Source organism: Devosia sp. CN2-171 (assembly GCF_049354815.1).
GTDB lineage: Bacteria > Pseudomonadota > Alphaproteobacteria > Rhizobiales > Devosiaceae > Devosia_A.
Genome location: NZ_CP186479.1, coordinates 3,837,501 through 3,894,274, shown reverse-complemented (window position 1 = coordinate 3,894,274; position 56,774 = coordinate 3,837,501). Strand labels below are relative to the sequence as shown.

Genomic DNA, 56,774 nt, shown 5'->3' with positions numbered 1-56,774 from the left:
CCTTCGGCAACTCGCCATAGCGCCTGGTCCAGTCGATGCCGCTGCGGGTGATCAACTGCACCTTGCCGTCGATAACATGCGCGATCGTGCGGTAACCGTCGAACTTGATCTCATGCACCCAGCTCGATGCCCGCGTCTCTTCCGGCGGCTTCTGCGCCGCGGTCGCCAGCTGCGGCTCCACCTGCCCCGGCGGCGGCGCCTTCACCGCCCCATCGAGCTTTGCCGGCTTCAGCACGGCAACCCGCTTCGGCTTGCTCGCCGCGAGCAGCTCCTCCGTCGTCAGCCCCGACTTCACACTCTCCGGCCGCGCCGCGAGGATGTCCGTCTCGGTATCGACCGACGGGTCGTGCTCCTTGAACAGCAGCCAGTTGTCCTTGCCCTCGTCGCCGGGCCGCCCTTTGAGCCGGGTCAGCATCCAGCCGCCCTTCAGCTTTTCGCCCCACAGCCGGAACTTGAAGCCGCCCTTGCGCAAGCCGGTGTCGACATCCTCCATCGGCGCCCAGTCGCCCGTATCCCAGACAATCATCGGCCCGCCGCCATACTCGCCTTCGGGGATCACCCCCTCGAAGTCGATATAGTCGAGCGGATGATCCTCGGTATGCACCGCCAGCCGCTTGTCGGCCGGATTGAGCGACGGCCCTTTCGGCACCGCCCAGCTCAGCAGCACGCCATCATGCTCGAGCCTCAGGTCATAGTGATCCGCCGTCGCCGAGTGCTTGTGCACCACGAACCGCGTCCCGCCAGCAACGCTCGTCGCGCCCGCGGGCTCCGATGTCTTTGAGAAATCACGCTTACCGCGATAACTGCTGAGTTTGTCGGCCATGCGCGAACGCTAGGATGTGGCCACGGAAGCCGCAATCCCTCGTCAGTAGTCCGTCTCGTAGAACACGCCGACGCTCGAATCCCCATCCGTCCCCGTCGACACCTTCGCCTTCAGGTCCCTGGTGATATCGAGATTGACCGTCACCCGCGAATTCCCGTCCGCCCCGGCCTGCACCCCGAGATAGATGTTGTCCTGCAGGTACGCGCCCGCCTGCACGGCAAGGCTGCCGTCCTCGTTGGTGACCACATCGAGATCGTCGAGCCCCGCTCGCGCCCGCAGCGAGTCGACCAGCGAACTCCCGCCGCCCGCCAGTTCCGCCGCCGCACCGGCAAGCTTGGCCAGCTGGATCGGGGTCAACTCACCCATCGAGCGCTTGAACAGCAACCGCGCCAAGACTTCATCCTGCGGCAGCGGCGGGTTCGAGGTGAACGAGATATCGAGCTCCGACACTCGCCCTGTCACATTGACGAACACCGTGATGCCATCGCCCTCGGTCCGCGCCGTGAAATCGAGGAACGGGTCGAGATCACCCACCAGCGACACCGAACCCTCCTCGAACGTCACGCGCTGCCCGAGGATCGCCATCCGGCCGCGATTGAGCTGGAAGCCGCCCACCGGCTGGATGTCGTTGATCGACCCGGTCAGCCGAACCGACCCGCCCACTTCCGCATCGAGCCCACGCCCTCGCACGAAAATCTGGTTGGGCGCATTCACGCTCACATCGAGCTGCACCACCGAGGGCCGCCGTTGCGGCATCGGCGCGCCCGACGGCGTCACCGCCGCGCGCTTCAGCGTCGCCTTCACCGGCACCGGCGTATTGATGTTCCGCACATCGACCAGCGTCCCCGAAGCGCCGAAGCTCTCGGGAATGGAGATGTCGGCCTTCTCGATCATCACATTGCCCGACAGCAGCGGATTGCGATCGAGCCGGCCGGCAAGCGCCAGGTCGCCCGACATCGTCGCGACGAATAGCGTCCCGTCCGCATAGCGCGCCGAGTTGAGCCGCAGCGCCACGTCCACCGGATTACCCGCCCCAAGCCCGACCGTACCCGAAGCCGAAATCGACCCGCCCGTCGCGAGGTTCGCCGACAGGCTCTCGATCCGCACCGTCTCGCCGCCGAGGCTCGCCCGCCCGTTGATATCCATCAGCCGCAGGTTCAGCGCCGGATCGATATAGCCGGACCCGGCCGTCAATATCGTGCCCGAGAACTGCGGTCGCGCGAGGCTGCCGCTGAGGCTCGCATCAAGTGTCGCCGTCCCGCTGAACTGCCCGCCGCGATCGGCAACGAACTGGTTGGCAAACGCCAGCGGTGCCGAGCCCCTGACGGCAACCTGCAGCCCTGCCCCGCTCAGCGGCACACGCCCGCTCGCCGTCATACGCAAGCCGTTGCCGCCATCGGCGCTGGCGCTCTCGAGCGTCACCACCTGCCCGGCGATATTGCCCCGCGCCACGACCTGCAGCGACCTGAGGCCGAAGCCCGACGCATTGGCGCTGACGTTGAACACCGTCTGCCCACCGCGCTGCGTCGCGGTGCCGGTCAACGTCGCGATCGACAATTCGCCCGCCGTGATTGTCCGCCCATCCACCGTGCCGTTGATGGCGAGATCGCCGAACAGGTCAGTCACCACAGCCTTGATATCCGCCGAGGCCACCCGCACATCCGCCGCGCGGATATCGCGCGCCGAGCCGGTGACGTCAGCGTTCTGCTTGCCACCCACCGGCGACAGCACAATCCGCGCATCGGCGCTGCCCGAGGCATCAACCAGCAGCAGCGCCGCGGCTGTCGAAATGTCGGTCGAGGTCAGGTTGAGCGTCCCGGTCAACAGCCCCTGCGCGTCCTGCACCACATCGCCGGTGACCTCGGTCGGCCCCGCCGTGAAGCGCAGCCCGCTCAGCCGGCGCGTCTCTGCATCGGTCGCGACATCGCCTGCCAGCGTCACCCTGAACTTGTCGAGGAACGCATCGCCGCTCAGCGCACCGGTCAGCGTCCCGTCCTCGGCCAGCGTTCCGTTGAACCCGAACGCGGCATTGTTGAGCACCTTGCCCGCCAGCCGCCCGCTCGGCACCGTCGCCGCCACATCGAGCGCAATCGCGCCCTTGCCCTTCGCCGTACCGACCAGCGACAGCGCGCCTTTGGCCTGCTCGGAGACCAGCGCCAGGTCGCTCAGATCTGCCGTAAACCGGAAGTCCGCCGCCCCGGTCGCAAACGTCCCGTCCGCCGCGATCTGCACCCGGTCGTTGCCCAGCCGGAACCCCTGCGCCTCGAGCCCGGCTTCCGTCCGCGCCACGCGACCGCTCAGCTTGACCGTTCCCGCCAGCACCTCGTCCAGCGCCGGCTCCGACAGCGCCAGCCCTTCCGCCGTACCATCGAGATTGAGGTTGAACCCGCCGATCAGCGGGCTGACCGTCCCCGACGCCGCAAGCTTCAGCGCTCCATCGAGATCGCGCCCGGCAATGCCCGAGAACGGTGCGATCGAACTGGTCTCGATCCCGACATTGCCGTCGAACACGAAGTCATCGACGGTGCCGTTCAGCGCCAGCGTCAACGCCTTCCCGGCCAGCCGGAACTCGGCCAGTTGCACTGGTTGCCCGGCATTCCACAGTCCCGCGAGCCCGAGGCCCACGCTGTCGCCCAGCGCCGCCTGCACGTCGGCATCATCCGAGACGATCCCGCTCGCCGCGCCATCGGCGTTGAACGTCACCCGCCGCGTCGCCGGGTCTTCGATATTGGCCGCAACACCGCTGCCCTTGAGCGTCACTTCCGACGCCTTCAGCCCGCCATTGACGAAATCCCGCGCCACGAGATTGGCCGTCCAGCCATCGCTCGTGCCCGTGCCGTACTCCACCTTCAGCATCGCCGCGCCGATCGAGGTCGCCGCTCCCGGCACCGGCAGCAGCACTGCCTCCCCCGCCGGATCGGCAATCGCCGCCGAGAGCTGCAGCCGGCTCAGGAATCCATCCGCCGTCGTCGCCGCCGAACCCTCGAGCGACAACTGACCGCCGCTGAGCTTCAGTCCGGAAATATCCACCCCACCCGTCGACCGCACCAGCGCCGTCGCCTGCAGCGACGTCTGCGCCCCAAAGAACGGACGGTAGGTCGGCGACACTAGCGTGCCGATCGGCCCGCCGAGATCGGCCTTGACGGTCAACCCGTCCGCGGCCTGCGCCAGCGTCGCAACGCCCTCGAGCGCCCGCGTCCCGCCGGCATCGAGCGTCATCGTCGTCCGCAGGTCGTTGACCGGCCCGGTGCCCCTCACCGCCAGTGCCATCTCGGGCTTGCCCTCGATATTGAGGAGGTTGGCCAGGATGCCGTTCGGCGGCTCGGTCAGCGTCACCCCGATATCGACCGTGTTGTCGGCCTTTTTGTAGGCAACAGCGACGTCGAGCCGCCCGCCCGGCCCATCGAGCCGGACGATGTTGAGCGCGGTATCGAGCGAACCACCTTCGAGGCGGAGGTTCCCCTCGACCGAAATCTCGGATCCCAGCCCGAACACGCTCTCCCCGAACGTCACCTTCGGCACGCTCAGCTTGTCGAGCTCGATCGCCACCGGAAACTCCGGGATCGACAGCGGCGCCGCTTCCGGCGCCGGCAGGTTGGGGTCGCCGCTCGGGATGGCGTTGCGAACATACTCGATGCTCTCAGCCGTCAGCGACCGCACCAGCAGCCGCCCGGTGAACAGCGCGCCCTGATCCCAGTCGATCGCCGCATTGTTGACCCGCAGCCACACGCCCTCCTTGTCGGAGATCGTCACTTCGCGGATCGAGGCGGTCGAGGACAGCGCGCCATCGATATTGGAGATGCGGATCTGCCGCTCCGGCGTCGACAGCTGCCCTTCGACGAAGCCGACGAACCAGTCCTTCTGCTCCTCCGGCGTCATCTGCTGGACGTCCTGCGCGACGAGGGGGATCGCGACCATAAGGCCGAAACCGATCATCATCAGGATGCCGAGCAGCCGTCTCAAAATGCCTGTCCTATGCCGACGTAAATGCCGTAATCCGCGTCGCCCTTGCGCTTGTTGAGCGGGATGGCGACGTCGAGCCGCAGCGGCCCGAGCCCGGTGTAGTAGCGCACGCCCGCGCCCACCCCGAGCCGCAACTGTTCGAGCCCCGGGAACGTGTCCGCCGCGACATAGCCGCCATCGACAAAGGCGACGACGCCGATATCGTTGGTCACCCTGTAGCGCGCCTCGAGCGAGCCCTCGATCAGGTAGCGCCCACCGCTCACCGTGTCGTCCGGCTGGTCCACGCCGATGCTCTTGTAGGCGTAGCCGCGCACCGACCCGCCACCACCGGCAAAGAACAGTCGGTCCGGCGGCGTCTCGTCAATCGACGGCCCGACCAGCGCGCCGATCTTGGCGCGCCCGGCCAGCACCAGTTGATCATCGCCAAGCATGCGCAGATAGCCGCGCACCTCGGCCGTCGTTCGGAACGCTGCGTTGCCGTAGTAGAACTCGTAGAACGGCTCAGCCGTCACGTTGACGTAGAAGCCCTCGGTCGGGTCCGTCGTACTGTCCCGCGCATCCCAGATCAGCCCGCCGTTCAGCCCCGCCAGCGAGAAGTTGCGCTCGCCATAGTCATCCTCGAACAGCGACCGCTCGTAGTAGAGCGAGCCATCCAGCGTGATCTCATCGAGATACTGCGTCATCCCGACCTTGGCCGAAGCCGAAGTCTCGGTATAGGCCGGCAGCACGCTGCGCTCCGCCGCGATCGCCGCAACAAGGTCGTTGTCCGGATTGAGGAAGCCGGGCTTGGTGAACGTGCCGCCGAACGCATAGTCGAATTCGGCCGTGTTCACCGGCCAGTTGATCCCCGCCACCTTGGCGTCGAGCCGCAGCCGCTCGGCCCGCCCGAACAGGTTCCGCCACAGGTGGAAGCCTTCGAGCCCCAGCCCGTCGATGGTCGAATAGGTCGCGCCGACGCCGAACCGGCGATCCGCCTGCTCCTCGACCACCACATTGAACGGCAGCACCCCGTCACTCTCTATCGCGCCCGCCGCTTCGACCCGCATGGCCCGAAACACATCAAGCCGCGCCAGTCGCTTCTCGGCCTTCGCGATATCGTCCGGATCGTACTCGTCACCGGGCTGCAGCCCGGTCATCTCAGCCACGAACACCGGATCCATCCGCCGCGTGCCGCTGACCCCAACATCGCCAACATAGGCCCGCCCCCCCGGGGTGATGGTGATGGTCACGTCTACCGTGTCGGTCGCGTGGTCGGCGACGACGTCGCGTTTCTCCACCGCCGCTTCGGCATAGCCCTGCTGCCGCCAGGCATCGAGCGCCAGCAGTTCCGCCTTCTCGATCACCGTCGCCCTGGCGACCAGCCCAGCCCCGAACCCGACGCTCTCGGGCGGATCGACGCGATCACCCGCATCGGAAGTCGGCGGCGCCGCCGGTGCGATGCGCACGCTGCCGAACCGGAACAGCGGCCCGGCACTGACCTTCAGCACGACGGTCGCCGGATCGGGCAGAGACGTATCGGGCGGCAAGTTCGCTGCCTCGCGTCCGTCGACCAGAATACTGATCGTGCCGCCGAAATAACCCTGATTGTAGAGCGCCGCGAGAATATGCCGATAGTCGCCGCGCGCCTTGGCGATCAGCCCAGCCGCGCCGGAGGCCGGCGAACCCTGGTCCCGAAGCAGCGACGAGGCATTGCGGATCGCCGACTCGACTTCACTCGTCGCCGAGGTTTCCAGCGTTGCCGAATAGGGCTGCGGATCGCCGATCACCGCATCGGCGTCGATCTCGCTCTGGTCCTCGAACAGCTTGAAGCCGAAGATGTCGAATGCCGACGCGCCCGTGCCCGAAAGGAGCACGAGGCCAAGCATGCCCAACGCTGATCTTACCCGCCGCACTAACAGTCCCGACTACCCCTGCTCGGCTGCCGCCTGCCCATCCGCCCGTGGCCGAGCGTCTGCTTGATGGTCAGGTCGGCCGACCCGCCGCACCCAATTCGTCGTCCGCAATAACCCAACCGGCAAAGGGTGGCCACTATGCGGCGACAATAGGGCGTCCTGTTCACGAACTGGCCTAACTGGCTGTCGACGAACGCGTTATGGCCGCTTCTGCGGCATCCCACTATGGTCCGGCACCGGTTAATCTTGAGGGGACAACATGCGCATCGTCGATACGCACCTACACCTGGTCTTCATGGACCGCTTCACCTACCCTTGGCTCGCTGGCGCCGGCGCCCTCAACCGCGACTGGCATGCCGAAGCCTATTTCACCGAGGCCGAAAAGCTCGGCATCGAAGCCGCCCTCCACATGGAGGTTGATGTCGCCGAGAGCGATATGGAAGCCGAAACCCGCTTCGTCCTCGGCGCCCACCCGAAGATCGCCGGCGCCATCGCCGCCTGCCGTCCGGAGAGCCCGGATTTCCCCGCCTATCTCGACCGCCTCGCCGCCATCCCCGGCGTCAAGGCATTCCGCCGCATCCTCCACACCTCGCCCGACGAGTTGAGCCAGTCCCCGCTCTTCGCCGAAAACCTCCGCCTCCTCGGCAGCAGGAATCTCCCCTTCGACCTTTGCGTGCTGGCCCGCCAACTGCCGGTGGGTGGTGAGCTCGTTGCCAAGTGCCCGGACACCCAGTTCATCCTCGATCACTGCGGCGTGCCCGATGTCGCCGGCAACGCCATCGACCCTTGGCGCGACAATATCAAGAAGCTCGCCGAACTCCCCAACGTCGCCGCCAAGATCTCCGGCATCGTCGCCTATGCCGACCCGAACTGGACCGTCGACGACCTCCGCCCCTACGTCGAACACATCATCGACAGTTTCGGCTGGGACCGCGTCGTCTTCGGCTCGGACTATCCGGTGCTGACCCTCACCGCCGACCTCACCCGCTGGGTCACCGCACTCAAGGAAATCGTAGGCGGCGCGAGCCCCGATGAGCAAGCCAAACTCTTCCACCGCAACGCCGAGCGCCTCTACCGCCTCTGATCTATCAGCGTGACAGCCTGATCTATATGTGAAAGAACCATTCATATAAGAATGACCGCGCGAACGGTCGGGGGAGGCAACTTGAGCATCGATGTTGGAGCGCTGCGCCAGAGTTGGCCGCGACCGTCCGTGCCGAAGCCGATCGTCGTCATCGGCGCCGGCGGTATCGTCAACGATGCCCATCTGCCCGCCTACCGCCTCGCCGACTTCCCGGTCGCCGGCATCTTCGACCTCAATCCCGATCGAGCTCGGACAGTGGCGGAAAAATGGGGCATCCCCGCCTTCACCACCCTCGAAGCAGCTATCGCCACGCCCGCCGTCGTCTACGATCTGGCGCTTCCGCCCGGCGCTCATCTCGACGTGCTGCCCAAACTCCCGGAGGGCGCCGCAGTCCTGCTGCAAAAGCCGATGGGCCGCGATCTCGCCGAAGCCACCGCCATCCTGAACCTCTGCCGCGACAAGCATCTCAAAGCCGCCGTCAACTTCCAGCTCCGCTTCTCACCCATGATGCTGGCGGTCGCCGATACACTGGAACGCGGCTGGCTCGGCCGCTTGATCGATGTCGAAGTCCACCTCAACCTCGTCACCCCCTGGCACCTCTTCCCCTTCCTCAAGGGCATGCTGCGCGTCGAGATCGCCGTGCACTCGATCCACTACCTCGACACCATCCGCGCCTTCCTCGGCAACCCGACCGGCGTCCACGCCCGCACCCTCGGCCACCCCGGCACGGATCTCGCCCAGACCCGCACCTCGGCCCTGTTCGACTTCGCCCCCGACCAGCGCGTCACCTTCTCGATCAACCACAACCACGATTTCGGCCGTCGATTCCAGGACGCGAGCTTTCGGTTCGAAGGCACCGAAGGCGCCGCCCTCGTAAAACTCGGCCTGCTGCTCAACTACCCCGAAGGCGAGCCGGACGAACTCTGGATCACCCGCAAGGGCGACGACTGGACCCAGGTCCCCCTAGAGGGAAAGTGGTTCCCGCACGCCTTCATCGGCACCATGAGCAACCTCCAGCGCTACGCCGCCGGCGAGGACGCCGTGCTTGTCACTTCCGTCGAAGACGCGTGGCACACCATGGCCCTCGCCGAAGCCGCCTTCGAATCCGCCACCAAACCCGCTACCCCCGTGAGAGCCGCACCATGACCCTCCCACTCGATGGCGTTCTCGTCGTCGATCTCTGCCAGTTCCTCTCCGGCCCCTATGCCTCGCTGCGCCTGCAGGATCTCGGCGCCCGCGTCATCAAGATCGAGCGCCCCGATGGCGGCGACCTCAGCCGCCGCCTCTATCTCAGCGACACCGAAATCGGCGGCGACAGCACCATTTTCCATGCCATCAACCGCAGTAAGGAGAGCCTCGCGCTCGACCTGAAGAGCCCGGCCGATATCGCTGCGCTGCGGAAGCTTCTGGCTAAGGCCGACGTCACCCTCCAGAACTTCCGCCCCGGCGTCATCGAACGCCTCGGCCTCGACTACGATAGCGTCAAAGCCATCAATCCCGGCATCGTCTACGCCTCCATAACAGGTTATGGCGACGAAGGTCCGTGGGTGCAGCGTCCGGGCCAGGACCTGTTGGCCCAGGCCCGTTCCGGCGTCATGTGGCTCAACGGCGACCACGACCAGGGCCCGGTCCCCTTCGGCCTCGCCATTGCCGACATGCTGGCCGGCGCCGCCGTGGCGCAGGGCATCCTCGCCGCCCTCGTCCAGAAAGGGCGCACCGGCAAGGGCGCCCATGTCGAGACCAGCCTCCTCGAAGCCCTGATCGACTTCCAGTTCGAGGTGCTGACCACGCATCTCAACGACGGCCGGCGCACGCCCAAGCGCTCCGGCTTCCGCTCCGCCCACGCCTATCTCTCCGCCCCCTATGGCGTCTACCCGACCGCCGATGGTTGGCTCGCCCTCGCCATGACCCCGCTCGGCAGGATCCGCGACCTGCTCAAACTGGCGGCCCTCGACGGCTACGCCACCGATCCCAAGAGCTGGTTCAGCGCCCGCGACGAGATCAAGCGCATCATCGCCGAACGGCTCGCCACCAAGGCAACCGCGGAGTGGCTCGCGATCCTCGAGCCCGCCGACATCTGGTGCGCTAAAGTGCTCGAGTGGCCCGAGTTGATGGAGAGCGAAGGCTTCAAGGCCCTCGACATGCTGCAGACCGTCACCCGCGACGACGGCGTCTCCATCCTCACCACCCGCTCGCCGCTCCGCATCGACGGCCAGCGCACCCAGACCCACCGAGCTGCCCCCCTTATCGGCGAGCAGAGCGCCGCCATCCGCAAGGAGTTCGATCTGTGACCACCCTCAAGGGCATGACCTGGAGCCACCCGCGAGGCTATGACCCGATGGTAGCCACCGCCAACGCCTGGGCCGACAAGACCGGCGTCAGCATCGATTGGGACAAACGGAGCCTCCAGGATTTCGAGTCCTTCCCCGTCGAGGAACTGGCCCGCCAGTACGACCTGATCGTCATCGATCATCCGCATGTCGGCCAGGTCGTCTCCGAAGGCTGCCTTACTCCCCTCGACATTCCCGGCCGCGAAGCTGAGCGAGAGGCTCTGGCCGGGGGCTCAGTCGGCCGCTCCTACCCGAGCTACGAATATGCCGGCCACCAATGGGCCTTCCCCATCGATGCCGCCACGCAGGTGATGGCCTACCGCGCCGATCTCGTCGAAACCCCCAAGGACTGGGACGGCGTCGTCGCGCTGGCCAAAGACGGTCACGTCACCTTCCCGCTCCTCGCCCCGCATTCGATGATGAGCTTCTTCACCCTCACGGCGAACTTGGGCCACCCCTGCTCGGTCGAAAACGGCCCTCTGGTCGAGACCGCCACCGGCACCCGCGCCATCGAGATGATCGCCGAAGTCGCCGCCTACATCGAGCCGTCGAACTTCGCCATGGACCCCATCGCCGCCTCCGAAGCGATGGCGCGCAACGACGCCAAAGTCGCGCTCATGCCGCTCGGCTATGGCTATGTCAGCTACGCCGTCGAGGGCTTCCGGCCGCACCAGCTGACCTTCGCCGATATCCCCCTGCCCGGTGCAAAAGGCTCCGCCCTCGGGGGCACCGGCATCGCCATCTCAGCGTTCTCCAGGCACCGCGACGCGGCCATCGACTACGCCTATTGGGTCGCCTCCGCCGACGTGCAGCGCGGCCTCTATGCCACCTCCGGCGGCCAGCCCGGCCACGCTGCCGCCTGGGAAGACGATGCGGTCAACGCCGCTGCCGGCAACTTCTATCGCGATACGCGGAAAACCCTCGAAGGCGCCTATGTCCGCCCGCGCCACAACGGCTACATGGCCTTCCAGGATGCCGCCTCCAAGCGCCTCAATGCCGGCCTGATCAACCGCGAAGCTGCCGCGACCATCCTCGCCGACGTCGATCGCCTCTACCGGGAGAGCTTCTGATGGAACGCCCGCGCCACTTCGAGGACTACGTCGTCGGCGACGTGAGAAAGACCACCGGCCGCACCGTCACCGAAACCGATTTCGTCGTCCACGCCGGCCACACGGGGGATTTCTTCCCCCACCACATGGACGCCGAGTTCATGAAGGCCTCCGAGTTCGGCCAGCGCATCGCCCACGGCACCATGACTTTCGCCATCGGCATCGGCCTCACCGCCACGGAAATCAATCCGCTCGCCTTCACCTACGGCTACGAACGCCTGCGCTTCCCCAAGCCCGTCTTCATCGGCGACACCATCCACACCGAGCTGACCATCAGCGCGTTGGACGATGACCCCAAGCGCCCCCAATACGGCCGCATCACCGAGGAAGTGCGGGTGATCAACCAGCGCGGCGAAACTGTGCTGGCGTGCCAGCACATCTACCTGGCGCAGCGCCGGGGCTGAGCTAGATGCGCTCTTCCGTCACCGGGTCGTAGAGGTTGATCGAGGCGGCATCGACGCCGAGCTTCAGCGTGTCGCCAGGCTTCGGCCGGTGCTTGGGCCCGAGGCGCGCGGTCAGCAACTGCTCGCCGATCTTGACCACCACCATCGTGTCCGGCCCGGTCGGTTCCACCACATCGACGATGCCGGTCAGCGTCGCCGCGCCCTCGCCGCCATGCAGCGTTTCCGGCCGGATGCCCGCGACCACTTCCCGCCCGACATAGGCCGAAGCATCCTGCTCGATCCCCGGCAGCGCCAGCACACCATTGGCATGGCGGAGCTGCACCCCCCCTTCAGCCGCTTCCAGCGTCCCGCGCAGAAAATTCATCGTCGGCGAGCCGATGAAGCCGGCGACGAACATGTTGGCCGGTTTGGTATAGATCGTCTCGGGGTCGGCGAGCTGCTGGATCACTCCGCCCTTCATCACCGCGACTTGCGTGCCGAGCGTCAGCGCCTCGACCTGGTCGTGCGTCACGTAGACAGTGGTGGTGCCCAGCCGGTCATGCAGCCGCTTGATCTCGGTGCGCATCTCGACGCGAAGCTTCGCATCGAGGTTGGAGAGCGGTTCGTCGAACAGGAACAGCTCCGGGTTGCGCACGATGGCGCGCCCCATGGCGACGCGCTGGCGCTGGCCGCCCGATAGCTGCCCGGGCTTGCGGTCGAGCAGGTGCCTGATCTGCAAGAGGTCGGCCGCACGGTCCACCGCGGCATCGCGTTCCTTGGTGTCGACCTTTCGCATCTCGAGGCCGAAACCGATGTTCCGGCGCACCGACATGGTGGGGTAGAGCGCGTAGCTCTGGAACACCATGGCGATGTTGCGGTCCTTGGGATGCACGTCGTTGACGTTGCGTTCCCCGATCACGATGTCGCCGCCAGAACTCGTCTCAAGCCCGGCGATGATCGCGAGCAGCGTGGACTTGCCGCAGCCGGATGGTCCGAGCAGCACGAGGAAGCCGCCGTCCTCGACCTTGATGTCGATATTATTCAGCACCTCGACGGCGCCAAAGCTCTTGCGGACAGAGTTGATCGAGAGCGTTGCCATGGTCGCCTAACCTTTGACTGCACCGGCCGTTAGGCCGGCGACCATCGCGCGCTGCACGATGGCAAACAGCACGATGACGGGGAGAATGGAAATCATGCCGCCGGCCGCCAGCATGCCCCAAGGCAACTGGAATTCGCCGACCATCAGTTGCAGGCCCACCGGCCAGGTGCGGGAGCCCTGGCTCGTCGTCAGCATCAGCGCGAACAGGAACTCGTTCCATGCCGCGATGGCGACGAACACGCAGGTGGCGAGCAGCCCATTCCGCGCGATCGGGATCACCACCATGAACATGGCGCCGATGCGGGTAGTGCCGTCGATGCGCGCCGCACTCTCGAGCTCCTTGGGCGCCGCGTCGAAGAAGCCTTTCAGCATCCAGACGAACAGCGGGAGCAGGAAGCTCGTGTAGGCAATCGCGAGACCGAGGGTGGAGTCGAGCAGCCCGACCTGCCGCATGATGATGAACAGCGGAATGATCATCAGCACCGCCGGGAACATGCGGACGACGAGGTACCCGAGCATCATCTGCGTCCGGCCCTTGAACTGGAAACGGCTGAACGCGTAGGCGGCGATCGTCCCCGTCAGGAGGCACAGCATCACCGTGACCGAGGTGACGATCAGGCTGTTGATCACCAGCACCGGATAGCCCGACTGGTTCCAGAGCTTGACGTAGTTCTCGAACGTGATGCGCGGCGGGATGTAGTGCATCGTCCGCGTGACGATGTCCTCCTCGTATTTGAGCGAGGTGAGGAAGGTCCAGACGATCGGCCCAATGCAGACGATCGCGAGGCCGATCAGCACGATATAGCTGACGATGTCCCAGAGGAGTTTGCTGCCGGAGCGGGTCTGCTGTGCCATGGCGTCAGTCCTCGTTCACTTTGGAGAGCTTCACATAGGCCCAAGCAAAGCCCATCAGAAGGACGAACATCACCACCGAGAGCGCGCCCGCATAGCCGAAGTTGAAGTCCTTGTAGGCGGTCTGGAACGCATAGAGGCTGAGCACCTGCGTCGAGCGCCCGGGTCCGCCGCTGGTGAGGATCAGCAGCAGGTCCGGCGAGTTGACGAGGCCGATGACACGCAGGATCACCGCCGCCGCGACCACCGTGCGCAGCATCGGCAGCGTGATCAGCCGCAACTGGGCGAACGGCCCGGCGCCGTCGATATCGGCCGCCTTGTAGAGGTCGGTCGGAATGCCCTTGAGCCCGGCCAGCAGCAGCAGCGTGAAGAAGGGGAAACTGTGCCAGGCCTCGACCACGATCGCCGCCGCCATGGCGGTCGAGGGGTCGGCGAACCAGGCCTTGTAGCCGTCGAGCAGCCCAACCTTCATCAAGAGGTCGTTGATCACCCCGAGCCGCGGATCGAGCATCAGCGCCCATATATGGCCGGCGACCACGTTGGGCAGGAAATACGGGAGCAGGATCAGCACCGCCAGCACCTTCGATCCCGGCAGGTTCCGGTTCAGCGCCAGCGCGGCAATGAGGCCGATCAGGAATTCGAGCGCAATTGCCGAGGTCACCCAGACCGCCGTATTGCGCAGCGATACCCAGAAGATCGGGTCCCTGAGCATGCGCTGATAGTGCTTGAACCCGACCCAGTCGGTACCGAGGTCCGGCCGGTTGAGCCGCATCTCGCGAAAGCTCATCTGCATGCCATAAAGGGTGGGATAGATCACCACCGCGCAGATCAGCAGCGCGCTCGGCAGCAGCAGCAGGTACATCCAGTACCGCGTCTCGCTCAACTCGCCGATCAGGCGGACGGGGTTGTAGCGGTCCCATGCCGTACGCGGCGGTGGCAGGGTCGTGCCAAGGTTCGCGGTCATGCGGCCTCATCGGTATTGCATAGGGGGCGGCGGCCGGATGCACCGGCCGCCGGTATGCGGGATCAGGCGATGGCCTGGTTGAGACCGTCGATGATCTCGTCGACCGCCTGCTCGGGCGTTGCTTCCTTGATCAGGACACGCTGGAAGGCGGGGAGCACGACGCTCTCCGACCAACCGGCAAAGCCCGGGAAGCTCGGCTGCGGGATGCCGAAGCGCAGCGTGTCGGCCGCCGGCTTGTAGAGCGGGTTGCCGATGATGCGCTCGTCCTGCGCCGCCTTGGTCGAAGCCGGGAAATAGCCGGTCTTTTCGAGGAAGGCGACGGCCGCGTCGGGCTCGCCCCAGAACTTGATCCACTCCCAGCTGGCATCGATCGTCTCGGGCTTGGTCGAAGTGTTGTAGGCGTAGCCGAGGCGGGACACGCGGTTCACCGGGCCGGCCGGGATGGCCGCCGTGGCGAACTGCTCGCCGGCCTTCAGGAGCTTAGCATTGTCCTGGAACGAGCCGGTGTGATGCCACAGCATGGCGGTCTGACCGGTCTGGAAGGCTTCCATGATCTGGCGGAAGCCGTCATTGGGCGCGCTGGGCGGCACCGCGCCGTCCTTGGTGAGCAGACCTGCCCACCAGTCGATGGCTTCGATGGCCTTGTCGCGGTCGAGGCTGATCGAGCCGTCCTCGTGCATCAGCTTGGCGCCGAAGCCTTCCATCACGTTGATCACGAAGGCCTGGCCGCCGGCACCGCCGCGCATGCCGAAGCCGAAGCGCCCCTTGGCCGGATCGGTCAGCTTGATCGCGGCGTCGCGGAACTCGGCATAGGTGGTCGGCGGCGCGAGGCCGGCTTCGTCGAACCAGTCCTTGCGGTAATACATCCAGTCGACGAACGTGAAGGCCGGCACACCATAGACCTTGCCCTCCTTGGTGATCGAGGCGAAACGCACGTCGTCGAAGTCCGAACGGCGGTCCCAGGCCGCGATCCGGTCGGTGAGATCGTTGAGCGCACCCATGGCGAGCAGGTCGGCGAAACGCTCGGACGAGACCATGGTCACGTCCGGCCGGCTCCCCGACACCACGGCCGCGGTCACCTTGGCCATGAACTCGGGGTTGGGGATGTTCTCCTGCGTTACCGCCACCTCGGGATGCGCGGCTGCAAACAGCTTCATCACCTCGTCGAGCCCGGCGAACTCGGACTGGCTGGTGAAAGTGTGCCAGTAGTTGATCGCCGTCGACTGCGCGAACGCGGCCTTGGGCAACAGGGCCGACGCCGCCAGAGCGCCGCCACCCAGCTTCAGCACGGAACGTCTATCGAGCTTAGTCATCTCAACTCCTCCCAAAGTTTGATCGTTCAATACCTTAATCTGATATATCAGTGCCATGGTACTAATGTAGCAGGCGGATTAATTCGCTCCTTGACTTCGACCTTTCCGATCGCTTTCTCGTCGAGCTTCTTGAAGTCGAACTGGTAGCCGAGCCCCGGCTCGTCGCTGACCGTCAGGTTACCGTCGACGATCGAGAGCGGCCCGAGCTTATCCAGCCCCTTGATCTGCTCCTCGTTCATCACGAGCTGCTCGTAATAATCGTTGTTCGAGATTGCCGCACAGATCTGGGCGTTTTCGAGCCCCATGCCGTGCACCTGCGCCCGCATGCCGTGGCTTTCCGAGAGATGCGCCACCTTCATCGAGCCGGTAAAGCCGCCCTTGTAGAAGGAGGAGACGCGCGTCATGTCGAGCGCCTTGGCCTCGATCCAGGTCGCCATGTTGCCATGGACGCCATCCGAGGTTTCAGCCGCGAGGATCGGGATATCGAGCTTCTCGCAGAGCTTGGTATAGGCCCCGAGGTGGAACTCGCGCATCGGCTCCTCGTACCAGAGGAACCCCAGGTCCTGAATCGCCTTGCCGAACTCGAGCGCGTTGACATAGTCCCAGCCGGCCGAGCCGTCGAACATCAGGTCCGCATCCGGACCGACCCATTTTCTGAGGTTCTTGCACAACTCGATATCGCGCTTCACCGGCCCGCCCCAGGCGTGCAGCTTGAATGCCTTGAAGCCGACATCGCGGCTCATCTTGATGTAGCGCTCGTACTCATCCATCGTCGGCCAGGTGACCGTCGAGGCATAGGCCGGCACGACGCGGTCGTCCCCGCCCAGCATCTGATAGATCGGCATCTTGGCGTGCTGCGATTTCACGTCCCAGGCGAGGATGTCGAGAATGCCGAGCGAGCGCATGTGGATTTCCTCGACCCGGTCGATCTCCCAGATCAGCCGCCACAGCCGCTCGGTCAGCAGTGGGTTCTCGCCGATGAACTCGTGGTAGCGCCGCCGCACCAGGTCGAGCACCGCCTCACCGCGGTTGACTTCGACCGCGCCATAGAGCCCGGAATCGGTCTCCATCCGGATGATCGCATTATGCGGCTTCGACCCGCGCGGGATATCGCCGTGCGAGCCCGGCAACCCATCGCGCCAGATGAACTTCGGCCCGGGCTCAGCCTCGACCAGCCAACCCGTAAAGCCCGTGATCTTCATGTGTGTCTCCCAAAAACAGAACTCTTGGCGGCCCTCCAGGCAGGACTTGGCTTCGCCAGGTCCGCCCGAGGCCGCTAACCCTTCTCCGCGCCCGACAGCATGCCGGAGCGCACGAACCGCTGTGCGGCCATGAAAATCAGCAGCACCGGCAGCACCACGAGGATGGCGGCAAGCACCACCTCCGGCTTCTTGATCGGCACATCGTTGGACGGAAGATTCGAAAGCGCCCCCGATCCCGAGACCAGCGCCGTCAGCCCCACCGGCAGGTTGTAGAGCTTGTCGTCGCTGAGCAGCACGAAGGCGAGGAAGTAGTTCGACCAGATGCCGAGGAAGCTGAAGAACGCCACGAGCGCGACGATCGGCTTCGCCAGCGGCAGCGCGATGCGGCTGAACAGCTCGAACCGGTTGGCGCCATCGACCCGGGCCGAGTCCATCACGCCCTTAGGCAAAGAGGTCGAGAAGTAGACATAGGTGAGGTAGACGCCGAACGGGAAGAAACCAGAAGCAAGGATCAGCCCCGCATAGGTGTTGCTGAGGCCCAGCATGTTGAGCTCGAGAAAGATCGGCAGCACCACCGCCGTCGAAGGCGTGATCATCGCGATCAGCGTCAGGATGAGCATGAGCCTGCGACCCGGAAACTCCGAGGCGGCCAGCGCGTAGCCCGCCGGAATGCAGGCAACGAGCGACAGCAGCACGCCGCCCACTACATAGATCAGCGAGTTCACCGTCCAGGTGAGGATCTGGAAATTGTTGTACGTGGTGAGGTTCGTCCACGTGCGGACGAACGAGTCCCAATCACCGAGAGCGAACGGCGGCTGGGTCAGCAGCGACGCCTCCGACCGCGTCCCGGCAATGAACAGCCACAGCAGCGGAATGCCGTAAAAGCACACCGCGAAGGCCAGCGTCGCGAAGACGACGAACCGGCCAGGATTAAGGCGCAACGGGGCGCGTCTGGTGCTCATCTGGCCCTCAATCGATCTTGTAGAATTTGGTGGCGAAGACGATCACCAGCGCGATGATGATCGAGGCGCCGACCAGCAGGGTCGAAAGCGCTGCCGAGGCGCCGAAATCACCCATGCGGAAGGCGTACTGGAATGCCATCTGGTTCAGCGACCAGTCGTTCTGGGCGAATTGCGGCCCCGCGAGCCCCATCAGCTGCGGCTCGACGAAGAGCTGCAGACCACCAGCAAAGCTGAGGATCCCCATCAGCACCAGTGAGCGCCAGATCATCGGCAGCTTGATCCGCGCCGCCAGCTGGAACCGGTTGGCCCCATCGATGCGCGCCGCCTCCATCACTTCGGTGGGCAGGCTCGAGAGCGCCCCGCCAAACACCACGATCCAGCCGCCCGAAGCCGAGAAATACGCCATGATGGCGAAAATGCCCGCGAGCCCGATGCTGGCGATGACGTCGGCGCGCGTCGCCCAGCCCATCGTATGCAGCACCGGCTGGAACGGGCTGACCGACGGGTCGAGCACGAACAGCCACAGCACCACGATCGCCGATGATGTCACCGCGCCGGGGAGGAAGTAGATCGTCCGCAGTGTGTTGGCGGTCTTGCGATTGATGCTGTCGAGCATCAGCGACAGCGTCGCAACGCCGATCATGGTGATCGACACCCAGATGCCGACAAAGGCGAGGACATTCACGACGCTCGCCGGTACGCGGAAATCGTCGAACACGAACTGGTAGTTCGTGATACCCCAGAACACCATTTCGATAGTGTCGAAGAAGCTCAGCCCGAAGGCGTAGCCGATCGGGAAGATGCCGAACATGAACAGCAGCACGAGGTAGGGCGCGAGCAGCAGGTAGCTCATGCGCGTGTCGCGCACGGCCTTGCGCCGGGCCCGTTTCGCCCGATCGCCGGCTATCGCCGCAGTCGCTTCTCCTATCGTCGTCGCGCTCATTGCCGCCCCGTCACGTTGAGCGGAGCGCGGAGGATGGTCCACCGCGCCCCGTTGTCGTTACTCGACCTGGTAGCCGTTGAGCTTGGCGAGGTTGGTGAGCTCGGTCTGCAGCGCCGGCAGCGCCCCTTCCACCGTGCCGCCGCTGGCGAGCGGCTGCACCACCACCTTGGCGATCGCATCACTCACCGAGAAACGAAGGCTGACATAGCCGGGGTGGCTGAACGCCGCCGCATCGGCTTCCACCTGGAAGACGTTCGGATCGGCGTAGTAGGCGTCACTGGCGAGACGAGCGCCCCAGGCTTCGGCCGACGGCCGGTGACCCGGCAGCGTCACCGCAGCGGTCTGGTTGGCGACGTCGGTCGCCATCCAGGTGACGAGATCGACGACCTCGGCCGGATGCGCGGTGTCCTTCCAGCCGCCATAGGTACCACCGCCCCAGCTCCAGGTGAGCGGCTGCGTCTGGTCGTCCCACTTCAGCGGAGCGGCAGCGGCGAGCTTGCCGGCCGGCCATTCATAGGTCGGCTTGATCACGTACTCGCCGAACCAGGTCGGCCCGATCATCAGCGGAATCTTGCCGCCCTTGGCCAGCGCCACGAAGTCGGGCTCGAACGGCCCGACCTTGGTTAGGCTACCATTGGCGAGCATCGCGTCGACCATGCGCGCCGGCTTCAGGCACTTCTCGGTGGTGAGGTCGATCTTGACCGTGTCTTCCTTGCCTTCGACGGGCATCACCATGTCGCAGCCATCGGAAACCAGCATGGCATAGAGCGGGAAGGCCTCGACGCCGGTGCCAAGGCTCAAGCCCTGCGGCGCCAGTTCCTCACCAAGCTTCTGGAATTCCTCCCAGGTCGTCGGCACGGCCTTGCCCAGCGCTTCCATCGCCGGTTTGTCGTACCAGACGATCATATGCGCGAGGTCGTTGCGCATGCAGAGCAGCTTGCCGTTCACATGGCAGGGCGAGTTACCGTTCGGATAGAACTCATCCTGCAGCGCCTGCGGCACCTTGTCGGTGAGATCGAGCAGGTAGTTCGACCGGCGCGTCGAGAGCTGCGCCGTGTAGCCGATATCGGACATGAAGATCACGTCCGGGATCTCGGACTTCGCCTGCAGTGCCAGCTGGATCTTGGCGATCAGGTCGGCCGGCGCGACGGTGGTGACATTGAGCGTCACGTTGTCGTGCGTTTTGTCGTAGAGATCGAACATGGTGAGGCGCGGCGTGTCCGACCACACGTTCAGCGTCACCTGCGCCATTGCCGGCCCGGCGATGGCGCCGGCCATAAGTCCGCACAGCGCGGCCATAGTCTTCAAATGCATACGTCCCTCCCTGATGCTCCGGGCCTCGCGCCCGATGCTTAGCTGACTGCCTCCGGCCCCAATGCGGCGCCCCGGGCGTCGAATACGTGCAATGTCGATGGCCGGATCCCGACCTTGACGTCCTGACCCGGCTCGAGCGGCGCATCGCCCATCACCTGCACGGTGATGACCTCCGGCGTGCCGCCATCGAGATAGGCGTAAGTGACGTTGCCGAGCCGCTCGACGGACTCGATCCGCGCCGGCAATGCCGCCATTCCGGTAGGCACACTGGCGTCGCCCCCGATCACCTCGAGCGCTTCCGGTCTGACGCCGAGCGTCACCACGTCGCCGGCCCCGATATGGCGCGCCGACACATCGACGCTTGACCCAGTGCTGGCATCGAACCCAATCGTCGCGCGCCCATCCGTGGCGCTCAGGACCTTCCCCGGCATCAGGTTCATCTTGGGCGAACCGATGAAGCCGGCGACAAACAGGTTGTTCGGTCGCGCGTAAAGTTCCAGCGGCGGGCCGACCTGCTGGATCTTGCCGCCATCGAGCGCCACGATCCGGTCAGCCAGCGTCATCGCCTCGACTTGGTCGTGCGTCACATAGATCATGGTGGTGCCGAGCTCGCGGTGCAGCCGCTCGATCTCGAGCCGCATTTGCACGCGCAGCGCCGCATCGAGGTTCGACAACGGCTCGTCGAACAGGAACACCTTGGGATTGCGGACGATGGCGCGCCCGATCGCGACGCGCTGCCGCTGCCCGCCCGAAAGCTGCGCCGGCGAGCGCCCGAGCAACTCATTGAGCCGGAGGATGCGCGCCGCTTCCTTCACCCGCTTGTCGATCTCGGCCTTGTCGAAGCGCGCCAGCCGCAGGTTGAAGGCGATGTTGTCGTAGACATTCATGTGCGGGTAGAGCGCGTAGCTCTGGAACACCATGGCGATGCCGCGCTCGGCCGGCTCGTCGAACGTCACGTCCTTGCCGTCGATGAGGATGTCGCCGTCGCTGACCGTCTCCAGCCCCGCGATCATGCGCAGCAGCGTCGACTTGCCCGAACCGGACGCACCGACAAAGACGACGAACTCGCCCTTCTCGATCGTCAGGTCGACGCCCCCAATGACGCTGACCGATCCGAACGACTTGCTGACATTCCTGAGCTCTACCGCGGCCACTAGCGACCCCCGGCCGCGTGGCGATGCACCGACGACTGCATTGCATTCCTCCCCTTTGAGATATTAATGGGCAGTAATAATATCTCAGGTCAAGCGCTGGCGCGCAGCCGTGAGTCATCAACATCGATCAGAGACCTCCACGCGTCGCTGTCGAACCCTCGGAGAATCCTGTGTTTGCTGTGCTCGAGCTGAGATTTTTGAACGGCGGGTTGATAGACTAAAGTGCGAACCAACCCGACGACCTCTTCCCTGCGAAGGCAGGGAGCCATCGCGCAGCAGGAACGAATGACCGACGTCCGCGCCGACAATGAGGGCTACCGCCGCTTCCGCGCCGCCATGCAGGAAGGCACGCTCTCACCTGGGATGGTGGTGACGCAGAACGAGCTCTGCGACCTGCTCGGCCTGTCGCTCTCGCCGCTGCGCGAAACGCTGGTGCTGCTCGAGGAATTCGGCCTCGTCGAAATCAAGCCGCGCACCGGCATCCGCATCGTCTATCCCGAGGTCGCCTTCATCCGCGAGAACTACCAGTTCCGAATCATGATCGAGGAATTCGCACTGCGTAGCTTCGGCGACACCGTCACCGAGGACTGGCTCGCCAACATGCGCGAGAGCCACGAGAAGTGCCGGGCCAGCCTGACCGATGGCGGCCCGTTCGAGGACGAGCAGATCCGCTTCCTCGCGCTCGATGGCCGCATGCATCGCGAGATCGTCGAGGCACTGGGCAACCGCGCCATCCTCGATACACATCAACGCCTGCAGGAGAACATCCGCATGGCCCAGCAGGTCCACCGCCGCCCCGGCTTCCGCGGTGCCCTGCTCCAGACCATCGAGGAGCATCTCAAGGTGATCGAGTGCCTCGAAAGGCGCGACGTCGAGGGCGCTGTCGCGGCACTCGAAGCCCACTTCCGTGCCTCCACCCACCGGACGTTCGCGGCTTAGCTGTTACCCCGGAATCGCCGCCACCAACCGCTTGGTGATGATATCCGGCGCCGTAATCGCCGAACCGCACACCACCGCGAAGGCGCCCTCAGCAAACGACAGCGCCACATGCTCCGGCGTCCAGATCCCGCCCTCGACGATCACCGGAACACTGAGCTCCGCCACCAGCCGCGCCACCAGCTCAAGCGGCGGCCGCGCCTGTCCCTCGGTCTGAGTCGTGTGACCAACCATGGTCGTCGCCACCATGTCAGCCCCCTCGCGCACGGCTGCTTCTGCTTCCTCGAACGTCGCGATATCCGCCATCACCAGCCTGCTCAGCCGGTGCACCGTCGCCGCGATCTCGGCAAAACTCTCGGCCGGCCGGGTTCCCGTGGTGGCCTGGATCGCAACGATCTCCGCCCCTGCTTCGGCCAATTCTGCTGCATCGTCGGATGAGGTCGTGATGTAGTTGTCGAACCCGCCGCGATTGTCCTTGGCGATACCGATGATCGGCAGCGTCGTGCGTGGCCGCAGCAACCTTACCACCTCCGCGCCATCGACACGGAACCCGCCTGCTCCGCCCAGCTCCGCCGCCTCCGCCATCAGCGCCAGGATGTCCGGCCTCTTCAGCGGGCTGCGCGGATCCATCGCCTGTGACGAAACGATCAACTGGCGTTCGAGCCGCTTCAGCACGGGGTTCATGACAAATCCCCGGTGATGGTGAAGTCGACCTCGAAGCTGCGATGCCAGGGGAAGCGCACATCCGCGATGCCAAGGTCCAGCCGCCCGGTCAGCCGCTTCAGCGACGCGTCGAGATCATCGCAAACCGCCGCCTCGGCACGTCCTTCCTCGCTGGCATCCCGGAACGTGTACACCCCCGCGTTGTAGGGCCTGCGCGCCAGCGTCATATAGGCAAAATCCTCGATCAACCGGTGCAGCAGCATCCGCCTCGCCGCGCCCGCATCGAGCGTCCCCGCCGCCCGCCCGATCTGGATCGCCGCCGCCGCTGCCACCACCGAGCCGAGCGCATTGCCCGCCGTGTTACAGCCGCCATAGGCGACCATCTCGAGCAGGATGCCGCGCCGGTGCAGTTCCTCGACCAGCAGCGGGTCGCCCCCATTCGAGTAGCGCAGGTCGGCCAGCGCCACGTCGCGGCCCGCGGCTAGCAGCCGCTCAATCAGGTCGGCGGTTTTCGTCGCTTCAGCCGCGTCGTCGGCGTCGAAGATCGTCTCCGTGCCATCGTGGCCCGCCCTGTTCTTCTGCACCACCATCCCGCAATGATCTCGCCGCTGCGGATCAGGCGCATGCACCACCAGCGACATGGCGCCCGCATCATCGACGATCCTCGAACCACTGGCCCGGATCTGCCGCTCCACCGCCTCGCGCATCGGGCTGTTCTCGTATTTCGCGATCCGCTCCATGCCCGGCGGATCGGCGCACTCCACCGTGAACGCCGGCACCACGCCGAAATGCGCCCCGAGCTGCCGCGCCACGAGCACCGCCGCCACCTCGTCGGCCCCCGGATACATCAGCACTTCGCCGGCAATCGGCAGCACCTTCGTCCACTGCCGAAGCCAGACCTGCTCCGCCGAGCCGGCCGAATGCTCGGCCGTATCGTCAGCGGTGATCAGCAGCGGATCGATCACCCCCTCCGAAGCCAGCGCGATCGCCTCGAGATTCACCTGGTGGTTCCGTAACCGTCGCCGCTCGAAATCGGCGACGACTTCGCCGAGCAGTTCCGCACGCAACGCCTCAAGCTTCGCAGCATTGCCCTCGAACTTGCCACCCACCGTTTCGAGCAAATCTCGATGATGCAGCGCCCCGAGCTGGTGCAGCTCCATGCCATGCTGCGCCCAGTAGTCCGGCTCTTCCTGCGGGTTGTAGGAATTGGACGCCCGCATCACCAGCGACACCGCGCAGAGCGGCAAATCCGGATGCGCCGCATGCAGCCGCCGCAGCACATCGAGCCGGCCGAATGCCGCAAGCGCCGCATCCCCGGTCGTCCGCGCCGCGATCAACCCGCCATAACAGAGCATATCGAGCGACGCGATCACCGCCCCGGTCGTCGCCGCCGTACTCTCGAGCCAGCGCCCGAGCCCATCGGCATCACCCGGCTGGCGAAGTTTCGGCAGCAGCTCAGCGGGCGGCAGCACCAGCGTTGCGCCGGCTATGGCCGCAATGCCGGCCGGCAGCCCGATATTCACCGGCCGTTCGTCGAGCGGCAGGAAGGCGAGCGATAAGGCACGTGTGGACGTCAATTGGTCTTGTCTCGGTTCGTGCGGTAAATGACGAAATCATAGGAATAGCGATCGGCCCGATAGACGCTCTCGGCATACTCGATGCGCTGGTTCTTGGCGTCATAGGCGACCCGCGACACCTTGAACGCCGGCGAGAACTCCGGAACCCCGAGCAGCTTCGCCAGCGGCGGATCGAGCACCGTGGCGTGGATCGATTGCTCCGCCTTCTCGATCTTCAAGTGGTAGGTCTCGGTCAGCAGCTGATAGAGCGAGCCCGTCAGCCCGCGTTCGGCGAGACCCGGCGCCAGCTTTGCCGGAATGTAGGTATCCTCGATGCACATCGGCTCGCCATCGGCGGTGCGAACACGCGAGATATGCGCCACAAGGTCACGCGGGCTGAGCGCCAGCCGCGCCCCGATACCCGCGCCGGCCGGGATTTCCTCGACCTTGGTATCCATCGACCCCGGCACCAGCCCCCGCGCCCGCATGTCCTGCGTGAACGAGGTCAGCTCTACCGATTTCGCGATCCGCGGCTCTGATACGAACGTTCCCGCGCCCTGCGTGCGATAGACCCGCCCCTCATAGCCGAGCTGATCGAGCGCGCGCCGCACCGTCAGGCGCGTCACCGCGAAAGTCTCGGCCAGCTCCCGCTCCGTCGGCAGCTGGTCGTGCGGCTTCAGCTCGCCCTCGATGAGGCCGAGCAGGTAGGCCCGCAACTGGGCGCCCTTGCTGCCCGCGCGTCCGCTTCCGGTGATTTCCGCCATGAATCGAGGTCCTCTCTCTGGCGCCCATACAACCACAGTCGCCCCGCGTCGCGCAAGCAGTGGTATACTCCAATTTGCGCAGACTGTGTCATTTATGGGCAATCATGTCGCCTTGTTGACGTCACCGAAAAAATTGGGCTACACCATTTGTCGGCATTTGAGCCAAGGGAGATTGCAGATGGAGCGGAAAGCTCAGGGACGCGCGGCTGGGGCCGCGATGTCGACCGCGCTCGGCGTGGTCATGATGTTCGGTGGAGCGCTTGGCGCTTATGCGCAGGACAAGACCGAGATTACATTCTCGTACCTGTGGGGCGGTGCCGAGGGCGCAGCGCTCGAGCAGATCATCACCGATTTCAACGCCAGCCAGGACAAGATCGTGGTCAAGGGCGTCTCGAGCCCGGATATGACCAAGCAGCTCGCCTCGATGTCGAGCGCCAAGGGCGCCTTCGATATCTCCGACAACTTCGCGTCCAACATCGCGTCGTGGTCGAACCAGGGCATCCTGTTGCCGCTCGACGAGTTCGGCATCGACACCTCGGATTTCCCCGAGAGCATCATGAAGCAGCTGGTCGTCGATGGCGTGCTCTACTCGGTGCCTATCGCCACGCACAACTTCCAGCTCGTCTACAACAAGAAGCTGCTCGATGAAGCCGGCGTCACCCCGCCGACCACTACCGCCGAGCTCGCCGACGCCATCAAGAAGCTGACCAAGGTCGATGCCGAAGGCAACGTCACCCAGCTCGGCCTCGGCCTCACCGATATCTCGGCTGGTTTGAAGACCCTCGGCTACGCCTTCGGCGGCGACTGGAACCGCGACGGCAAGCCGACCCCGACCGATCCGAACTTCATCAAGGGCGTGCAGTTCTACTACGACAATGTGGTGGCTCCCGTGACCCCAGCGGCCTACAACAAGTTCGTCGCTGGCTTCGGCCCCTACATGTCGGACCAGGACTCTTTCGCGCAGGGCAAGATCGCCATGGTGTTCGAGGGTGAATGGCGCGCCAAGTTCAACACCGAAGCCGGTCTGGACTGGGGCGTGGTGCAGGTCCCGGGCGAGACCCCTGAGCTCCTTGGCTCGACCTGGGCTGACGTGTCGACCATCTTCATTCCGACCAACACCCAGAACAAACAAGCCGCTGGCGAGTTCCTCAAGTATCTCATCAGCCCGCCGGCGATGGAAAAGTTCAGCCACGTGCTGGCGAACCTCCCGGGCCGCCTGTCGCTGGTGGATAGCGCCACCTACGACGACATCCCCAACTTCAAGGTCTGGCTCGATGCGCTGAAGAACCCGAACACCCACGGCCTGCCCCCGGCCCTCTACATGGCCGAGTACAATGCCGATCTCGCTTCGGCCTTCGACTCGGTGCTGCAGGGCAGCGCTACTCCGGAAGCGGCGCTCCAGGCCGTTGCCGATCGTGTTGGCTCCTACCAGCAGTAAGTCGAGTGGCTGATCCACAACCCAAATACCGCGAACCGACTGGCCGGGCCCTTCTCAAGGGCCTGGCCTTCGCCTCACCGTTCATCATTGGCTTTCTGGTGCTTTACGCCTGGCCGATCCTCGCCTCCGGCTATTACAGCCTGACCGACTTCAGCCTGTTCAAGGCACCGCGCTGGGTCGGGCTCGCCAATTATGAGCGGATGATCGACGACGCAAAATTCTGGAAGAGCCTCTACAACACGCTCTTCTTCACCTTTGTCGGCGTCCCCATCGATATCGCCATCTCGATCTTCGGCGCCCACATCCTCAACCAGAAGCTGAAGGGCCAGCCGCTCTGGCGCGCCCTCGTCTACCTGCCGTCTATCGTCCCCGCCGTTGCCGCCGGCTTCCTCTGGCGCTGGCTGCTGAACGCGCAATACGGCTTCGTCAACGAGATCCTGCGCTGGTTCCACCTCCCCCAGCCCAACTGGCTGCTCGATTCCGCCTGGGGCGGCATCTCGGTGATCGTGCTGATGCTCTGGACCGTCGGCGGCACCATGCTGATCTACCTCGCCGCGCTCAAGAACGTGCCGCAGGAGCTCTACGAGGCCGCCGAACTCGATGGCGCCGGACCGCTACGCCGCTTCTGGCACATCACCTGGCCGATGATCTCACCCTGTTCCAGGTGATCGTGCTGCTGATCGCCTTCCTCCAGGTCTTCACCCAGCCGTTCGTCCTCTCGAAGGATCCCGGCCTCGGCACTCAGACCGCCACCGGTCCTGGCGACTCGATGCTGAGCTACTCGATCTACCTGTTCCAGAACGGCTTCACCTTTTTGAAGATGGGCTACGCCTCGGCCATGGCCTGGGTGCTGCTGTTCGTGACATTGGCCATAACCTTGCTGATCCTGTGGTCGGCCAAGAAGTGGGTGTTCTATGACAACCGCTGAACTCACCGGGGCTGCGCTCGGCGAGCGCGTGCCCGTCGGCGGCCGCTTCGGCTGGCTGATGACGATCTACCGCTACGCGCTGGTGATCCTCCTCGCCGCGGTCTTCGTCTTCCCCTTCGTCGTCATGCTGACGACCGCCTTCAAGGTCTCCGACGAGATCTTCATGGCGCCGCCGGAGCTGCTGCCACGCACCTGGACCCTCGAGCACTTCGCCAACGCCCTGACGCAGATTCCGTTCTTCCGCTTTCTCACCAACACCATCGTCATCGCTGGGCTGAGCGTCCTCGGCACCGTGCTGGTCTCGCCACTCGTCGCCTATTCGCTGGCAAAACTCCGCTGGCGCGGCCGGAACCTGCTCTTCATCATGGTGCTCGCCACCATGATGCTGCCGCCGCAAGTGACGCTCATCCCGATCTACATGATGTGGAACAATGTCGGCGCCACCGGCACCATCCTGCCGCTGATCGTCCCCGCCTTCCTCGGCACGCCGTTCTTCATCTTCCTGATCCGTCAGTTCCTGTTGAGCGTGCCGGACGAACTGATCGAGGCAGCCAAGGTCGATGGCGCGTCCGAGTTCCGCATCTACTGGTCGATCGTGTTGCCAATCGCCCGGCCGGCGCTCATCACCTCTGCGGTGTTCCAGTTCGTTTGGGCCTGGACCGATTTCCTCTATCCGCTGATCTATTTGAACGACGAGGAGAGCTACACGCTCTCGATCGGGCTCTACTCCTTCCTCGGCCAGCACGGCGTGCAGTGGGGACCGCTGATGGCGGCATGCGTCCTCTTCACGCTGCCGGCCTTCCTGATCTTCCTCGTCTTCCAGCGCTACTTTATCGGCGGCATCGCCACGGGCGCGCTGAAGTGAGTGACGTCGCACTCGCAGTCGACATCGGCGGCACCAAGATCCTCGTGGGTCTGGTCGCCGCCGACGGCACCATCATCGAGAGCGAGCAGGCGCCTACACCGGCTCGGGAAGGTCCCGATGCGATCATCGCAACGGTAGTCAGGCTCGCCGAGAACGTCCGCCGACCGGGCGTTACCCGTTGCGGCGTCGGCACCGCCGGCATCGTCGGCGAGGATGGCGAGATCACCTCCGCCACCGATCACCTCGCCAACTGGGCCGGCACCCCGCTCCGGCAGCGGCTGACCGAAGCGCTCGGCATGCCGGTGACCGTCCTCAACGACGTGCAAGCCGTCGGCCTTTGCGAAACCCTGCTCGGCGCGGCCAAGGGCAAGCGGTCCGCTCTCCTCCTCGCCCTCGGCACCGGCGTCGGCGGCGCCATCGCCCGCAACGGCATGGTCGAGCGCGGCACCCATGGCATCGCCGGCAGCATCGGCCACCACCTCTCGCCCATCCGCCGCGGCCGCCGCTGCCCCTGCGGCGGCACCGACCATCTCGAGGCCTATGCCAGCGGCACCGCGATGGAGGAAGAATATCGCACCCGCACCGGCCGCGATGCCCGGCTGCGCGAAATCGCCACCCTCGCCCAATCCGGCGACAGCGACGCTAATACAGTGATTGCCGAAGCCGCCGAAGTGCTCGGTGCCGTGATCGGCAGCGCCAACAATGTCGTCGATGCTGAAATTGTGGTCATGGGCGGCGGCGTCCTCGCCCTTGGCGACATGCTGCTCGTCCCTGCCCGGGCCGCAGCGAAGCGTGAAGCCCTCGGTGCCAGCAAAGCCGTCGAGATCGTCCCGGCTCAGTTCGGGCCAAGGGCATGTCTGATCGGCGCTGGCCTGGCGGCCCTTACCGCCGCTTGAACACCGGTGCACGCTTCTCCTTGAACGCCGCGCGCCCTTCCTTGGCATCCTCCGTCGCAAAGCAGATCGCCTGCAAATCGCGCTCGTAGCTGATCGCGTTGGCGATCGACAGCTCCCAAGCCGCCCGCAGATTGAGCTTCGCCGTCTCCGCGGCAATCGGCGCCCGCGCCGCGATCGCCTGCGCGATCTTGTTGGCTTCCGCCATCAACTCCGCCTGCGGCACGACACGAGAAACGAGACCCCACTTCTCCGCCGTCGCCGCGTCGATCGGATCGCCCGTCATCACCATCAGCGCCGCGTTCGACGGCCCGACGGCATGTGCGAGGTTCACCGCCATGCCGCCGCCGCCGATCCACCCAAGCTTGATCTCCGGCGCCGCAAAGCTCGCGTTCGTCGACGCAATACGGATATCGCACGCCATCGCCGTCTCCAGCCCGCCGCCAAAGGCATACCCGTTCACCGCCGCGATCGAGGGCTTCAGTAGCGCCCGGATCGCATCGCAATAATCCGGCCGGTTCCTGAAATTCCACGCCGTATCGTAGTCATCGAGCGTGCGAATGTCCGATCCAGCGGAGAACGCCTTCTCCCCCGCCCCGGTCAGGATCACGCAGCGGATGCCGTCGTCCGCGTTGAACTCCGTCACCGCCGCCACCAGCGCCGCCGCCATCTCCGGCGTCATCGCGTTCAGCTTTTCCGGCCGGTTGATCGTGATCGTCCCGACGAACCCGTCGCGGGCAACGAGAATGTTGTCGCTCATACCCCGTTCTCCGCCACCGCGCCCTTGGCCAGCAGGCGCTCGATCTCGGCATCTTCGAAGCCCGCCTCGATCAGCACGTCGCGGCTGTGCTGCCCCACAACCGGTGCGCCACGATCCACCGTCGACGGCGTCTTCGAGAACCGGATCGGGAAGCCCGGCGTCTTCACGTGCCCCTCGGTCGGGTGCTCATACTCGACGAACGTGCCGTTGTGCCTGATCTGCTCGTCCTCGACGAGGTCGGCATAGCCATAGACCGGCCCGCACCAGATATCGGCCGCCCGCAGCAGCTCCAGCCATTCAGCCGTCGTCTTGGTCTTCAGCCGGTCGCGCGTCTTGGCAAAAATCTCGTCGCGCTTGGCCCAGGTATCAACCTCGTCGTCCATGGTCAAAAAGCTCGGCTCGCCGATCGTCGCCCCGAGGTTTGCGAGCTTGGGAAACGCCACGATGATGAACCCGTCCGACGTCGCGAACGCCCCGTAGGGCGCGCGGATATAGACATGCGCATGCGGTTCGGCCGACCGCATCTGCGGCTTGTGACCCACGGTGAACACCGAAAGTTCCTGCATCTGGATCGTGGTGATCGCATCTAGCATGTTCACCTGCACCAACTGGCCCTCGCCGGTCCGCTCGCGATGCAGCAGCGCCGCCAACGCCCCTTCGAATGCCGTGTAGGCGGTGATCCCATCGACCAGATACTGGCCCGCCGCATTCGGCGGCTCGCCCTCGCGCCCAGCCGATAGCATCGCCCCCGACATGCCCTGCAGCACCAGATCCTGCCCCGGCCGATTGAGATACGGCCCATCCTCGCCATAACCCGATATCGACACGTAGATCAGGCGCGGATTGATCGCGCTAAGCGTCTCGTAGTCGACCCCAAGGCGCTTCGCCACGCCCGGCCGATAGTTCTGCAGAAACACATCCGCCGTCTTCACCAGCTCGAGCAGCACCGCCTTGCCGTCGGGGTCCTTGAGGTCCACCGCGAGCGAGCGCTTGTTGCGGTTGAGCGACAGGAACGAGACGTTGACCTTGTTGCCGCGCGCTCCGCCCGCCGCCGTGTGGCGCTGCCACTCGCCGGTCACAGGCTCCACCTTCACCACATCGGCCCCTAGGTCACCGAGCCGCTGCGCCGCAAAGGGCCCAGCCATGGCGATGGAACAATCGAGAACGCGATAACCGGACAGGATGCCCATAGTCAAAACTCCAAAGGAGAAAAGGTCGGTGGAAGGCCGTCTCTATCAGTCAGCACCACCCCCGCACGCATCAGTGCATGACCCAGCCGCCATCGACATGGATGGTCTGCCCCGTGATGAACGAAGCCGCATCCGACGCCAGGAACATCAGGATATTGGCGATGTCAGCCGGCGCCCCGCGCCGCTGCAGCGCCTGCGCCTCATAGATGCGACTCTCGTAGGCCGGCAGGTCGGGATGGATCTTCTCCGCGTCGGTCGGAAACGCCCCCGGCGCCACGGCGTTGACGGTAATCCCGTGCTTGCCGAACTCCCGCGCCCAGGAGCGGGTGAGGCCCACCAGCGCCATCTTCGACTGCACATAGGGCGTCAGGTCCGACCAGCCGCCCGAAATCGTCACCGACGAAATGTTGATGATCCGCCCGCGCTTCGCCGACTTCATGTGCGGCAGCGCCACCTGCACGCAGACGATCCCCGCATCCACGTTGATGCGCTGCACCAGTTGCATCTCTTCGATCGTGTAGGCCTCGAACGGCTTGCTCGGATAGATCGCGGCATTGTTGATGACGATGTCGAACCCGCCGACCTCGCCCGAGAGCTTCTCCAGCCCGGCGCGCAATCCGGCCAGATCCGAAAGATCGAGCATCGCCACCGTCAGTCCCGGCAAATCCTTCGCTGCATCCCGCAGCGCCGCGACCTTCTTCGAATCATTATCGATGGCGATCACCTTTGCTCCCGACCGCAGCATTTCGAGCGTCGTCTCGAGCCCCAGCCCGCCGGCAGCACCGGTGTAGAGAATGGTCCGCCCGGCCAGCGAGCCGAAATGGTCCTGCCCCATCAGCGCCCGCCAATCTTCAGATGGTTGCCCGAAATCGCCGGATACTCGTTCTCCGGCTGGCCGGAGATCGCCCGTATCCGTGCCTCGCTCGCCGCGATGTCTTGAGTCCCGTCCAGCACGCGGAACACGCTGTCATAGCGCTTCTCCTCGCCATGCTGCAGCCAGATCATCTCGCCGCGCTCGCGCGCCGCGAGGTTGCCGAGCACATGGTTGGTGGAGGGCTCGATGCCGAGCGCATACTGCCCGGCCTGCAGGTTCTGCCACTCGTAGAGACACGGGAACTGCGCCTTGCGCGTCTCGACCTCGAAGCCGATCCCGACACGATCGTTGACCAAGGCCACAAACTGCTTGCCATCAACATCGGCCCCGAGCTCGTGCTGCCAAACCTGCTCATGGAAATCGAGCTTTGGCGCCGGCAGCGTGCGATACCCCGCGCCCTGCTTGCGATAATCGTCGCCCGCATGCGCCGCCCACACCACGTCGGTGATCGGCGCCAGATAGCGCGAGCCCTCGTCCAGCACCGGATGCCCGACATTGATGTGGTAGCAATACATGTGCGGCGTCTTGTAGAAGCCGTGATTCACCACCCGGTCGCTGATCCGGATTTCATTGCCGCCGACATCCGCCTCGATCCGCCGGATCAGGTGCAGGTCTTCGCCGAACACCGCCGATTGCTGCACCACGCCCTCGGCCCACAGCACGCACTCGTCGCCGCGCCATTCCTCGCCATAACCGGTGAGCTTGCCCGGGATCGTCCCCACCCGCCCATGCAGCGAGTGCCTGACCGTCTGCTTCGGCGAATAGACGTAATTGTCCGCCGGCACCTCGTTCATAAACAGGATGTGGTCGAGCCCGCAGGTCACCAGCAGCCCCGAGAACGACCGCGCCCATGCCAGCCCACCCTCGCCCTCGTATTCATGCAGCCCCGGATGCCGGAAGCCGGCCGGGGAGTTCCAGCCGATAGCCTGCCCCTTGAACTCGCAGTCCGCAATATCGAGCGCGCGATCCACCAGCGCCGTGAACCGCAGCCCCGAGCCGGTGCGAAACTCGAGCATGCGGATGCCGCGCTCAACCCCGTCCGACAGCTCCATCAGCCGCACGCCGGCGAACTGGCTCAGCATGCCCGCATGCTCGGCGATCTCGCGGCGGGTATAGGTCCGCCCGTTCAGCTTCACCATCGGGGACTCCTCAGTCGAGATGGTAGATTTCGGGGATCATGCTCCACCACTCGCCTTCGGCGGCGGTCTTGAGCGGCGCCTGGCACGGGTCGGTGAGCGCCAGCCACTCCTTGGTGATGGAGCGTTCGCCGAGCACCTTCATGTCGGCCGCGTAGTCCGATCCGGTGTACTCCCAGTACCCGAACAGCAGCATCTCCGGCTCGCGCAGGTAGATCGAATAGTTGCCGATGTTCGCCGCGCTCAGCGCCGCATTCATCTCCGGCCACGGCTTGGCGTGCAGCCGCTTGTACTCGTCGAGCTTCTCGGGTTTCACGCCGATCACCATGCCCATGCGCTGGACCACGATCTACTCCTTGGTGCCGCCGGCGGTCATGCCGGAAACGAGATAACGCTGCGCAAACAGGAACACGAGCAGCACCGGGGCGATGGCCACCAGTGTCGCCAGCGCCAGGGCCGACAGCGTGATCGTCGTCGACGCGGCATTGGTCGGGTTGAAGGCCGGGACGTTCGAGAGCAGCTCGGCGAGGCCGACCTGGATCGGCGCCTTTCTCCCCGGCAGCGTCACGTAGGGCAGGAAGTAGTTGTTCCAGTTGCCGGTGAAACTGAAGAAGCCGACCAGCGCGATCACCGGCGTCGCGAGCGGCATGGCGATCTTCATGAACACCTGCCACTCGTTGGCCCCGTCCATGCGCGCCGCCGACAGCAGATCGCGCGACACCGCGGTCGAGAAGTAGATGTAGGTGAGGTACACCCCGAACGGATAGAACGAGAACGGCAGGATGGCCGCCAGCGGATTGCCGATCAGCCGCACAGCACTAAGCTCGAGGAAGATCGGCAGCACCAGCGCCGTACTCGGGATCAGCATTACGATCAACGTCACGATCAGCAGCAGCCGCCGCCCCGGAAACTCCGTCATCGCCAGCGCGTAGCCGGCCGGGATGGAGATGCCGAGCGTGATCACCAGTGCCGACACGCAGTAGAAAACCGAATTGCCGATCCAGGTCCAGATCAGCCCGCCCTGGAAGGTCATGAGGCTCTGCCAGTTGCTCATGAGCGTGCCGATATCGCCCGGCGCGAACGGCGCTTCGAGCAGCAGCTGGCGATCGGTCTTGGTCGGCGCGATCAACAGCCAGATCAGCGGCACGACGAAGAACAGCGCGAAGACGATGAGGATGAGGACCCCGAAGGCGCGCCCCAGCCATGCTCCTGGCGACAGGTCCCTGGACCGGCCGCCCACGATATCCGAACTAGGCGCGCTCAAAGAGACCACCCTTGAAGACGAAGTAGATGGAGAGCGCGACGGCGACGGCCAGCAGCACCAGCGAGATCGCCGCCGAGCCGTTGAAGTCGTTCTGCTTGAACGCATAGAGGAAGGCGAGCTGGTTCAGCGAGTAGTCCTGCCCCACCACGCCGCGGCTCGCCTGCGCCAGGACGCGCGGCTCGACGAAGAGCTGCGTCCCCCCGGCGAAACTCATGATCACCATGTAGGCGATCCACTTGCGCATTAGCGGGATCTGGATCGACCAGGCGATCTGGATCGGCCCGGCCCCATCGATGCGGGCGGCCTCGATCACGTCCTTCGAAATATTGTTGAGCGCGCCATACATGATGACGATCCAACCGCCGGCGCCGGTCCAGAACGCGATCACCGCGAGCACGATCGGCAACCGGCTTGCCTCGACGGCGCCGACGAAGGTCTCGATGCCCACCGCCTGCAGCAGCCACGACACCGGGCTTACCGTGGGATCGAGCACGAACAGCCACAGCATCACGCTCGACGCACCGGCCAGCGCACCGGGGATGTAGTAGACGAAGCGCATCGCGACCGAGAACCAGCGCAGCCCGATCGAGTGGACGAGGATGGCAAGCGTCACCACCAGCACCACGAGCAGCACCAGCCAGACGACGATGAAGATGCCGACATGTTCCACCGCGGGCAGGAAGCGGTAATCCTTGAACACCTTGAGGAAGTTGTCGAACCCGACAAAGGCATTCTTCTTGGTGAAGGCGAGATAGATCGCATAGAGCGCCGGCAGGATGCCGAAGACGATCAGGAACAGCGTGTAGGGCGTCGCGAACAGGATGCCGATGCGGCCCTGCGCGCGCTCGACGCTCACGCCCTTCTTCGGGCGTTCGAGCGCCGGGGCGGCGGCGCTATGCTCGATCGTGCTCACTTACGGCGACTCCCAGGCACTAGGCGGATAAGAACTCGTGGCCGCGGAGTATCTTACCCCCACCGGCTGTCATCCCTGCGAAAGCAGGGACCCAACTCGCCGCCCGCGCCAGAGGTGACATGGGTCCCTGCTGTTGCAGGGATGAAATCGAGCAGGAGGCGCACTCAGCGCATGGTTGCCCGACCATTGTAGAACCGAGGGCACGACGCGCCCTCGGCAAGCTCAAGCCGCTTGTCACTCGACAGTATAGCCGACGACCTGCGCCTCGTTCTTCATTTCCTGCTCCCACTCGGGGCTCAGTTCGGTCATCGTCTTGCCCGCCGCGAGGCCGGGAGTGATGATCTTGGCCCAGGCCGTTTCGGGCGAGAAGTTCGGGTAGCCCCAGCCGCTCCACACGCTCGACGCGGCCGCCTGGATGGCGGCCTTGAAGTCGCCGGCATAGAAGCCGCTCGCCGCCTGCGTCTCCAGCCACTTGTCGGCCGCCGCCTGATAAGCCGGCAGACCACCGGTCCCGGCGATCTTCTCGTCAGAAACGATGAACTTGAGGAAGGTCTTCACCGCCTCCGGGTTCTGGGTATGGCTCGAAGCGTACCAGACGCCGCCGCCGACATTGCCGGTGACAGCATCGCCGTCAGCCCACTTCAGCGGCGGAGCCGCCACCCAGTCGCCGGCCTTGGCGTTGACGCCGCCCGGGTTCTGGAACAGCGCGCCCGCATACCAGGCAGCGCCCGGGATGGCGACGAGCTTGTCGGCCGTGGCGACGAAGTTGGCGCCGAACAGGCTGTCGAGCGTCAGTGTCTTGTTGGCGACCATGTGGTCGATGAGGTTCGAAACCTTCACCGAATTGGGATCGGAGGTGTCCGACCTGAAGGTCTCGCCTTCGACCTGGAAGATCGGGGCCTGGCCGGACCAGTAGTAGACATAAGGGCCGGGGAAGGCGTCGCCGATGGCGCCGAGGAAGTAGCCCGGATGCTCGGCGGCGAGCTTGTCGCCCAGCGCCTGGTACTCTTCCCAGGTGGTCGGGGCGGCGTAGCCGAACTGATCGAGCAGGGTCTTGTTGTACCAGAACAGCACCGGCGCGAGGTCGTTGCGGAGGCCATAGACCTTACCGTCGACGGTCACCGGGTCGAGCGCGCCCGGCGTGAAGCCATCAAGGAAAGCCTGGTCTAGGAAGCCCTCGTTCAGCACCTGCGCGAAGGCCTGTGCGCCGTTGTTCTCGCGGGCGGCCCAGGCGGCATCGTTGTTCTGGGTCGAGAACACGACGTCCGGCCAGCCTTCATTGGCCTGGTCGGCGAGGCTGATCTTGGTCTGGAACGTGCCCGAAGCGCCCGAGGAACCATCGTCGAGGACGAGGTTGACCGGCACTTCCGGATGAGCGGCGATGAACGCCTCGACGGCCGGCTGACGGGTCGCATCGGCCCAGACGGTGATGGCTCCGTCCTGGGCAAGGGCGGCGCCGGCGACGAGGATCGCCGAGAGCGCCACGGTGGTGCGCAAAAGATTCATAACGATGTCTCCTCCCTGGATGACAAAAGTCGTGTTGATCAGTTTCAGGCCGCGCGCAGCGTGTTCGCGACGCGCGGATTGAACGGGGCCTCGCCGAGCTCGGAGCGCGGCAAAAGATTGGGGCGCGCCCACTCGCGGCGGGCGGTCTCGTTCAGGACGAGACCATGGCCCGGACGGTCCGGTGCATAGGCCCAGCCATCCCGGATCTCGACCGGCTGGTCGACGAGATGGTCGAAATTCTGGAACGAGTATTCGAGCCACTGCACTTCCGGCAGCGCACAGGCGGCATGGATGCCGACCTCGAGGAAGGTATTGCCGAGGCTGACCGGTATGCCGCGATCGGCGGCGAGCCAGCCGATGCGCATCACGTCGGTCACCTGGCCGTGCACATTGAGAATATCGGTCGCATCCGCTTCCATCAGCAGGCGCTTGCCGTTCGCATCGAGATATTCGCCCGAGTTGATCAGCGTCCAGTTGGCCGCGTCCTTGAGCATCCTGAGCCCGGCATGGTCGTTGCGGAGGATCGGGTCTTCGACCCACAGCAACTCGAACCCGGCGTCGCGGATGGTCGTGAGCTTCACCAGCGCCTCTTTGGCGCCCCAGGCCTCGTTGGCGTCGATCATCACTAGCGCGTCCTTGCGGACGACGTCCTTGAGGATCTTCAGCCGGTTGAGGTCCCAGGCGAAATCGGGGTTGCCCACCTTGATCTTGAAGGCGCGGTAGCCGATCGCGTTGGCATGGGCGAAAAAGCGCGCGAACTCGTCGTCCGAGAGATGGTAGTCGAGCCCGCTGGCATAGGCCTCGACCTTGTCGCGGCGGCTGCCGAGCAGCTGGTGCAGCGGCAGGTCCACTTCCTTGGCCGCGAGATCCCAGAGCGCCACCTGCAGCGCCTCATGGAAGGGCAGCGTGAAGGCGCGCTGGTTGCCGCCGCGTGGACGGCCGACGCGATGGACGAGCGCCGCCGGCGGCTGGCCTTCAAGACCGGCCCAGACTTCCGACCGGAACACCCGTTCGATCTCGGCCTGGTCGGGCAGCGGGAAAAACAAGGTCTGGATAAATCCCAGGCCGACCGCGCCGGTATCGGCAATCAGCTCGAGCGCCGCTATGTTCACGTCGTCGGCGCGTACCTGGCTATCACCGATCACGCGGTCGCGGGCGAACTGGAAACGGGTGATGCGGAACTCGACAATGCGCATAAGTGGCGATCTCTGATCGACTAGTGTTCAAGACTGATATATCAGTGGCTGGTGGTAATAGACCAATGAAGGCGGACGCACAAGTGGCTGGAAGAGAGGCATCGGAGATTCTGGCCGACGTGCAACCGGGTGGCCGGCTGAGCGATCTCGCCTACAGGCGTATCCTCGAAAACCTGTTCGACCGGCGCCTACCGGCCGGCGCCTTCGTTTCCCAGAACGACCTGGTGAAGCTCCTCGGCATCCCCGTTGCGCCGCTCCGGGACGCGCTCCGCACGCTCGAAGTCGAGGGCATCCTCACCATCCACCCGCGTTCGGGCATCCAGTTCGTGAAGCCGGGGCTGGAGCTGACCAAGTCGACCTATCAGTTCCGCACTATCGTCGAGCGCGCCGCGGTCCGCACCTTCGCCGAGCTCGGTGACGAGGACCTGATCGAGGAACTCGGGACTCGCCACCGCGCCCTCGCCAGCAGAATCGAGAAGGACGGTCTCACCCCCGAAGCCATGGCCGAGATGGAGGTGCTCGAGACCCTGCTCCACAACTCGGTCATCGACATCCTGCGCAACCCGCTGATCGACACCAGCTACCATCGCATGCACAACTACCTGCGGCTGGTCCGCCTCGACCGCAAGATGACCGTGCCGCTGGCCCAGCGCTCGATCCGCGAGCATCTCGAGATCATCGACGCCTGCGCCAAACGCGACCCCGACCGGGCCGAGACGGCACTCGTTGCTCACTTCAACGCCGCCCTGCAGCGCCACCTCGGCATGTTCGTGTAGCGGCGTAGCGGCCTCTTATCCTCCCCGTTCACGAGGGGGACCGCCGAAGGCGGCGGAGGGGCCACACTCACCGGCGCCTTCCCGTCGCCCCCCTCCACCAGCTGCGCCGGTCCCCCAGGGGAGGATGAAGAGGCACCATCGGGGACCTATGACCTTACTGCGCCGGGCTCGCCTCGGGCTCACTCTCATCGTCCGGTGCCGCCGCATAGACCGCCGTCAGCTGGCGATAGTACTTGCTGTTGAACGCCAGGATCGTCACCACCACGCCGAGCATCCCGGCCAGCGTGAACACCAGCGCGATACCGCGCGCCTGTCCCGTGCCGAACCACCCGCCGATCAGCTCCGCACCAAGCCCGGTGGTCATGAACGGGATGAAGATGAACTCCGCAATCGGCCCGATCATGAACGCGGTGAGCGGCGAGGCCGCCTGCTCCACCGATTGCGCGAAGCCGAACACTCGCCCCTGCCGCTCGAGCGGCACCACCTTCTGCAGCGTCGTGTGCTCGGCCGCCTCGGCATAGGGCCCGAGCAGCATCCAGATGAACATGCCGGCGACCAGCAGCCAGATCGAAGGCTGAATGGTGAACACGCAGCACACCGCCCAGCTGATCAGATTGACCATCAGCAGCGTGCGCAGTGGCTTCTTGCCGAGCCCCGTCTTGGCGATGATGATCCCCGAGATGATGAAGGCAGTCGACAGCACGCCGAACAGCAGCCCCCATATCTCCACCGACACGAGCGACAGGCCGTAGGCATCGAGCAGCGCCATGAAGATGCCGCCGAGAAAGTTGTTGAAGGTCGCGAACAGGATCAGCGCGAACAGCCCCGGCACCGCCCCGATCACCCGGATGGTCCCCCTGAGATCGACCGTCTTGGGCTCGGCCGGCGCATCGGCAGTCGGCTCGACCCGCCCCTCATCCACCTTAACGAACCACAGGTGCGCGAACACCAGTACAGTCAGCACCAGCGCGAGGACCAGCACCGCATGCATCCCGCCCCAGGCGACGAGAAAGCCTGAAATCACCGACGTGGTCAGGAATCCGATGCCCGTCACCATCCCGACCAGCCCGTTCGCCTTGTCGCGCCGATCCTCCGGGATCAGGATCGTCACCAGCGTCGGCAGGGCGATCGAGCGGATATTGCCCGCGATCACCCCGAACATCACGACGAGCACGAAAATCCAAAGCACCGGGCCATAGGGATTGGTGAAGACCGCCTCGGGGAACGCCAGCAGCACGACCATGCCGACGACGTAGAATCCGAATGACACCACGCTCGAACCCAGCATCACCAGGCGCTTGGCATTATGGTCGACGATCGAGCCGAACCAGATCCCGAAAGCCGCCGTGAGCACTAGGTAGATGCCCGCGATCATGCCGGTCGCGAACACCGAATGGGTCTCGAGATAGACCCAGAAGGTCACCGCGAACCACACCGTGAAATTGGTCACGTTGGCAACGAGGTTATTGCCGAGAATCTGGTGAAACGGGGACATGGCAGGGTCTGGCTCCGTGGGACAGATTGCCTAACGCATGAAGGCCGGAATGGAAACCGTGACAAAACCCTGCCGCGCCGATGCCAATCGCACCGGCCAAACAAAAAGCCCCGCTTTCGCGGGGCTCTTGCAATCCAGGATTGGTTGCGGGGACAGGATTTGAACCTGTGACCTTCAGGTTATGAGCCTGACGAGCTACCGGGCTGCTCCACCCCGCGTCAGATTCAACCCTCGGATTGATCGCGTCTTTCGAACGCAGCCATCGCCGCGACGCAGGGCGTATATAGGGGGTGATCCCCCCGACCTCAAGGCAAAAAGCGCCGCCGTGACACTTTTTTGACCGGCTACGGTGCGACCGGTGCCGTCGGCTCGACGGGCGGCGCTTCGACCGGCTTCGGCGACTCGCCACCCTGGCCGGCGGAAGGGCTGGCCTTGGCGCAGCCGATACCCACCTCGCGATAGAGCTTGTTGCCGGCATTGACGAGTTGCAGCTTCACCACCTCGAGTCCGCGCCGGCTGGCGCGTGGCCCCAGTGCCTGCGGCCGTGTCGCGACATCCTTCACCAGCTTTTCGAGATAGGGCACCAGCAGCTGGATTGATTCGAGCGCCGAGTAGGTTGCCTTGCAGTTTTTGGCCATGCCGGCCTGGACCGCGAGCGCGAGGTTGGCCTCGGCGACCTGGCGCGCTTCGATCACCGCCGTGGTGAATTCCGCCGTCTGTAGCTTGGCCGGCGTCGTGTACCGCGCCTCGCCCGCCTGCTCGGGTGGCGGCACATAGCCGACGCAGATGCGACTCAGCCACTCTTCGGCCCGCACCCGGGCGGCGAACGTGATGATGCGCGACTGGATCACATTGGCCTTGAGCGGCGCCGCCTCCTTTGGCGGCTTGCCGGCAAGGGCCTTATCCACCTCGGCCAGCATCGAATAGCCGAGCGCGAAGGCATTGGCCGCCCGCGTAAGCTCGAGGCAGTTGCGCGCCTTCGCCGCCGGCTGCAGCTTCAGCGTATCCTGGCCGACACTGGCGGTGACGGCGCCGGTGAGCTCGCGCAGCTGCTTCAGCTCCATCTTGGCGATGCTGTCCGCCCGGGGCAGATCCTGGGCCACGCCCGGCACCGCCGATAGCAGCGCGAGTGTCCCGGCGATGGCAAGAAACGGCAGGAGTTTGCTCAAGAACGGGTACCTCGGATGCGTCGGGCGGGCACTGTCTCCGATCATCCCCGCCGGCGCAACCTCGGGGATTGTCTCAATCTCGTGAGGCCCATAGGGTGCCGCCGATTTTTAGAGGGAATTGCCTGACATGAAGATGAAGACGCTTGGCCGCACCAATGTCGCGGTCTCCGAAATCTGCCTTGGCACCATGACCTGGGGCAAGCAGAACACCGAGGCCGAAGGCCACGCGCAGATGGATTATGCCGTCGTGCAGGGCATCAACTTCTTCGACACCGCCGAGATGTACGCCGTGCCGCCCGATGCCTCGACCTACGGCAAGACCGAGGAGATCATCGGCAGCTGGTTCCAGAACACCGGCAAGCGCGACCAGATCGTCCTCGCTTCGAAGGTCGCCGGCGGCGGCCGCCCCTGGGTCCGCGGCGGCCGCGGTATCGACGGTCCGAGCGTGCGCGAGGCGGTCGAAGGCAGCCTGCGCCGCCTCAGGACCGACCGCATCGACCTCTACCAGATCCACTGGCCCCGCCGCGGTCACTACCACTTCGAAGGCTCATGGGACTACGAGCCCTTCCGCCAGGACAAGGCGAGCGTCGTCCCCAACATGCTCGAAGTGCTGCAGGTAATGGGCGAGCTGGTCAAGGAGGGCAAGATCCTCCACTTCGGCCTCTCCAACGAGACCGCCTGGGGCACCATGCAATACCTCAAGCTCTCGATGGAACTTGGGCTGCCGCGCGTCCAGACCATCCAGAACGAATACAATTTCCTGCGCCGCTACTACGATCTCGATCTCGCAGAGCTGGCCTACCACGAGGATGTCGGCCTCCTCGCCTACTCGCCGCTCGCCGCCGGTGCGATCTCCGGAAAGTACCTCGGCGGCGTGCTGCCACCCGGCACGCGCGGCGCCGTCGCCGGCTCGGCCTATCGCAACAACCAGTACACCGAGCCCGCCATCCGGGCCTATATCGAGCTCGCCGACAAGCACGGCCTCGACGTCAACCAGATGGCCATCGCCTTCTGCCTGACCAAGCCCTTCATGACCTCGGTGATCATCGGCGCCACCAGCATGGACCAGCTCAAGACCAACATCGCCGCCGCCGACGTAAAGCTCTCGCCCGAAGTCCTCGACGGCATCCAGCAGACCTTCATGCGCTACGCACGGACGCTGTAGATCAACCGATAGAGACGGCCCCCTCCCCCCTTAAAGGGGGAGGTGAAGAGAAGAGGCTCAATCTTCAATCGTGCCGAGTGAACCGGCAGGGCACCTCCCCCTTTAAGGGGGAGGGGGCCGTCTCTATCGGCTGGCACTCTTCCGTCACCAGCCCAAACAACAAAAATTCCCCCGCCGCCGACCAACTTTGGCATCCAAATTCTCGACCAATTCCATAGAGTTTGGCAAAGTCACCTCATTCGCCGGGTCCTCCTCCCTCCCTTCCCGGCGCCCAAGCGACCCCGCCGCCGCCCCCTGTCGGCGGCGGGGCCCGCAACCTAGAGGAGACGCGACGTGCTGCACTTCATCGGCATCCTGAGCCCGCGTGAGGACTTGCCCGAGGGCGACGATCGTCAGAAACCTTTCTTCGGCCCCGAGTGGCGTCTGACCCGCGCCGAAAGCGACGCTGCCGTGCTCGCCGGCAAGTGGCCGGCGCCGGCGGATAAGCCGACTGATCCGGCCGAGACCATGCGCTTCGTCAACCTGCTCTCGCCCCCGTTCATCTAGGGCAACCGCACGCCGCCGCGTTATAAGGAGGCTTCCGATTCTCGGGGCCCCCTACGCATGACTCTGGTTGCGACGCTTTTCCCGCTCGTTTGCTGGTTCGCCTACAATTACGGTGTGCCGCTGTTCGAGCGACGCCGCCCATCGCTTTCCGTGATCATGTCGATGCAGCGCCGCCGCTGGGTGGCCAATGCCGTCAAGCGCGACACGCCCATGGATGCGATCCTCGCCGGCAACCTGATGGGTTCGGTTAGCTTCCTCGCCTCGACCTCCGTGCTGCTGATTCTTGCGGTCTTCACCGCCTTCGGCAACCTGACCGCGCTGATGGGAACGCTCGATATCGTCGGCATCCACGCCGGCTACACGACCCAGGATGCGCAGATCCACCTGTTCGTAACGCTCACCATCTTCGTCCTGAGTTTCTTCTCGTTCACCCTGGCGCTGCGCCAGTTCAACCATTTCTGCATCATGCTCGGCGCCATCGAGCACTCGCGGCACACCAAGCGCGAGGAGATCGACGCCATCGCCCAGCTCAACACGCTCGCCGCCAAGAACTTCAACAACGGCATCCGCGCCTACTATTTCGCCGTGCCGATGGTGTTCTGGTTCGCGACCGAATGGCTGGCGATCGTTGCCAGCCTCGTCACCGTCGGCTTCATGATTCACCGGGAGTTCTTCTCGAGCGCCCACCGCGTCGCGGCCTCGGTCGCAGTGCTCGCAACCCGCCGCGAGCAGGAACACGAAGAGGGCTAAGCCCGCCGCTCAGTTGGCGATCTTGCTCTTGGGGTAGACCTTGATGAGGGCCGGATCGCGCGGCGCACTAAGCGTCGCCTCCAGCCTCGCATGATTGTCCGCTCCGGGCGCGTAGCCCAGCTCCGCCGCTTGGCTGTAGAGCGCCAACGCCTGCTCGGCATCCGGCGCTACGCCCAGGCCATATTCGTAGAGATGCCCGAGGTTGTTGATCCCCACGGCACTGCCTCCGTCGGCGGCACGCTGCGTGAATTGCAATGCCTTGGCGAAGTCGGGCGCCGAACCGCTGCCGTTGAGATAGAGCAGCCCGAGATTGGCCGCCGCATCGGCATTACCGCTCTCGCTCGCCTGCCGATAGTGCTGCCGCGCCAGCGCATAATCCTGCGGCACGCCGATGCCATTCTCATACATCAGCGCCAGGTTGAACTGTGCCTCGGCCAGCCCCGCGTCGGCTGCCTGCCGGAAGAGCACCACGGCCTCCGCCTCGTCCCTGTTCGTGCCGCTGCCGTACTGCGTCAATAGGCCGAGCGCATTGGCGGCAAGCACATCGCCCTGCTCCGCAGCCGCCCGATAGAGCTTCGCGGCACGCCCGAAGTCCGGCTCCCCCAGCGCGCCTTCCTCGAAGAGCTTCCCCAGGTTGAACTGCGCTCCCGCATCACCGAGGTCCGAGCCGCGCTGATACCAGGCGGCCGCGGCGACAAGGTCACGATCGAGCCCCATCCCGCTCGCATACATGGCCGCGAGATTGGTCATCGCCCGCGGCAGCCCCTTTTCGGCGGCCCGCCGATAGAGGCGGGCGGCCTCCACATGGTCCTGGTCCACGCCCTCGGCGAAATCGTAGCTGAGCCCGAGGCTGTCCTCGGCCGGCGCGAAGCCGGCATCGGCCGCCAGCCGCAGCAATTCCGCTCCCCGCACCATGTCCTGCGGTACGCCATCGCCGACGATCAGCATGTCGCCCAACAGCGTCTGCGCCAGCACGTTGCCCGCAAGTGACGCAGGCTCGAGATAGGTCGCGGCCGTCGTGGCGTCGCCGGCTGTGGCGTAGGCCCGACCCAGCCATGCCTTGAGCGGCGCGGAATCCGGCTCCGCCGCCAGCGCAGTGGTGCAGAGCTCGATCGCCCGCGCCGTGTCCATCTTGCTGCTGTCGAAGCCGGTTTTGTCGTAGCCGGCTTCATACTGGCTGGCGCTTGCCGCGGCACAGGCGTCGAACGCTTCGCTCGCGCGGGCCGCACAGCTCGAAAGGACAATGACCCCCGCCGCCAGCATCGCCCACTGCAACTGCATGCGTCCTACTCCCTCTCGCTCACCCGATCATATCGGCTCGCAACCCCTGCGCCAGCCCCCAGGGTACGATCGAGAAAGGCGAGGACTGCGCCGGCAAGCGTCGAGCGGCGGCTGAGCGGCGTGCCCAGTTCGAGCAGCGTCGCCGGATGCCTGAAGCCCGCATAGTGCAGCTCTTCTACCGCAACACCCTGGGCGCGAAGGGCCCTGGCCAGTCCCACCGTATTATGCGGCCCAACCACGGTGTCATCGTCCCCACTGGCGAGCAGCATCGGGGCCGCCGCGGGCGTCACGAGATTGATCGGCTGGGTCGCCAGCGGATCGCTCGCCTCGGCGAATGTGCGGATGCTTATCGGCACGTCGAACGGGTAGAAGTCATAGGGTCCGGATAGCCCGACCACGGCCTGTATCTCGCGCGTGACGCCGTAGCGCTGCTCGAGCGCCACCATCACCGCATTGTAGGCTCCCGACGAATGCCCCATGACGCCGAGCCGCATGGCATCGCCGCCATGGCGACCGGCGTTCTCCACCGCCCAGCGGACAGCGGCGGCGCAATCCTCGAGGAACACCGGATACTCGACCTCCGGCACGATGCCGTAGTCCGGAACGACGACCAGATAGCCCGCCGCCGCCAGCCATCGCCCGACAAAGGCGAAGTCGCGCCGGTCTCCCTCGTTCCAAGCTCCTCCATAGAAGAACACTACCACCGGCCACGGCCCCCGCCCTGAACGCGGCGCGTAGACATCGAGCCGCAGGCGCGGCCGCCGGCCGAACGAAACTCCCACCGCAACGCGGCGCGAGCGCAGCGACTTCGGGGTCACGAAATTGAGGAGGCCGACGAGGGAGAAGGACATGGAAACAAGAACTCTGGACGCCTGCTAGATACGGCTGGCGGCGGCGATGGTTTCGGCGACAGGGGCCGCGATAATAACTGACGTTGACAATCAGGTTTCCGTAGCGCTTTATCCCCCGAGTATCAGAGAGCCTCCGCCTGCCCATGCTTGTCTGCCAGTGCAACGTGATCACCGACAGGGAGATCAAGCAGATTATCTTGGACCTGTTGCGCGAGGATCCCTGGCAGATCATCGTCCCGGCCATGATCTACCGGGAACTCGACAAGCGCTGCAAATGCGCCGGCTGCGTTCCGAATGTGGTAGACATTATCCTTGCCGTAACGGAAGAGTACCACCTCCAGACGTCCGAAAAGCCGCTCGCCGAACCGCATCCGGTTCACGCGCGGCTTTCGGCCATGCGTCGTAAACGCCAAAGAGGTCGGAATGAAAGGCGAAGCACAGGTCATCGAGCGGCTTAACGAGGCCCTCTTCCTCGAGTTGGGTGCCGTGAACCAGTACTGGGTGCATTTCCGCATCCTCCAGGACTGGGGCTACACCAAGCTGGCGAGTAAGGAGCGTGCCGAGTCGATCGAGGAGATGCATCACGCCGACAAGCTGATCGAGCGCATCATTTTCCTCGAAGGCCACCCCAACCTGCAACGCGTCGCCCCGCTCCGCATCGGTCAGACCATCAAGGAAGTGCTAGAATGCGATCTCGCCGGCGAGTACGATGCCCGCAAGGCCTATAAGGCCAGCCGCGAACTCTGCGAGTCGCTCGGCGACTATGTGAGCAAGAACCTGTTCGAGGAACTCCTCGCCGACGAGGAAGGCCATATCGACTTCCTCGAAAGCCAACTCCAGCTGCTCAACACCATCGGCGTCGAGAAGTACGGCCAGCTCAATTCCGACAGCGCCGACAAGGCCGAATAACCGGGCCACACGTCCAGTTCAGGGGCCGGCCGCAACCTTGCGGCCGGCCTCTTCGTTTAGCCCCGGTTGTTTTCTGTTCACTATTCGTTCATGTTAGTGACAAACCGGAGGCAAGATCATGGAATTCCACGCCGGACGCCTTATCGACCACGTCCATCTCAACGTCGCCAACCTCGACAGATCGGCGAAATTCTACACTGCCATCCTCGAAGCGCTCGAACTGCCGCCAGGAAATCACAACGCGCACGCCTTCCAGTTCGACGAGCTCTACATCAGTCACCCCGGTCCCAACCAGTTGATCTCCCACGTACATCTTGCTTTCCAGGCCCGCGACGAAGCCATGGTGAAAAGGTTCTACGACGCCGCCATCGCTGCCGGCGGCACCGACAATGGTGGACCTGGCGAGCGCAGCTACCACCCTGGCTACTGCGCCGCCTTCGTCTTCGACCCCGACGGCAACAACATCGAAGCCGTCACCCACGGCCGGGAAAAGCGCTCCGCGCCATCAGTCATCCGCGAGCCGGTCTAGTCTCGTCAACACCACCGGCCCCACGGCGGATGAGGAATTTATCCCCTCACTCCGAACCCATGCGATTATCCCTCCTGTTCGCTGCACCGAAGCGAGATCATGACGAGTGGTTGGTGCGGGGGAGGTTGGGTGGTGGGGGAGTCGTTCGCCATCAGGCCGAAAGCACGACGGCATGATCCGGTTCGCCGGGGACGCCGCTGGCACGCGGGAGCCATCCGAATGCAGGGTGGTTCAGGGGACCAGGCTGCCACGCATGAGGCGGCCGCAAATGGCGGGACGGTTCGGTGGATTCCGGCCGTTTGCAGTCGGCAGGTTCCTCGCGATGCGGCACGGGAAGCGCCCGAGCCATCGTGCCATACGCCAAAAACCCCGATCGGCCGGCGAGGCGTGAGCCTCACTTACATTGCGGACTACCCGCGAGGGGCAAACGCCTCGCCGGCACGTCGCTAACCCCCTTGATCAGGGGGAGAGCTCTTTGACATCCTCCGGGGCCAATGGCCGCCGGAAACATCGGCACGCCGACTGAGAGCGACGCACCTTCCTTCTCCAATCGGGAAATGAATGGCAGGACCATGAACAAAGCGGGCTATCGGAAGCTGCGCTCGCCCGACGACTGATACGGCGCCTCGAGCTTTGCGATTTCATCGGTTGTGAGCACAACGTCGAGCGCCCCCACCGCATCCTCGAGCTGGCCGAGCTTGGTGACCCCGACGATCGGTGCGGTAATCGGCTGCTTCTGCAGCACCCAGGCGAGCGCCACCTGCGCCATCTTCACGCCGCGCGCCGCGGCGATCTCGAGGACAACACCATTGATCGCGCGGTTCGCCGCCTCGGTCTTCAAGTAGAGCGTCTTGCCATATTCGTCGGTCTCCATCCGTTCGGTGCTCTGACCCCACGGACGGGCCAGCCGGCCGCGCGCCAGCGGCGACCACGGGATGACTCCGATCCCCTGGTCGATGCAGAGCGGCAGCATCTCCCGCTCCTCTTCGCGCTCGATCAGGTTGAGCTGGTCCTGCATCGATACGAACTTGGCCCAGCCGTGCCGCTCGGACGTCATGATCATCTTGAGGAACTGCCACGCCGCCATCGAAGAGGCGCCGATGTAGCGCGCCTTGCCGGCACGCACGACGTCGTCAAGCGCCTCGAGCGTCTCCTCGATCGGCGTGACCGGATCGAAGCGGTGGATCTGGTAGAGATCGACATAGTCGGTGCCGAGCCGGCGTAGCGAGCCATCGATCTCACTCAGGATCGCCTTGCGGCTGAGGCCGCGGCCGTTCGGCCCCTTGCGCATTTCGCCATGCACCTTGGTGGCGATCACCTGTTCGTCGCGCGGCCCCAATTCCCTAAGGGCGCGACCGACGATCTCCTCGCTGCTCCCGAGCGAATAGACATTGGCCGTGTCGAAGAAATTGATCCCCGCTTCCCACGCCGCGCGGATGATCGGCCGGCTCGCGTCCTCGTCCAGCGTCCATTCATGCGAGCCCTGTTTCGGGTTGCCGAACGACATGCAGCCGAGGCAGATCCGGCTGACTTCAAGGCCCGTGCGGCCCAGGCGCGTGTACTGCATATTCAGCTACTCCCTGCTCTTGGTGGATTTTGCCGCCCTTCACCCGCCGGAGGCAAGGCTTGTGCGGAAAGGAAAAGGTAGGATGGCGACGCACCTGCGGCTGCGCTAGGCTGCAGTAGCTCGGGAGGGGAGGCATCAGATGCTGGTCCGATCTGTGGCGGTGCTGATACTGGCCTTGGCGCCCGTGGGACTGCCCGAATTCGCCGTCCGCCCCGCCATCGCCCAGAGCGAGCAGGCCGCAGTCGCAACCCTGATGCGCGCCACCGCCCTCGACGTGGTGTTCAGCCAGTTCGCCGCTACCATCGCCAGCTCGGCGCGCACCGAGGAAATCTCCAACGACGAGATCTTCCTCAAGCACTGGGAAGCGACCGCCAACACGGTATTTGCCGCCGACAAGCTGCACGACCGACTGGCGCGGGCGCTCGAAGGCAAGCTCTCCGCCGATGAGCAGGTGGTCCTCGGCGCGTTCTTCCGCTCGGATTTCGGCCAGCGCATGACCGCGCTGGAGCGGAACGCAGCCCTGCTCGCTCCGACCGCGCAGGTGGCCGCGATCAGCAGCGGGGAGAAGCTCTTTGGCTCGGCTCCGGTGATCCGTTCCACCCAGATCGACCAGTTGATGGAGCTGGTCTCCGCCGAAATCTCGGCCGCCATGGTCGGCCAGTCGCTGCGCGCGCTCCTGCTTGGCCTCTCCGTTTCACACCAGCAGGGCCAGATCGCGGTACCCTGGGAGGAAATCGACACCCAGGTGCAGGCCATGATGCCCGGACTGCTGCTCGATATCGGGCAGACGCAGCGGGCGATGATGGCCTATGTCTATCGCGACCTGAGCGATGAAGACCTCGATCGCTACATCACGTTCCTGCGCACCCCGGCAGCGCAGAAGTTCTATGCCATCGCCGCCTATGCCGTCGGCCGTATCGTGGCCGAGGGCATGGCGGATTTCGGCGAGGCCTTCGCCGCCCGGATGCAGAGCGTCAACGTCTAGCCGGAGCCTATTCGTTCCGGCGGCCACCATCGATCGGCGCCAACACCGCATCCATTTCCTTCAGCACCGCCGTCATCTCGGTCTCCGGCGGATCGGGCGTGTAGACCGGCCGCGGCGTACCGGAAGGGAAGGCCCCGAAAGTCTGGAAGAACTCGACCACGTCGTTCAGGATCGGCATCCGGAACCGCATCATCGCACCAAGCGCCACCACTGGTTCGAGATGCCCGAAACCCGCATAGTACTTCTCGGTGACCCACACACCGCTGGCCCGCAGACGGTTGGCGAGATCGAGCGAGTTCTGCACGCGCACGATCGGGTCGCTGTCGCCGCTGGCAAGCAGGATCGGCGGAGCGTCGGACGTCACGAGGTTGATCGGCTGCGTACCCTCCGGGTTCGGCGCATCACCAAATGTCTCCCGCACCTCGTTGTACTCGAACGGATAGAAGTTGTAGGGCCCGGAAATGCCGGCGACGGCGCGGATCGGCATCGTCACCCCGTAGTCGCGCCGAAACGAGGAATCGAGCCCGAGCATCACCGCGTTATAGGCGCCGGCTGAATGACCCGCGATGAAGAAGCGCTTGGGGTCACCGCCATAGCTCGCGATATTGTCCTGGATCCATCGCATCGCCTGCGCGCAATCATCAAGGAAATCCGGGTACTTGACGTCGGGCCACAGCCGATAATCGGCGATCACCGTAACGAAACCGGAGGCGGCCAGCGCCCGCCCGGCGAACTCGTACTCGAACTTGTCGCCCGCGCGCCAACTGCCGCCATAGATGAACATCACCACCGGAGCGGACTCGGTCATGTCCTTGGGCTGGTAGACGTCGAGCTTCTTCCGGCTGCCGTCGGCATAGGGGATATCGGCCGTCTTCGTCACGTCCTGATCCACCGCTTCGGCGATGTTGAACGGCGAAAAGATCGTCACCTGCGCCAGCGCCGGAGCGGCGGCGAGGAACACCGTGAGCAAAGAGATAACGAGCCGCAAAGCGGAGCCGAGGGGTCGGGTCATTGGGGAAACGCCGTCAAACAGTTCTAAGTTGGCATCAGTTGGCCGACGAACCTGAAGATTTTGTGACCTGCAACCGCAGACCAGCCAGAATTCACGTATGGTTGGACAGCGAGCGGTCACGATCTGGGCATCGCAAGTTTAGGGAGTCGGCATGCAGCCGTACCAGTTCTGGCAGGAACTCCAGCCAGCCAGCGCCTTGGATCTCGATCCGCCTTTCGCCAGTGCCTATCCGGCGACCCTGCCGGACGGCCGGCTGCTCCTCCTCCCTATCCGCCCGCTGCCCGACGGACAATCGGCGCTCTGTTCGCTGACTATCAACCAGGCCAGCTTTGCCGTGCTCGACACCCTCGCCGACCATCTCGCGGCAAAGCTCGCGGGCCATTCCCCCGACGTGGTGGTCGGATTGCCGACGCTGGGGCTGACGCTCGCCGCCGCAGTGGCCATGCGTCTCGGCCACAGCCGCTACGTACCGCTCGGGACGTCGCGGAAATTCTGGTACGAGCCGCGCCTTTCGGTGCCGATGAGTTCGGTGACGACGCCGGACGAGAAGCGCCTCTACCTCGACCCGCGACTGCTGCCGTTGCTTCAAGGAAAGCGCGTGGCTCTCGTCGACGATGTCATCAGCACCGGCCGCTCCATCACCGCCGGGCTCGAACTCCTCGCCATTGCGGGTGTCGAGCCCGTCGTCATCGGCGCCGCGATGCTGCAATCCGATCGATGGCGCGAAGCCGCAGCTCTCGCTCGCCGCGAGCATCAGCTGGTAATCGTCATCCGCTCGCCACGCCTTCGCCGGCAGGACGATGGCTGGGTTCCCGAATAGGGCCTTGGTCTAAGCCGCGCAGTAGCGGCGCCACATACCGCGCAGCGCGGCCTCGAAATTGCGGGCGAACCGCCGCGTATCGCAGAGCGGCGACGACAGAAACTGCTGCCGCAGTTCGGCCCGCAGCGTGCCCAGCGTTTCGAGGTCTTGTGCCTTTGTAACCGCGAGCTCGACATAGTCGACAACGCTGTCGGCGATCCAGTCGTCGAGCCCGATATTGTGCATGAGCGTCGCGCCCACGCGGGAAATGAAGCGATCACCCCGCAGGGTCACGACAGGCACCCCCATCAACAACGACTCGCAGGTTGTCGTCGTCCCGTTATAGGGGAAAGGATCAAGGCCGATATCGACCTTGTCATAGAGCGGCAGGTGCTCGCACCACCCTGGCACCCACTCGAGCATGCCAATCCGGTTGCGCGCCACACCACGTTGCACCAGCCCGTCGATGATCGTGTCGCCGGCCCCTGACGATCCTTGTTGGGCCTTCATCACCAATCGGCTATCCGGAACGGCCGTGAGCACGGCCGTCCACACGTCCAGGGTCGCGGCGCTGACCTTGTCGAGATTGTTGAAGGATCCGAAGGTGATACGGCCGTTGCCCAGTGCCGGAAGCGGACCGATCGGCGGCGGGTCCTCAGTCGGCTGAAAGCAGAGATAGGCATCCGGCAACCGCCACGGCTCCTCGGTCGACTGCTCGACGCCGTCCGGCAGGACTTCGGCATCCCCCAGGATATAGTCGACCGCCTCGTGCCCCGTCGTGCCCGAATAGCCTAGCCATATGGCCGAAACGGGTGCGGGCTTGCGGGCAAAGGCACCTAGGCGGCCGCCTTTGGTGGGGCCCGAGAGGTCGATGAGGACATCGATGCGGTCTCGTCGGATCTGCTCAGCCAGCTCGCTGTCGACGAGGCTCGAGGTTCCGCGCCAGTTCAGGATAGCCTGCTTGAATGCAAGGTTGACGTCGTCTCCGGTGTCGGTGCCCGAGTAGGCGAACAGTTCGACTTGCTTGGTGTCAATCTGGCGTACAACGCCCAACAGGAACAATGCCACTGCGTGGTGGCGGAAATCGGAAGAGACCAGTCCAACCTTGAGACGTCGCCCTGGGTTCCGGTCGACGGTCGACGCCGCCATGCGCTCGATCCCGGTCGTCTGGCGCGCCGCAGCCTGGCGGGCCTGTTCGAGTTGTTCGCTGACCGTCACGCTATTGGTGTAGTTCCGCAGGAAGGTCAGGCTCCCGTCGATCACTGCCCGCGCTTCCGGCACCTCGATCTGCTGCAGCACATCCACGGCCTCGGCAATCCTGCCCTGTCGCCGCAGCAGGTTGGCAAGCGACGCAAAATAGTCGGGGTCGGTGTTCCCCTCTTCAACAATCGCCCGCAGCATCGCTTCGGCTTCTCCCTTCAGCCCCGCCATCCGCAGAGTCGCTGCCATGTTGTTGCGAAACTGCGGCCGATCGGGCGCCAGCTCGATCGCCCTCCGATGGCTCTCCAGCGCCGGCTCGTAGTCCCTCAGGACGCCGAGCGCGGCTCCAAGCGCACTATGCAGCCCTGCCCGCCCGGGCTGCAGTGCGAGCGCCTGGCGAAGCGGCTCGATTGCTTCCGAATATCGGTTACGCCGGATCAGTGCGGTGCCGAGATTGCCCAAGGCATCCGCGGAGCCGGGATCGAGCTCCGTTGCTCGTCGCGCGATCTCGATTGCCTCATCGAAGCGGGAAGCCGCGATCAGGGCAGAGGCCAGATTGCTGTGGGCCCGAGCATCATCCGGCCGAACGCGAATCGCCCGCCGGATCAGCTTGGCCGCCTGGCCCGGATCACCTTTCTGCATATGGGCGACGCCCAGCATGTGGAGCGCATCCGCATGCTCGGGATCAACGCCTATGGCTTCCTCGTAGCCGGCGACCGCATCGTCCAGTTTGCCGCGCTGGTGTGCTGCGAATGCCTGTTCATATGCGTGTGCGGCAGTGGTCACTTCTGGTCGCTACTCCTACAGAGCCTTCAGAAACATACCCGCCCCCCCGCGACAGGCGGGGATCGCAGACATTTCCTCACGGATTTGATCCCGCGATCGAAGGCACGACAAAACCCAAAGACTTGGGCATTTTGCCGTTCCGGAGAAGCGGTGAAATGCCTTGGGACAGCACTCCTTGCCCCAGCTTTGCGGCAAAGGCCAGCACGCGGACAAAACAAAACCCCGCCAGCTTGCGCTGACGGGGTTTGTCGTTCGGTTTCGTTATGAGACACGCATGTTTTTGGCAGACCTGGCAGCGACCTACTCTCCCAAGCCTTGAGACTTAGTACCATCGGCGCAAAGGAGTTTAACGGTCGAGTTCGGGATGGGATCGGGTTCTGGGCTCCTCGCAATTACCACCAGATCGGCGAAAAACATGCGGGTGAATTCTGGTTCCACTGCCGGCACGAGGCCGGGCAGACTTTTTTTGATCTAATTAGGTGCCGATCGTAGCGCCCTATGCCGCAATTCATTGCGGGCATGGACTAATGAGAACGATCAAGACAATCGAGCTATTAGTACCGGTCAGCTTCACACATTACTGCGCTTCCACATCCGGCCTATCAACGTGGTGGTCTTCCACGGCTCTCAAGGGAATGCTCGTTTTGAAGGAGGCTTCCTGCTTAGATGCTTTCAGCAGTTATCCCGTCCGAATATAGCTACCCTGCAATGCCGCTGGCGCGACAACAGGTCCACCAGAGATTCGTCCAACCCGGTCCTCTCGTACTAGGGTCAGCTCTTCTCAACATTCCTACACCCACGGCAGATAGGGACCGAACTGTCTCACGACGTTCTGAACCCAGCTCACGTACCACTTTAAATGGCGAACAGCCATACCCTTGGGACCTGCTCCAGCCCCAGGATGTGATGAGCCGACATCGAGGTGCCAAACACTGCCGTCGATATGGACTCTTGGGCAGTATCAGCCTGTTATCCCCAGAGTACCTTTTATTCGTTGAGCGATGGCCCTTCCACGCGGGACCACCGGATCACTATGACCGTCTTTCGACTCTGCTCGACTTGTCAGTCTCGCAGTCAGGCAGGCTTATGCCATTGCACTCAACGACCGATTTCCGACCGGTCTGAGCCCACCATCGCGCGCCTCCGTTACTCTTTGGGAGGCGACCGCCCCAGTCAAACTACCCACCATGCGCTGTCCCGGATGCTGTTACATCGCGGTTAGACACCTATGACGATAAGGGTGGTATCTCATCTTGCGGCTCCACTCGAACTGGCGTCCGAGCTTCAAAGCCTACCACCTATCCTGCACATGCCGACACAAGTGCCAGCGCAAAGCTATAGTAAAGGTTCATGGGGTCTTTCCGTCTGACCGCAGGAACCCCGCATCTTCACGGGGAATTCAATTTCGCTGAGTCTATACTGGAGACAGTGGGGAAGTCGTTACGCCATTCGTGCAGGTCGGAACTTACCCGACAAGGAATTTCGCTACCTTAGGACCGTTATAGTTACGGCCGCCGTTTACCGGGGCTTCAATTCAATGCTTGCACATCTCCTTTTAACCTTCCGGCACCGGGCAGGCGTCAGACCCTATACGTCGTATTGCTACTTCGCAGAGCCCTGTGTTTTTGATAAACAGTCGCTACCCCCTTTTTTGTGCCACCATAATCAGCTTGCGCCAATTAAGGTCACGCTTATCCCGAAGTTACGCGTGCAATTTGCCGAGTTCCTTCAGTATAGTTCTCTCAAGCGCCTTGGTATGCTCTACCTGTCCACCTGTGTCGGTTTAGGGTACGGTCTATGTTGGTGGAGCTATTTCCTGGAACCTGCTCACTGCAGCCCCAATCCGATAAGGGACTACAGACCCGCGAGATCCGTCACTACCACCAGGCCCACGAATATTAACGTGGTTCCCATCGTCTACGCATATCTGCCTCGACTTAGGGGCCGGCTAACCCTGCGCTGATTAGCATTGCGCAGGAACCCTTGGACTTACGGCGAGAGGGTCTCTCACCCTCTTTGTCGCTACTCATGTCATCATTCGCACTTCCGATACCTCCAGGATCTCTCACGAGTATCCCTTCACAGGCTTACGGAACGCTCCGCTACCGCTTGCAACAAGTTGCAAACCCTAAGCTTCGGTGCATGGTTTGAGCCCCGTTACATCTTCGCCGCAGGAACGCTTGACCAGTGAGCTGTTACGCTATCTTTAAAGGATGGCTGCTTCTAAGCCAACCTCCTGGTTGTCTAAGCATTCCCACATGCTTTCCCACTTAACCATGACTTGGGGACCTTAGCTGTAGGTCAGGGTTGTTTCCCTCTTGACGATGGACGTTAGCACCCACCGTCTGTCTCCCGAGTAGTACTTCCAGGTATTCGGAGTTTGGTTAGGTTTGGTAGGTCGGTGAGACCCCCTAGCCCATCCAGTGCTCTACCCCCTGGAGTATTCGCTCGAGGCGATACCTAAATATCTTTCGCGGAGAACCAGCTATTTCCGAGTTTGATTGGCCTTTCACCCCTAGCCACACGTCATCCCCGTAATTTTCAACTTACGTGGGTTCGGCCCTCCAGTAAGTGTTACCTTACCTTCAGCCTGCACATGGCTAGATCACTCGGGTTCGGGTCTAATCCAACTAACTTGACGCCCTATTCAGACTCGCTTTCGCTACGCCTACACCTAACGGCTTA

51 protein-coding genes, 1 tRNA gene and 2 rRNA genes (2 of these 54 cut by a window edge) are annotated in these 56,774 nt (G+C 64.4%); 19 read left to right on the top strand and 35 right to left on the bottom strand.

Translation table 11 applies throughout. The features are described 5' to 3' along the window. The 3 genes in view from ligD to ACOYW5_RS19320 are tightly spaced (at most 42 nt apart) and all read right to left on the bottom strand, a layout consistent with a single transcriptional unit that may run on beyond the window. Window positions 1–823, bottom strand: the beginning of a protein-coding gene (gene ligD / locus ACOYW5_RS19330) for a DNA ligase D (protein WP_423066513.1). It extends 1,646 nt beyond the left edge of the window; only the first 823 of its 2,469 coding nucleotides appear in the window; the start codon lies at window positions 821–823; the stop codon falls past the left edge of the window. Between the two features lie 42 nt (window positions 824–865). Further along, window positions 866–4,786, bottom strand: a complete 3,921-nt coding sequence (locus ACOYW5_RS19325; RefSeq protein ID WP_423066512.1) for a translocation/assembly module TamB domain-containing protein — start codon at window positions 4,784–4,786, stop codon at window positions 866–868. After that, entirely contained in the window at window positions 4,783–6,651 is a 1,869-nt protein-coding gene (locus tag ACOYW5_RS19320) for an autotransporter assembly complex protein TamA (RefSeq protein WP_423066511.1), read from the bottom strand. The genes ACOYW5_RS19325 and ACOYW5_RS19320 overlap by 4 nt, the downstream gene beginning before the upstream one ends. Before the next feature lie 286 nt (window positions 6,652–6,937). On the opposite strand from ACOYW5_RS19320, the gene ACOYW5_RS19315 reads away from it, so the two are divergent. Genes ACOYW5_RS19315 through ACOYW5_RS19295 form a run of 5 tightly spaced genes read left to right on the top strand, consistent with a single transcriptional unit; the run spans window position 6,938 to window position 11,605 of the window. Next, a complete protein-coding gene (locus ACOYW5_RS19315; protein ID WP_423066510.1) occupies window positions 6,938–7,762 on the top strand; it encodes an amidohydrolase family protein in 825 nt (274 codons plus the stop codon). A 51-nt stretch (window positions 7,763–7,813) separates the two neighbouring features. Then, on the top strand, window positions 7,814–8,908 hold the full coding sequence (locus ACOYW5_RS19310) for a Gfo/Idh/MocA family protein (RefSeq protein ID WP_423066509.1): 1,095 nt from the start codon (window positions 7,814–7,816) through the stop codon (window positions 8,906–8,908). After that, entirely contained in the window at window positions 8,905–10,053 is a 1,149-nt protein-coding gene (locus ACOYW5_RS19305; RefSeq protein WP_423066508.1) for a CaiB/BaiF CoA transferase family protein, read from the top strand. The genes ACOYW5_RS19310 and ACOYW5_RS19305 overlap by 4 nt, the downstream gene beginning before the upstream one ends. A 14-nt stretch (window positions 10,054–10,067) precedes the next feature. Further along, a complete protein-coding gene (locus ACOYW5_RS19300) occupies window positions 10,068–11,162 on the top strand; it encodes an extracellular solute-binding protein (RefSeq protein WP_423069503.1) in 1,095 nt (364 codons plus the stop codon). Continuing rightward, a complete protein-coding gene (locus ACOYW5_RS19295; protein WP_423066507.1) occupies window positions 11,162–11,605 on the top strand; it encodes a MaoC/PaaZ C-terminal domain-containing protein in 444 nt (147 codons plus the stop codon). Before ACOYW5_RS19300 ends, ACOYW5_RS19295 begins: the two co-directional genes overlap by 1 nt. Window position 11,606: 1 nt before the next feature. Here ACOYW5_RS19295 and ACOYW5_RS19290 read toward each other — a convergent pair whose 3' ends face one another. From ACOYW5_RS19290 to ACOYW5_RS19250, 9 genes are all read right to left on the bottom strand, one after another. After that, the gene (locus tag ACOYW5_RS19290) at window positions 11,607–12,683 is read right to left on the bottom strand and encodes an ABC transporter ATP-binding protein (protein ID WP_423066506.1); all 1,077 of its coding nucleotides are present in this window, start codon (window positions 12,681–12,683) and stop codon (window positions 11,607–11,609) included. A gap of 6 nt (window positions 12,684–12,689) precedes the next feature. Further along, complete coding sequence (locus tag ACOYW5_RS19285; protein ID WP_423066505.1) at window positions 12,690–13,538, bottom strand: carbohydrate ABC transporter permease; 849 nt, start codon at window positions 13,536–13,538, stop codon at window positions 12,690–12,692. Window positions 13,539–13,542: 4 nt separating this feature from the next. Then, window positions 13,543–14,499: a carbohydrate ABC transporter permease gene (locus ACOYW5_RS19280; protein WP_423066504.1), complete on the bottom strand. Its 957-nt coding sequence runs from the start codon at window positions 14,497–14,499 to the stop codon at window positions 13,543–13,545. A gap of 62 nt (window positions 14,500–14,561) precedes the next feature. Next, window positions 14,562–15,812: an extracellular solute-binding protein gene (locus tag ACOYW5_RS19275; RefSeq protein ID WP_423066503.1), complete on the bottom strand. Its 1,251-nt coding sequence runs from the start codon at window positions 15,810–15,812 to the stop codon at window positions 14,562–14,564. Window positions 15,813–15,859: 47 nt separating this feature from the next. Next, complete coding sequence (locus ACOYW5_RS19270; RefSeq protein WP_423066502.1) at window positions 15,860–17,014, bottom strand: enolase C-terminal domain-like protein; 1,155 nt, start codon at window positions 17,012–17,014, stop codon at window positions 15,860–15,862. A 74-nt stretch (window positions 17,015–17,088) separates the two neighbouring features. Next, complete coding sequence (locus ACOYW5_RS19265) at window positions 17,089–17,976, bottom strand: carbohydrate ABC transporter permease (protein ID WP_423066501.1); 888 nt, start codon at window positions 17,974–17,976, stop codon at window positions 17,089–17,091. A gap of 7 nt (window positions 17,977–17,983) precedes the next feature. Beyond that, window positions 17,984–18,919: a carbohydrate ABC transporter permease gene (locus tag ACOYW5_RS19260; RefSeq protein ID WP_423066500.1), complete on the bottom strand. Its 936-nt coding sequence runs from the start codon at window positions 18,917–18,919 to the stop codon at window positions 17,984–17,986. 57 nt (window positions 18,920–18,976) lie between these two features. Next, window positions 18,977–20,233 (bottom strand): ABC transporter substrate-binding protein, encoded by a 1,257-nt coding sequence (locus ACOYW5_RS19255; RefSeq protein WP_423066499.1) that lies wholly within the window; start codon window positions 20,231–20,233, stop codon window positions 18,977–18,979. A gap of 38 nt (window positions 20,234–20,271) precedes the next feature. After that, complete coding sequence (locus ACOYW5_RS19250; RefSeq protein WP_423066498.1) at window positions 20,272–21,387, bottom strand: ABC transporter ATP-binding protein; 1,116 nt, start codon at window positions 21,385–21,387, stop codon at window positions 20,272–20,274. Between the two features lie 285 nt (window positions 21,388–21,672). Between ACOYW5_RS19250 and ACOYW5_RS19245 the strand changes: the two genes are divergently transcribed. Then, a complete protein-coding gene (locus ACOYW5_RS19245; RefSeq protein WP_423066497.1) occupies window positions 21,673–22,326 on the top strand; it encodes a GntR family transcriptional regulator in 654 nt (217 codons plus the stop codon). Window positions 22,327–22,329: 3 nt separating this feature from the next. Here the strand turns inward: ACOYW5_RS19245 and ACOYW5_RS19240 are convergent, their stop codons facing one another. The 3 genes from ACOYW5_RS19240 to ACOYW5_RS19230 are packed head-to-tail and all read right to left on the bottom strand — an operon-like array spanning window position 22,330 to window position 25,306. Next, on the bottom strand, window positions 22,330–23,007 hold the full coding sequence (locus ACOYW5_RS19240) for an N-acetylmannosamine-6-phosphate 2-epimerase (protein WP_423066496.1): 678 nt from the start codon (window positions 23,005–23,007) through the stop codon (window positions 22,330–22,332). Then, window positions 23,004–24,563, bottom strand: coding sequence for a DUF4127 family protein (locus tag ACOYW5_RS19235; protein ID WP_423066495.1), 1,560 nt, complete (start codon window positions 24,561–24,563; stop codon window positions 23,004–23,006). The genes ACOYW5_RS19240 and ACOYW5_RS19235 overlap by 4 nt, the downstream gene beginning before the upstream one ends. Then, on the bottom strand, window positions 24,560–25,306 hold the full coding sequence (locus ACOYW5_RS19230) for a GntR family transcriptional regulator (protein WP_423066494.1): 747 nt from the start codon (window positions 25,304–25,306) through the stop codon (window positions 24,560–24,562). Before ACOYW5_RS19230 ends, ACOYW5_RS19235 begins: the two co-directional genes overlap by 4 nt. A gap of 178 nt (window positions 25,307–25,484) precedes the next feature. On the opposite strand from ACOYW5_RS19230, the gene ACOYW5_RS19225 reads away from it, so the two are divergent. The 5 genes from ACOYW5_RS19225 to ACOYW5_RS19205 are packed head-to-tail and all read left to right on the top strand — an operon-like array spanning window position 25,485 to window position 29,433. Next, the gene (locus tag ACOYW5_RS19225) at window positions 25,485–26,744 is read left to right on the top strand and encodes an extracellular solute-binding protein (RefSeq protein WP_423066493.1); all 1,260 of its coding nucleotides are present in this window, start codon (window positions 25,485–25,487) and stop codon (window positions 26,742–26,744) included. Between the two features lie 5 nt (window positions 26,745–26,749). Further along, the gene (locus ACOYW5_RS19220) at window positions 26,750–27,412 is read left to right on the top strand and encodes a carbohydrate ABC transporter permease (protein ID WP_423066492.1); all 663 of its coding nucleotides are present in this window, start codon (window positions 26,750–26,752) and stop codon (window positions 27,410–27,412) included. After that, on the top strand, window positions 27,409–27,672 hold the full coding sequence (locus tag ACOYW5_RS19215; protein ID WP_423066491.1) for a hypothetical protein: 264 nt from the start codon (window positions 27,409–27,411) through the stop codon (window positions 27,670–27,672). The genes ACOYW5_RS19220 and ACOYW5_RS19215 overlap by 4 nt, the downstream gene beginning before the upstream one ends. Continuing rightward, on the top strand, window positions 27,659–28,537 hold the full coding sequence (locus ACOYW5_RS19210) for a carbohydrate ABC transporter permease (RefSeq protein ID WP_423066490.1): 879 nt from the start codon (window positions 27,659–27,661) through the stop codon (window positions 28,535–28,537). The genes ACOYW5_RS19215 and ACOYW5_RS19210 overlap by 14 nt, the downstream gene beginning before the upstream one ends. Continuing rightward, window positions 28,534–29,433: an ROK family protein gene (locus ACOYW5_RS19205; RefSeq protein WP_423066489.1), complete on the top strand. Its 900-nt coding sequence runs from the start codon at window positions 28,534–28,536 to the stop codon at window positions 29,431–29,433. The genes ACOYW5_RS19210 and ACOYW5_RS19205 overlap by 4 nt, the downstream gene beginning before the upstream one ends. Here ACOYW5_RS19205 and ACOYW5_RS19200 read toward each other — a convergent pair. The 9 genes from ACOYW5_RS19200 to ACOYW5_RS19160 form a co-directional block, all read right to left on the bottom strand. Then, window positions 29,420–30,190: an enoyl-CoA hydratase/isomerase family protein gene (locus ACOYW5_RS19200; RefSeq protein ID WP_423066488.1), complete on the bottom strand. Its 771-nt coding sequence runs from the start codon at window positions 30,188–30,190 to the stop codon at window positions 29,420–29,422. The two genes, ACOYW5_RS19205 and ACOYW5_RS19200, sit on opposite strands and share 14 nt — an antisense overlap. Beyond that, a complete protein-coding gene (locus ACOYW5_RS19195) occupies window positions 30,187–31,380 on the bottom strand; it encodes a CaiB/BaiF CoA transferase family protein (protein ID WP_423066487.1) in 1,194 nt (397 codons plus the stop codon). Before ACOYW5_RS19195 ends, ACOYW5_RS19200 begins: the two co-directional genes overlap by 4 nt. Window positions 31,381–31,450: 70 nt before the next feature. Then, window positions 31,451–32,215, bottom strand: coding sequence for an SDR family NAD(P)-dependent oxidoreductase (locus ACOYW5_RS19190; RefSeq protein ID WP_423066486.1), 765 nt, complete (start codon window positions 32,213–32,215; stop codon window positions 31,451–31,453). After that, a complete protein-coding gene (locus ACOYW5_RS19185; protein ID WP_423066485.1) occupies window positions 32,215–33,393 on the bottom strand; it encodes an aldose 1-epimerase family protein in 1,179 nt (392 codons plus the stop codon). Before ACOYW5_RS19185 ends, ACOYW5_RS19190 begins: the two co-directional genes overlap by 1 nt. Window positions 33,394–33,403: 10 nt before the next feature. Further along, entirely contained in the window at window positions 33,404–33,724 is a 321-nt protein-coding gene (locus ACOYW5_RS19180) for an L-rhamnose mutarotase (RefSeq protein ID WP_423069502.1), read from the bottom strand. A 15-nt stretch (window positions 33,725–33,739) separates the two neighbouring features. Beyond that, entirely contained in the window at window positions 33,740–34,654 is a 915-nt protein-coding gene (locus ACOYW5_RS19175) for a carbohydrate ABC transporter permease (RefSeq protein ID WP_423066484.1), read from the bottom strand. Further along, a complete protein-coding gene (locus tag ACOYW5_RS19170; RefSeq protein WP_423066483.1) occupies window positions 34,641–35,567 on the bottom strand; it encodes a carbohydrate ABC transporter permease in 927 nt (308 codons plus the stop codon). The genes ACOYW5_RS19175 and ACOYW5_RS19170 overlap by 14 nt, the downstream gene beginning before the upstream one ends. Before the next feature lie 234 nt (window positions 35,568–35,801). Beyond that, complete coding sequence (locus tag ACOYW5_RS19165) at window positions 35,802–37,073, bottom strand: ABC transporter substrate-binding protein (protein ID WP_423066482.1); 1,272 nt, start codon at window positions 37,071–37,073, stop codon at window positions 35,802–35,804. A gap of 44 nt (window positions 37,074–37,117) precedes the next feature. Further along, window positions 37,118–38,269, bottom strand: coding sequence for a mandelate racemase/muconate lactonizing enzyme family protein (locus ACOYW5_RS19160; protein WP_423066481.1), 1,152 nt, complete (start codon window positions 38,267–38,269; stop codon window positions 37,118–37,120). Window positions 38,270–38,352: 83 nt separating this feature from the next. Between ACOYW5_RS19160 and ACOYW5_RS19155 the strand changes: the two genes are divergently transcribed. Further along, complete coding sequence (locus tag ACOYW5_RS19155; protein ID WP_423066480.1) at window positions 38,353–39,045, top strand: GntR family transcriptional regulator; 693 nt, start codon at window positions 38,353–38,355, stop codon at window positions 39,043–39,045. A 154-nt stretch (window positions 39,046–39,199) separates the two neighbouring features. Here ACOYW5_RS19155 and ACOYW5_RS19150 read toward each other — a convergent pair whose 3' ends face one another. From ACOYW5_RS19150 to ACOYW5_RS19140, 3 genes are all read right to left on the bottom strand, one after another. Next, entirely contained in the window at window positions 39,200–40,540 is a 1,341-nt protein-coding gene (locus ACOYW5_RS19150) for an MFS transporter (RefSeq protein WP_423066479.1), read from the bottom strand. 141 nt (window positions 40,541–40,681) lie between these two features. Then, window positions 40,682–40,758 (bottom strand) — tRNA-Met (locus ACOYW5_RS19145). A 126-nt stretch (window positions 40,759–40,884) separates the two neighbouring features. Then, complete coding sequence (locus tag ACOYW5_RS19140) at window positions 40,885–41,709, bottom strand: hypothetical protein (protein ID WP_423066478.1); 825 nt, start codon at window positions 41,707–41,709, stop codon at window positions 40,885–40,887. Window positions 41,710–41,836: 127 nt separating this feature from the next. Here ACOYW5_RS19140 and ACOYW5_RS19135 point away from each other — a divergent pair, with 127 nt between their 5' ends. The 3 genes from ACOYW5_RS19135 (at window position 41,837) to ACOYW5_RS19125 (ending at window position 44,170) form a co-directional block, all read left to right on the top strand. After that, on the top strand, window positions 41,837–42,874 hold the full coding sequence (locus ACOYW5_RS19135) for an aldo/keto reductase (RefSeq protein WP_423066477.1): 1,038 nt from the start codon (window positions 41,837–41,839) through the stop codon (window positions 42,872–42,874). 333 nt (window positions 42,875–43,207) lie between these two features. Continuing rightward, entirely contained in the window at window positions 43,208–43,420 is a 213-nt protein-coding gene (locus ACOYW5_RS19130) for a hypothetical protein (protein WP_423066476.1), read from the top strand. A 57-nt stretch (window positions 43,421–43,477) separates the two neighbouring features. Continuing rightward, window positions 43,478–44,170, top strand: coding sequence for a DUF599 domain-containing protein (locus tag ACOYW5_RS19125; RefSeq protein WP_423066475.1), 693 nt, complete (start codon window positions 43,478–43,480; stop codon window positions 44,168–44,170). A gap of 9 nt (window positions 44,171–44,179) precedes the next feature. Here ACOYW5_RS19125 and ACOYW5_RS19120 read toward each other — a convergent pair whose 3' ends face one another. The 3 genes from ACOYW5_RS19120 to ACOYW5_RS19110 all read right to left on the bottom strand — a co-directional run bounded on the left by ACOYW5_RS19120 (window position 44,180) and on the right by ACOYW5_RS19110 (window position 46,682). Then, on the bottom strand, window positions 44,180–45,451 hold the full coding sequence (locus tag ACOYW5_RS19120) for an SEL1-like repeat protein (RefSeq protein ID WP_423066474.1): 1,272 nt from the start codon (window positions 45,449–45,451) through the stop codon (window positions 44,180–44,182). A gap of 5 nt (window positions 45,452–45,456) precedes the next feature. Next, window positions 45,457–46,302 carry an alpha/beta hydrolase gene (locus ACOYW5_RS19115; RefSeq protein WP_423066473.1) on the bottom strand — a complete coding sequence of 282 codons (846 nt, stop codon included), beginning with the start codon at window positions 46,300–46,302 and terminating at the stop codon, window positions 45,457–45,459. A 122-nt stretch (window positions 46,303–46,424) separates the two neighbouring features. Next, window positions 46,425–46,682 carry a hypothetical protein gene (locus ACOYW5_RS19110; protein WP_423066472.1) on the bottom strand — a complete coding sequence of 86 codons (258 nt, stop codon included), beginning with the start codon at window positions 46,680–46,682 and terminating at the stop codon, window positions 46,425–46,427. A gap of 43 nt (window positions 46,683–46,725) precedes the next feature. On the opposite strand from ACOYW5_RS19110, the gene bfr reads away from it, so the two are divergent. Beyond that, window positions 46,726–47,211: a bacterioferritin gene (gene bfr / locus ACOYW5_RS19105; RefSeq protein ID WP_423066471.1), complete on the top strand. Its 486-nt coding sequence runs from the start codon at window positions 46,726–46,728 to the stop codon at window positions 47,209–47,211. A 118-nt stretch (window positions 47,212–47,329) separates the two neighbouring features. Then, window positions 47,330–47,740, top strand: coding sequence for a VOC family protein (locus tag ACOYW5_RS19100; protein ID WP_423066470.1), 411 nt, complete (start codon window positions 47,330–47,332; stop codon window positions 47,738–47,740). A gap of 586 nt (window positions 47,741–48,326) precedes the next feature. Here ACOYW5_RS19100 and ACOYW5_RS19095 read toward each other — a convergent pair. Then, window positions 48,327–49,307 (bottom strand): aldo/keto reductase, encoded by a 981-nt coding sequence (locus ACOYW5_RS19095; protein WP_423066469.1) that lies wholly within the window; start codon window positions 49,305–49,307, stop codon window positions 48,327–48,329. 139 nt (window positions 49,308–49,446) lie between these two features. Between ACOYW5_RS19095 and ACOYW5_RS19090 the strand changes: the two genes are divergently transcribed. Continuing rightward, entirely contained in the window at window positions 49,447–50,292 is an 846-nt protein-coding gene (locus tag ACOYW5_RS19090; protein ID WP_423066468.1) for a hypothetical protein, read from the top strand. A 7-nt stretch (window positions 50,293–50,299) separates the two neighbouring features. Here ACOYW5_RS19090 and ACOYW5_RS19085 read toward each other — a convergent pair whose 3' ends face one another. Next, complete coding sequence (locus ACOYW5_RS19085; RefSeq protein ID WP_423066467.1) at window positions 50,300–51,304, bottom strand: alpha/beta hydrolase; 1,005 nt, start codon at window positions 51,302–51,304, stop codon at window positions 50,300–50,302. A 151-nt stretch (window positions 51,305–51,455) separates the two neighbouring features. Between ACOYW5_RS19085 and ACOYW5_RS19080 the strand changes: the two genes are divergently transcribed. Further along, entirely contained in the window at window positions 51,456–52,124 is a 669-nt protein-coding gene (locus ACOYW5_RS19080; protein WP_423066466.1) for a phosphoribosyltransferase, read from the top strand. Window positions 52,125–52,133: 9 nt separating this feature from the next. On the opposite strand, the gene ACOYW5_RS19075 is transcribed toward ACOYW5_RS19080, so the two are convergent. From ACOYW5_RS19075 to ACOYW5_RS19065, 3 genes are all read right to left on the bottom strand, one after another. Beyond that, complete coding sequence (locus tag ACOYW5_RS19075; RefSeq protein ID WP_423066465.1) at window positions 52,134–54,089, bottom strand: tetratricopeptide repeat protein; 1,956 nt, start codon at window positions 54,087–54,089, stop codon at window positions 52,134–52,136. A 287-nt stretch (window positions 54,090–54,376) separates the two neighbouring features. Then, a 5S ribosomal RNA gene (rrf, locus tag ACOYW5_RS19070) occupies window positions 54,377–54,492 on the bottom strand. Window positions 54,493–54,622: 130 nt separating this feature from the next. Next, a 23S ribosomal RNA gene (locus ACOYW5_RS19065) occupies window positions 54,623–56,774 on the bottom strand (it continues 577 nt past the right edge of the window).

Coding starts and splice junctions, on each gene's coding strand:
- ACOYW5_RS19135 (WP_423066477.1), top strand. CDS start 41,837: ATGAAGATGAAGACGCTTGGCCGCACCAATGTCGCGGTCTCCGAAATC.
- ACOYW5_RS19245 (WP_423066497.1), top strand. CDS start 21,673: ATGACCGACGTCCGCGCCGACAATGAGGGCTACCGCCGCTTCCGCGCC.
- ACOYW5_RS19195 (WP_423066487.1), bottom strand. CDS start 31,380: ATGGGCATCCTGTCCGGTTATCGCGTTCTCGATTGTTCCATCGCCATG.
- ACOYW5_RS19125 (WP_423066475.1), top strand. CDS start 43,478: ATGACTCTGGTTGCGACGCTTTTCCCGCTCGTTTGCTGGTTCGCCTAC.
- ACOYW5_RS19185 (WP_423066485.1), bottom strand. CDS start 33,393: ATGGTGAAGCTGAACGGGCGGACCTATACCCGCCGCGAGATCGCCGAG.
- ACOYW5_RS19270 (WP_423066502.1), bottom strand. CDS start 17,014: ATGAAGATCACGGGCTTTACGGGTTGGCTGGTCGAGGCTGAGCCCGGG.
- ACOYW5_RS19315 (WP_423066510.1), top strand. CDS start 6,938: ATGCGCATCGTCGATACGCACCTACACCTGGTCTTCATGGACCGCTTC.
- ACOYW5_RS19255 (WP_423066499.1), bottom strand. CDS start 20,233: ATGCATTTGAAGACTATGGCCGCGCTGTGCGGACTTATGGCCGGCGCC.
- ACOYW5_RS19280 (WP_423066504.1), bottom strand. CDS start 14,499: ATGACCGCGAACCTTGGCACGACCCTGCCACCGCCGCGTACGGCATGG.
- ACOYW5_RS19230 (WP_423066494.1), bottom strand. CDS start 25,306: ATGGCGGAAATCACCGGAAGCGGACGCGCGGGCAGCAAGGGCGCCCAG.
- ACOYW5_RS19310 (WP_423066509.1), top strand. CDS start 7,814: ATGACCGCGCGAACGGTCGGGGGAGGCAACTTGAGCATCGATGTTGGA.
- ACOYW5_RS19225 (WP_423066493.1), top strand. CDS start 25,485: ATGGAGCGGAAAGCTCAGGGACGCGCGGCTGGGGCCGCGATGTCGACC.
- ACOYW5_RS19115 (WP_423066473.1), bottom strand. CDS start 46,302: ATGTCCTTCTCCCTCGTCGGCCTCCTCAATTTCGTGACCCCGAAGTCG.
- ACOYW5_RS19150 (WP_423066479.1), bottom strand. CDS start 40,540: ATGTCCCCGTTTCACCAGATTCTCGGCAATAACCTCGTTGCCAACGTG.
- ACOYW5_RS19095 (WP_423066469.1), bottom strand. CDS start 49,307: ATGCAGTACACGCGCCTGGGCCGCACGGGCCTTGAAGTCAGCCGGATC.
- ACOYW5_RS19120 (WP_423066474.1), bottom strand. CDS start 45,451: ATGCAGTTGCAGTGGGCGATGCTGGCGGCGGGGGTCATTGTCCTTTCG.
- ACOYW5_RS19260 (WP_423066500.1), bottom strand. CDS start 18,919: ATGAGCGCGACGACGATAGGAGAAGCGACTGCGGCGATAGCCGGCGAT.
- ACOYW5_RS19240 (WP_423066496.1), bottom strand. CDS start 23,007: ATGAACCCCGTGCTGAAGCGGCTCGAACGCCAGTTGATCGTTTCGTCA.
- ACOYW5_RS19090 (WP_423066468.1), top strand. CDS start 49,447: ATGCTGGTCCGATCTGTGGCGGTGCTGATACTGGCCTTGGCGCCCGTG.
- ACOYW5_RS19300 (WP_423069503.1), top strand. CDS start 10,068: ATGACCTGGAGCCACCCGCGAGGCTATGACCCGATGGTAGCCACCGCC.
- ACOYW5_RS19290 (WP_423066506.1), bottom strand. CDS start 12,683: ATGGCAACGCTCTCGATCAACTCTGTCCGCAAGAGCTTTGGCGCCGTC.
- ACOYW5_RS19265 (WP_423066501.1), bottom strand. CDS start 17,976: ATGAGCACCAGACGCGCCCCGTTGCGCCTTAATCCTGGCCGGTTCGTC.
- bfr (WP_423066471.1), top strand. CDS start 46,726: ATGAAAGGCGAAGCACAGGTCATCGAGCGGCTTAACGAGGCCCTCTTC.
- ACOYW5_RS19305 (WP_423066508.1), top strand. CDS start 8,905: ATGACCCTCCCACTCGATGGCGTTCTCGTCGTCGATCTCTGCCAGTTC.
- ACOYW5_RS19320 (WP_423066511.1), bottom strand. CDS start 6,651: ATGCTTGGCCTCGTGCTCCTTTCGGGCACGGGCGCGTCGGCATTCGAC.
- ACOYW5_RS19210 (WP_423066490.1), top strand. CDS start 27,659: ATGACAACCGCTGAACTCACCGGGGCTGCGCTCGGCGAGCGCGTGCCC.
- ACOYW5_RS19100 (WP_423066470.1), top strand. CDS start 47,330: ATGGAATTCCACGCCGGACGCCTTATCGACCACGTCCATCTCAACGTC.
- ACOYW5_RS19160 (WP_423066481.1), bottom strand. CDS start 38,269: ATGCGCATTGTCGAGTTCCGCATCACCCGTTTCCAGTTCGCCCGCGAC.
- ACOYW5_RS19295 (WP_423066507.1), top strand. CDS start 11,162: ATGGAACGCCCGCGCCACTTCGAGGACTACGTCGTCGGCGACGTGAGA.
- ACOYW5_RS19190 (WP_423066486.1), bottom strand. CDS start 32,215: ATGGGGCAGGACCATTTCGGCTCGCTGGCCGGGCGGACCATTCTCTAC.
- ACOYW5_RS19080 (WP_423066466.1), top strand. CDS start 51,456: ATGCAGCCGTACCAGTTCTGGCAGGAACTCCAGCCAGCCAGCGCCTTG.
- ACOYW5_RS19085 (WP_423066467.1), bottom strand. CDS start 51,304: ATGACCCGACCCCTCGGCTCCGCTTTGCGGCTCGTTATCTCTTTGCTC.
- ACOYW5_RS19285 (WP_423066505.1), bottom strand. CDS start 13,538: ATGGCACAGCAGACCCGCTCCGGCAGCAAACTCCTCTGGGACATCGTC.
- ACOYW5_RS19165 (WP_423066482.1), bottom strand. CDS start 37,073: ATGAATCTTTTGCGCACCACCGTGGCGCTCTCGGCGATCCTCGTCGCC.
- ACOYW5_RS19200 (WP_423066488.1), bottom strand. CDS start 30,190: ATGAGCGACAACATTCTCGTTGCCCGCGACGGGTTCGTCGGGACGATC.
- ACOYW5_RS19275 (WP_423066503.1), bottom strand. CDS start 15,812: ATGACTAAGCTCGATAGACGTTCCGTGCTGAAGCTGGGTGGCGGCGCT.
- ACOYW5_RS19180 (WP_423069502.1), bottom strand. CDS start 33,724: ATGGGCATGGTGATCGGCGTGAAACCCGAGAAGCTCGACGAGTACAAG.